This is a genomic window from Mameliella sp. LZ-28, assembly GCF_012274245.1.
Classification (GTDB): Bacteria; Pseudomonadota; Alphaproteobacteria; order Rhodobacterales; family Rhodobacteraceae; genus Antarctobacter; species Antarctobacter albus.
Map to the genome: position 1 here is coordinate 1 of NZ_JAANYX010000033.1, position 51,527 is coordinate 51,527.

The 51,527-nt window shown below is 63.6% G+C and carries 74 protein-coding genes and 1 tRNA gene (1 of these 75 running past the window's edge); 35 read left to right on the forward strand and 40 right to left on the reverse strand.

Annotated elements, in window-relative coordinates:
- Positions 1–175: 175 nt before the first annotated feature.
- The 18 genes from G9Q80_RS17820 to G9Q80_RS17905 form a co-directional block, all read right to left on the reverse strand.
- Positions 176–2,458 (reverse strand): coiled-coil domain-containing protein, encoded by a 2,283-nt coding sequence (locus G9Q80_RS17820; protein WP_168246511.1) that lies wholly within the window; start codon positions 2,456–2,458, stop codon positions 176–178.
- A complete protein-coding gene (locus G9Q80_RS17825; RefSeq protein WP_168246512.1) occupies positions 2,455–4,050 on the reverse strand; it encodes a hypothetical protein in 1,596 nt (531 codons plus the stop codon). Before G9Q80_RS17825 ends, G9Q80_RS17820 begins: the two co-directional genes overlap by 4 nt.
- 12 nt (positions 4,051–4,062) lie before the next feature.
- Positions 4,063–4,722: a phage adaptor protein gene (locus G9Q80_RS17830; protein ID WP_168246513.1), complete on the reverse strand. Its 660-nt coding sequence runs from the start codon at positions 4,720–4,722 to the stop codon at positions 4,063–4,065.
- The gene (locus G9Q80_RS17835; RefSeq protein ID WP_168246514.1) at positions 4,722–5,411 is read right to left on the reverse strand and encodes a phage adaptor protein; all 690 of its coding nucleotides are present in this window, start codon (positions 5,409–5,411) and stop codon (positions 4,722–4,724) included. Before G9Q80_RS17835 ends, G9Q80_RS17830 begins: the two co-directional genes overlap by 1 nt.
- A gap of 26 nt (positions 5,412–5,437) precedes the next feature.
- Positions 5,438–5,986, reverse strand: a complete 549-nt coding sequence (locus G9Q80_RS17840) for a hypothetical protein (RefSeq protein WP_168246515.1) — start codon at positions 5,984–5,986, stop codon at positions 5,438–5,440.
- Positions 5,987–6,053: 67 nt separating this feature from the next.
- Positions 6,054–6,494, reverse strand: coding sequence for a hypothetical protein (locus tag G9Q80_RS17845; protein WP_168246516.1), 441 nt, complete (start codon positions 6,492–6,494; stop codon positions 6,054–6,056).
- Between the two features lie 57 nt (positions 6,495–6,551).
- Positions 6,552–7,646, reverse strand: a complete 1,095-nt coding sequence (locus G9Q80_RS17850) for a N4-gp56 family major capsid protein (RefSeq protein ID WP_168246517.1) — start codon at positions 7,644–7,646, stop codon at positions 6,552–6,554.
- A 115-nt stretch (positions 7,647–7,761) separates the two neighbouring features.
- Entirely contained in the window at positions 7,762–7,962 is a 201-nt protein-coding gene (locus G9Q80_RS17855) for a hypothetical protein (protein WP_168246518.1), read from the reverse strand.
- Positions 7,963–7,966: 4 nt separating this feature from the next.
- Positions 7,967–8,884: a hypothetical protein gene (locus G9Q80_RS17860; protein ID WP_168246519.1), complete on the reverse strand. Its 918-nt coding sequence runs from the start codon at positions 8,882–8,884 to the stop codon at positions 7,967–7,969.
- A 23-nt stretch (positions 8,885–8,907) separates the two neighbouring features.
- Positions 8,908–9,354 carry a Gp49 family protein gene (locus G9Q80_RS17865; RefSeq protein ID WP_168246520.1) on the reverse strand — a complete coding sequence of 149 codons (447 nt, stop codon included), beginning with the start codon at positions 9,352–9,354 and terminating at the stop codon, positions 8,908–8,910.
- Positions 9,351–11,654, reverse strand: coding sequence for a portal protein (locus G9Q80_RS17870; RefSeq protein ID WP_168246521.1), 2,304 nt, complete (start codon positions 11,652–11,654; stop codon positions 9,351–9,353). Before G9Q80_RS17870 ends, G9Q80_RS17865 begins: the two co-directional genes overlap by 4 nt.
- Positions 11,647–12,084, reverse strand: a complete 438-nt coding sequence (locus G9Q80_RS17875; RefSeq protein WP_168246522.1) for a hypothetical protein — start codon at positions 12,082–12,084, stop codon at positions 11,647–11,649. The genes G9Q80_RS17870 and G9Q80_RS17875 overlap by 8 nt, the downstream gene beginning before the upstream one ends.
- On the reverse strand, positions 12,081–12,818 hold the full coding sequence (locus G9Q80_RS17880) for a hypothetical protein (protein ID WP_168246523.1): 738 nt from the start codon (positions 12,816–12,818) through the stop codon (positions 12,081–12,083). Before G9Q80_RS17880 ends, G9Q80_RS17875 begins: the two co-directional genes overlap by 4 nt.
- Positions 12,815–13,228 (reverse strand): hypothetical protein, encoded by a 414-nt coding sequence (locus tag G9Q80_RS17885; RefSeq protein WP_168246524.1) that lies wholly within the window; start codon positions 13,226–13,228, stop codon positions 12,815–12,817. The genes G9Q80_RS17880 and G9Q80_RS17885 overlap by 4 nt, the downstream gene beginning before the upstream one ends.
- Positions 13,228–13,512: a hypothetical protein gene (locus tag G9Q80_RS17890; protein WP_168246525.1), complete on the reverse strand. Its 285-nt coding sequence runs from the start codon at positions 13,510–13,512 to the stop codon at positions 13,228–13,230. Before G9Q80_RS17890 ends, G9Q80_RS17885 begins: the two co-directional genes overlap by 1 nt.
- Before the next feature lie 11 nt (positions 13,513–13,523).
- Entirely contained in the window at positions 13,524–15,131 is a 1,608-nt protein-coding gene (locus tag G9Q80_RS17895) for a terminase large subunit (RefSeq protein ID WP_168246526.1), read from the reverse strand.
- A 280-nt stretch (positions 15,132–15,411) separates the two neighbouring features.
- On the reverse strand, positions 15,412–15,657 hold the full coding sequence (locus G9Q80_RS17900; protein WP_168246527.1) for a hypothetical protein: 246 nt from the start codon (positions 15,655–15,657) through the stop codon (positions 15,412–15,414).
- 167 nt (positions 15,658–15,824) lie between these two features.
- Positions 15,825–16,373: a terminase small subunit gene (locus tag G9Q80_RS17905; RefSeq protein WP_168246528.1), complete on the reverse strand. Its 549-nt coding sequence runs from the start codon at positions 16,371–16,373 to the stop codon at positions 15,825–15,827.
- Between the two features lie 424 nt (positions 16,374–16,797).
- Here G9Q80_RS17905 and G9Q80_RS17910 point away from each other — a divergent pair, with 424 nt between their 5' ends.
- From G9Q80_RS17910 to G9Q80_RS17980, 15 genes are all read left to right on the forward strand, one after another.
- Entirely contained in the window at positions 16,798–17,043 is a 246-nt protein-coding gene (locus G9Q80_RS17910) for a hypothetical protein (protein ID WP_168246529.1), read from the forward strand.
- The gene (locus G9Q80_RS17915; RefSeq protein ID WP_168246530.1) at positions 17,040–17,375 is read left to right on the forward strand and encodes a hypothetical protein; all 336 of its coding nucleotides are present in this window, start codon (positions 17,040–17,042) and stop codon (positions 17,373–17,375) included. Before G9Q80_RS17910 ends, G9Q80_RS17915 begins: the two co-directional genes overlap by 4 nt.
- Complete coding sequence (locus G9Q80_RS17920; RefSeq protein WP_168246531.1) at positions 17,372–17,623, forward strand: hypothetical protein; 252 nt, start codon at positions 17,372–17,374, stop codon at positions 17,621–17,623. Before G9Q80_RS17915 ends, G9Q80_RS17920 begins: the two co-directional genes overlap by 4 nt.
- On the forward strand, positions 17,620–17,889 hold the full coding sequence (locus G9Q80_RS17925; RefSeq protein WP_168246532.1) for a hypothetical protein: 270 nt from the start codon (positions 17,620–17,622) through the stop codon (positions 17,887–17,889). Before G9Q80_RS17920 ends, G9Q80_RS17925 begins: the two co-directional genes overlap by 4 nt.
- Before the next feature lie 80 nt (positions 17,890–17,969).
- A complete protein-coding gene (locus tag G9Q80_RS17930; RefSeq protein ID WP_168246533.1) occupies positions 17,970–18,275 on the forward strand; it encodes a hypothetical protein in 306 nt (101 codons plus the stop codon).
- Positions 18,272–18,625: a hypothetical protein gene (locus tag G9Q80_RS17935; protein ID WP_168246534.1), complete on the forward strand. Its 354-nt coding sequence runs from the start codon at positions 18,272–18,274 to the stop codon at positions 18,623–18,625. The genes G9Q80_RS17930 and G9Q80_RS17935 overlap by 4 nt, the downstream gene beginning before the upstream one ends.
- Before the next feature lie 62 nt (positions 18,626–18,687).
- Complete coding sequence (locus G9Q80_RS17940) at positions 18,688–19,092, forward strand: VRR-NUC domain-containing protein (RefSeq protein ID WP_168246535.1); 405 nt, start codon at positions 18,688–18,690, stop codon at positions 19,090–19,092.
- Positions 19,089–19,412, forward strand: a complete 324-nt coding sequence (locus G9Q80_RS17945; protein WP_168246536.1) for a hypothetical protein — start codon at positions 19,089–19,091, stop codon at positions 19,410–19,412. Before G9Q80_RS17940 ends, G9Q80_RS17945 begins: the two co-directional genes overlap by 4 nt.
- A complete protein-coding gene (locus tag G9Q80_RS17950) occupies positions 19,409–19,768 on the forward strand; it encodes a hypothetical protein (protein WP_168246537.1) in 360 nt (119 codons plus the stop codon). The genes G9Q80_RS17945 and G9Q80_RS17950 overlap by 4 nt, the downstream gene beginning before the upstream one ends.
- Complete coding sequence (locus tag G9Q80_RS17955; protein WP_168246538.1) at positions 19,768–20,148, forward strand: hypothetical protein; 381 nt, start codon at positions 19,768–19,770, stop codon at positions 20,146–20,148. The genes G9Q80_RS17950 and G9Q80_RS17955 overlap by 1 nt, the downstream gene beginning before the upstream one ends.
- Before the next feature lie 12 nt (positions 20,149–20,160).
- Positions 20,161–20,922, forward strand: coding sequence for a phage antirepressor KilAC domain-containing protein (locus tag G9Q80_RS17960; RefSeq protein ID WP_168246539.1), 762 nt, complete (start codon positions 20,161–20,163; stop codon positions 20,920–20,922).
- A 173-nt stretch (positions 20,923–21,095) separates the two neighbouring features.
- A complete protein-coding gene (locus tag G9Q80_RS17965; RefSeq protein ID WP_168246540.1) occupies positions 21,096–21,284 on the forward strand; it encodes an Acb2/Tad1 domain-containing protein in 189 nt (62 codons plus the stop codon).
- A 2-nt stretch (positions 21,285–21,286) separates the two neighbouring features.
- A complete protein-coding gene (locus tag G9Q80_RS17970) occupies positions 21,287–21,448 on the forward strand; it encodes a hypothetical protein (protein ID WP_168246541.1) in 162 nt (53 codons plus the stop codon).
- The gene (locus G9Q80_RS17975; RefSeq protein WP_168246542.1) at positions 21,445–21,837 is read left to right on the forward strand and encodes an HNH endonuclease; all 393 of its coding nucleotides are present in this window, start codon (positions 21,445–21,447) and stop codon (positions 21,835–21,837) included. Before G9Q80_RS17970 ends, G9Q80_RS17975 begins: the two co-directional genes overlap by 4 nt.
- Positions 21,834–22,130, forward strand: coding sequence for a hypothetical protein (locus G9Q80_RS17980; protein ID WP_168246543.1), 297 nt, complete (start codon positions 21,834–21,836; stop codon positions 22,128–22,130). Before G9Q80_RS17975 ends, G9Q80_RS17980 begins: the two co-directional genes overlap by 4 nt.
- Before the next feature lie 219 nt (positions 22,131–22,349).
- On the opposite strand, the gene G9Q80_RS17985 is transcribed toward G9Q80_RS17980, so the two are convergent.
- The 5 genes from G9Q80_RS17985 to G9Q80_RS18005 all read right to left on the reverse strand — a co-directional run bounded on the left by G9Q80_RS17985 (position 22,350) and on the right by G9Q80_RS18005 (position 24,586).
- Complete coding sequence (locus G9Q80_RS17985) at positions 22,350–22,568, reverse strand: hypothetical protein (protein WP_168246544.1); 219 nt, start codon at positions 22,566–22,568, stop codon at positions 22,350–22,352.
- A complete protein-coding gene (locus G9Q80_RS17990) occupies positions 22,558–23,151 on the reverse strand; it encodes an MT-A70 family methyltransferase (protein WP_246870553.1) in 594 nt (197 codons plus the stop codon). Before G9Q80_RS17990 ends, G9Q80_RS17985 begins: the two co-directional genes overlap by 11 nt.
- Positions 23,141–23,656, reverse strand: a complete 516-nt coding sequence (locus tag G9Q80_RS17995; protein ID WP_210426228.1) for a hypothetical protein — start codon at positions 23,654–23,656, stop codon at positions 23,141–23,143. The genes G9Q80_RS17990 and G9Q80_RS17995 overlap by 11 nt, the downstream gene beginning before the upstream one ends.
- The gene (locus tag G9Q80_RS18000) at positions 23,583–24,269 is read right to left on the reverse strand and encodes a DUF1376 domain-containing protein (RefSeq protein WP_168246546.1); all 687 of its coding nucleotides are present in this window, start codon (positions 24,267–24,269) and stop codon (positions 23,583–23,585) included. The genes G9Q80_RS17995 and G9Q80_RS18000 overlap by 74 nt, the downstream gene beginning before the upstream one ends.
- Before the next feature lie 92 nt (positions 24,270–24,361).
- On the reverse strand, positions 24,362–24,586 hold the full coding sequence (locus tag G9Q80_RS18005; RefSeq protein WP_168246547.1) for a hypothetical protein: 225 nt from the start codon (positions 24,584–24,586) through the stop codon (positions 24,362–24,364).
- A gap of 138 nt (positions 24,587–24,724) precedes the next feature.
- Between G9Q80_RS18005 and G9Q80_RS18010 the strand changes: the two genes are divergently transcribed.
- The 18 genes from G9Q80_RS18010 to G9Q80_RS18095 all read left to right on the forward strand — a co-directional run bounded on the left by G9Q80_RS18010 (position 24,725) and on the right by G9Q80_RS18095 (position 34,069).
- Positions 24,725–25,036 carry a helix-turn-helix domain-containing protein gene (locus G9Q80_RS18010; RefSeq protein WP_168246548.1) on the forward strand — a complete coding sequence of 104 codons (312 nt, stop codon included), beginning with the start codon at positions 24,725–24,727 and terminating at the stop codon, positions 25,034–25,036.
- Between the two features lie 246 nt (positions 25,037–25,282).
- Positions 25,283–25,504, forward strand: coding sequence for a hypothetical protein (locus G9Q80_RS18015; RefSeq protein ID WP_168246549.1), 222 nt, complete (start codon positions 25,283–25,285; stop codon positions 25,502–25,504).
- Complete coding sequence (locus G9Q80_RS18020; protein ID WP_168246550.1) at positions 25,488–25,706, forward strand: hypothetical protein; 219 nt, start codon at positions 25,488–25,490, stop codon at positions 25,704–25,706. The genes G9Q80_RS18015 and G9Q80_RS18020 overlap by 17 nt, the downstream gene beginning before the upstream one ends.
- Positions 25,706–26,680 carry a PD-(D/E)XK nuclease-like domain-containing protein gene (locus tag G9Q80_RS18025; RefSeq protein WP_168246551.1) on the forward strand — a complete coding sequence of 325 codons (975 nt, stop codon included), beginning with the start codon at positions 25,706–25,708 and terminating at the stop codon, positions 26,678–26,680. Before G9Q80_RS18020 ends, G9Q80_RS18025 begins: the two co-directional genes overlap by 1 nt.
- On the forward strand, positions 26,677–27,009 hold the full coding sequence (locus G9Q80_RS18030) for a hypothetical protein (protein ID WP_168246552.1): 333 nt from the start codon (positions 26,677–26,679) through the stop codon (positions 27,007–27,009). Before G9Q80_RS18025 ends, G9Q80_RS18030 begins: the two co-directional genes overlap by 4 nt.
- 24 nt (positions 27,010–27,033) lie before the next feature.
- A complete protein-coding gene (locus G9Q80_RS18035) occupies positions 27,034–28,239 on the forward strand; it encodes a hypothetical protein (RefSeq protein ID WP_168246553.1) in 1,206 nt (401 codons plus the stop codon).
- A gap of 8 nt (positions 28,240–28,247) precedes the next feature.
- Positions 28,248–28,499 (forward strand): DUF2312 domain-containing protein, encoded by a 252-nt coding sequence (locus tag G9Q80_RS18040; RefSeq protein ID WP_168246554.1) that lies wholly within the window; start codon positions 28,248–28,250, stop codon positions 28,497–28,499.
- Positions 28,500–28,560: 61 nt separating this feature from the next.
- On the forward strand, positions 28,561–29,037 hold the full coding sequence (locus G9Q80_RS18045; protein WP_168246555.1) for a hypothetical protein: 477 nt from the start codon (positions 28,561–28,563) through the stop codon (positions 29,035–29,037).
- A complete protein-coding gene (locus tag G9Q80_RS18050) occupies positions 29,034–29,192 on the forward strand; it encodes a hypothetical protein (protein ID WP_168246556.1) in 159 nt (52 codons plus the stop codon). Before G9Q80_RS18045 ends, G9Q80_RS18050 begins: the two co-directional genes overlap by 4 nt.
- Complete coding sequence (locus G9Q80_RS18055; protein WP_168246557.1) at positions 29,185–29,373, forward strand: hypothetical protein; 189 nt, start codon at positions 29,185–29,187, stop codon at positions 29,371–29,373. The genes G9Q80_RS18050 and G9Q80_RS18055 overlap by 8 nt, the downstream gene beginning before the upstream one ends.
- Entirely contained in the window at positions 29,370–29,768 is a 399-nt protein-coding gene (locus G9Q80_RS18060; protein WP_168246558.1) for a hypothetical protein, read from the forward strand. Before G9Q80_RS18055 ends, G9Q80_RS18060 begins: the two co-directional genes overlap by 4 nt.
- Complete coding sequence (locus G9Q80_RS18065) at positions 29,765–29,992, forward strand: hypothetical protein (RefSeq protein WP_168246559.1); 228 nt, start codon at positions 29,765–29,767, stop codon at positions 29,990–29,992. Before G9Q80_RS18060 ends, G9Q80_RS18065 begins: the two co-directional genes overlap by 4 nt.
- Complete coding sequence (locus G9Q80_RS18070; protein WP_168246560.1) at positions 29,989–30,663, forward strand: hypothetical protein; 675 nt, start codon at positions 29,989–29,991, stop codon at positions 30,661–30,663. The genes G9Q80_RS18065 and G9Q80_RS18070 overlap by 4 nt, the downstream gene beginning before the upstream one ends.
- Before the next feature lie 30 nt (positions 30,664–30,693).
- On the forward strand, positions 30,694–31,743 hold the full coding sequence (locus G9Q80_RS18075) for a DUF5131 family protein (RefSeq protein ID WP_168246561.1): 1,050 nt from the start codon (positions 30,694–30,696) through the stop codon (positions 31,741–31,743).
- On the forward strand, positions 31,740–32,270 hold the full coding sequence (locus tag G9Q80_RS18080) for a DUF1643 domain-containing protein (RefSeq protein WP_168246562.1): 531 nt from the start codon (positions 31,740–31,742) through the stop codon (positions 32,268–32,270). Before G9Q80_RS18075 ends, G9Q80_RS18080 begins: the two co-directional genes overlap by 4 nt.
- The gene (locus tag G9Q80_RS18085) at positions 32,267–32,623 is read left to right on the forward strand and encodes a hypothetical protein (RefSeq protein ID WP_168246563.1); all 357 of its coding nucleotides are present in this window, start codon (positions 32,267–32,269) and stop codon (positions 32,621–32,623) included. The genes G9Q80_RS18080 and G9Q80_RS18085 overlap by 4 nt, the downstream gene beginning before the upstream one ends.
- Positions 32,620–32,808, forward strand: coding sequence for a hypothetical protein (locus G9Q80_RS18090; RefSeq protein ID WP_168246564.1), 189 nt, complete (start codon positions 32,620–32,622; stop codon positions 32,806–32,808). Before G9Q80_RS18085 ends, G9Q80_RS18090 begins: the two co-directional genes overlap by 4 nt.
- 154 nt (positions 32,809–32,962) lie before the next feature.
- Entirely contained in the window at positions 32,963–34,069 is a 1,107-nt protein-coding gene (locus G9Q80_RS18095) for a tyrosine-type recombinase/integrase (RefSeq protein ID WP_168246565.1), read from the forward strand.
- A gap of 72 nt (positions 34,070–34,141) precedes the next feature.
- Here the strand turns inward: G9Q80_RS18095 and G9Q80_RS18100 are convergent.
- The 11 genes from G9Q80_RS18100 to iscR form a co-directional block, all read right to left on the reverse strand.
- Positions 34,142–34,218 (reverse strand) — tRNA-Arg (locus G9Q80_RS18100).
- Positions 34,219–34,278: 60 nt separating this feature from the next.
- On the reverse strand, positions 34,279–35,289 hold the full coding sequence (locus tag G9Q80_RS18105; RefSeq protein ID WP_043143384.1) for a methyltransferase: 1,011 nt from the start codon (positions 35,287–35,289) through the stop codon (positions 34,279–34,281).
- A gap of 113 nt (positions 35,290–35,402) precedes the next feature.
- Positions 35,403–36,623, reverse strand: a complete 1,221-nt coding sequence (locus tag G9Q80_RS18110) for a cysteine desulfurase (RefSeq protein ID WP_088714059.1) — start codon at positions 36,621–36,623, stop codon at positions 35,403–35,405.
- On the reverse strand, positions 36,616–37,200 hold the full coding sequence (locus tag G9Q80_RS18115; RefSeq protein ID WP_157903774.1) for a YIP1 family protein: 585 nt from the start codon (positions 37,198–37,200) through the stop codon (positions 36,616–36,618). Before G9Q80_RS18115 ends, G9Q80_RS18110 begins: the two co-directional genes overlap by 8 nt.
- Positions 37,197–37,697 carry a YIP1 family protein gene (locus tag G9Q80_RS18120; protein WP_088668760.1) on the reverse strand — a complete coding sequence of 167 codons (501 nt, stop codon included), beginning with the start codon at positions 37,695–37,697 and terminating at the stop codon, positions 37,197–37,199. Before G9Q80_RS18120 ends, G9Q80_RS18115 begins: the two co-directional genes overlap by 4 nt.
- A 3-nt stretch (positions 37,698–37,700) precedes the next feature.
- The gene (sufD, locus tag G9Q80_RS18125) at positions 37,701–38,978 is read right to left on the reverse strand and encodes a Fe-S cluster assembly protein SufD (RefSeq protein WP_088714061.1); all 1,278 of its coding nucleotides are present in this window, start codon (positions 38,976–38,978) and stop codon (positions 37,701–37,703) included.
- Complete coding sequence (sufC, locus tag G9Q80_RS18130; RefSeq protein ID WP_088714062.1) at positions 38,978–39,733, reverse strand: Fe-S cluster assembly ATPase SufC; 756 nt, start codon at positions 39,731–39,733, stop codon at positions 38,978–38,980. Before sufC ends, sufD begins: the two co-directional genes overlap by 1 nt.
- Before the next feature lie 140 nt (positions 39,734–39,873).
- A complete protein-coding gene (locus tag G9Q80_RS18135) occupies positions 39,874–40,083 on the reverse strand; it encodes a hypothetical protein (RefSeq protein WP_088714063.1) in 210 nt (69 codons plus the stop codon).
- On the reverse strand, positions 40,080–41,612 hold the full coding sequence (gene sufB, locus G9Q80_RS18140; RefSeq protein WP_069208778.1) for a Fe-S cluster assembly protein SufB: 1,533 nt from the start codon (positions 41,610–41,612) through the stop codon (positions 40,080–40,082). The genes G9Q80_RS18135 and sufB overlap by 4 nt, the downstream gene beginning before the upstream one ends.
- Positions 41,613–41,627: 15 nt before the next feature.
- Complete coding sequence (locus G9Q80_RS18145) at positions 41,628–42,677, reverse strand: cysteine desulfurase family protein (RefSeq protein ID WP_088714064.1); 1,050 nt, start codon at positions 42,675–42,677, stop codon at positions 41,628–41,630.
- A gap of 123 nt (positions 42,678–42,800) precedes the next feature.
- Positions 42,801–43,268, reverse strand: coding sequence for a Fe-S cluster assembly transcriptional regulator IscR (iscR, locus tag G9Q80_RS18150; protein ID WP_043143368.1), 468 nt, complete (start codon positions 43,266–43,268; stop codon positions 42,801–42,803).
- Positions 43,269–43,453: 185 nt separating this feature from the next.
- Here iscR and G9Q80_RS18155 point away from each other — a divergent pair, with 185 nt between their 5' ends.
- Positions 43,454–44,107 (forward strand): alpha/beta hydrolase, encoded by a 654-nt coding sequence (locus tag G9Q80_RS18155; RefSeq protein ID WP_043143366.1) that lies wholly within the window; start codon positions 43,454–43,456, stop codon positions 44,105–44,107.
- Between the two features lie 12 nt (positions 44,108–44,119).
- Positions 44,120–44,401 carry a hypothetical protein gene (locus G9Q80_RS18160; RefSeq protein ID WP_043143365.1) on the forward strand — a complete coding sequence of 94 codons (282 nt, stop codon included), beginning with the start codon at positions 44,120–44,122 and terminating at the stop codon, positions 44,399–44,401.
- A gap of 173 nt (positions 44,402–44,574) precedes the next feature.
- Here G9Q80_RS18160 and G9Q80_RS18165 read toward each other — a convergent pair whose 3' ends face one another.
- The 6 genes from G9Q80_RS18165 to G9Q80_RS18190 all read right to left on the reverse strand — a co-directional run.
- A complete protein-coding gene (locus tag G9Q80_RS18165) occupies positions 44,575–44,991 on the reverse strand; it encodes a DUF1801 domain-containing protein (protein ID WP_232788139.1) in 417 nt (138 codons plus the stop codon).
- Between the two features lie 21 nt (positions 44,992–45,012).
- A complete protein-coding gene (gene lpdA, locus G9Q80_RS18170) occupies positions 45,013–46,407 on the reverse strand; it encodes a dihydrolipoyl dehydrogenase (RefSeq protein ID WP_088714066.1) in 1,395 nt (464 codons plus the stop codon).
- Between the two features lie 77 nt (positions 46,408–46,484).
- The gene (locus tag G9Q80_RS18175) at positions 46,485–47,066 is read right to left on the reverse strand and encodes a DUF924 family protein (RefSeq protein WP_043143360.1); all 582 of its coding nucleotides are present in this window, start codon (positions 47,064–47,066) and stop codon (positions 46,485–46,487) included.
- A 99-nt stretch (positions 47,067–47,165) separates the two neighbouring features.
- Positions 47,166–48,425 (reverse strand): MFS transporter, encoded by a 1,260-nt coding sequence (locus G9Q80_RS18180; protein WP_088714067.1) that lies wholly within the window; start codon positions 48,423–48,425, stop codon positions 47,166–47,168.
- Between the two features lie 205 nt (positions 48,426–48,630).
- The gene (gene queA, locus G9Q80_RS18185; RefSeq protein ID WP_088714068.1) at positions 48,631–49,686 is read right to left on the reverse strand and encodes a tRNA preQ1(34) S-adenosylmethionine ribosyltransferase-isomerase QueA; all 1,056 of its coding nucleotides are present in this window, start codon (positions 49,684–49,686) and stop codon (positions 48,631–48,633) included.
- Positions 49,687–49,703: 17 nt separating this feature from the next.
- Positions 49,704–51,527, reverse strand: partial view of a YhdP family protein gene (locus G9Q80_RS18190; protein WP_088714069.1) — the 3' portion only. The gene runs 1,449 nt beyond the window's last position; only the last 1,824 of its 3,273 coding nucleotides appear in the window; its start codon lies off the right edge, out of view; the stop codon is at positions 49,704–49,706.

The window sequence follows — 51,527 nt, forward strand, 5'->3', positions numbered from 1 at the left end:
TTGGCTGCGGCGTGTGGTGTGATCTGGACCGTGAACAGGTCGCTCGGAATGTCATCGACATACCGTGTCTCGTCGGCGTCGAAGGTGAATGTCTCCGTCACCAGGTGCCGAAACACGGTGTTGTCAGGACCGACTTGCTCGGTGCCATCGGCGCGATTGATCTGGTAGCCGTAACTCATGTCAGATTTCCGATCTTCACCCGCAGAACATCGCTTGCATCGTAAACCTCAAGGGCATCCGTCTTGAGGACAAACCGGGCACCGGTCTCCGCGCTCTTCAGTTCACCGATGACCGCGCTAATCGCGGAAAGCGACGTGGTGCTGATCTTGTCTGCCGTCACGCTGTCGGCGTCCAGGTGCTTGGCCTGCACGCTGCCGTCGAAGAGGATGGCATCGGCGTCGAACCGGAACGCGCTGACGGGGCCGTTCACCGGATCGTCGGCGGCCACCACCTCTAGCAGCGCCTCTGCCGATCCCGCGACGGCGCGGATCGTATAGGTCGCGGCGGCGAAGGATTCGAGCGTCGAGATCGCGTTGCCCTGGGTCGTCACACTCGATTCGATCCCGTTGAAGTCTGTTTGCAATGTGCTGATGTCAGTTGCCAGCGCGCTGTCGGCGTTGGTTCGCGCGACCGTCTCGGCGGTGATCGCTGACGTATTGCCCTCGACATCTGCCGTCAGGGTGGTGATCTGTCCGCTCAAGGCGGAATCCGCGTTCGCGCGGGCAACGCTTTCGGCGGTGATCGCGGCGGCGTTGTCACCCACATCAGCCGCCAAAGCCGTGATGTCGGCGGCGAGCGCGTCGTCGGCGTTCACGCGGGCCAGTTCTTCGGAGGAAATATCAGCGGTGTTCTGTCCTACTGTCGCGGACAGGGTGTTGATCTGACCTGTGATCGCCGTGTCTGCGTTGGCACGAGCGGCGGCTTCGGCGGTGATCGCTGCCGCATTGTCCCCCACATCTGCTGTCAGGGTGGTGATGTCGGCGGCGAGCGCGTCGTCGGCGTTGGTCCGGGCGATCTGCTCTTGGCTGATCGACGCTGAGTTCGCATCGACATCGGCCTGGATCTCCGTCAGGGACGCGGCAATCGCGCTGTCAGCGTCGGTGCGCGCTGCCTGTTCTACGGTGATCGCGGCAGAGTTCGCGTCGATCAATGCGACCAGTTCAAGCCGGGCGGCGGCTGTGGCCTCACGCTCATCATTGATGACGGCGGCTATCTCCTGACGCGCAAAGGCCAGATCCTCTCTGACGGCCTCCCGGTCCTTGTAAGCGTCCAGAAGGTCTTGGAGCGAGTTGATGTTCGCCTCGTCCAGTTCATCGAAGGCCAGTCGGCTATCGTAGACAGTCTGCGTGATGGCCGGCACATCGAGCGCGTCTATCACGACCTCGGCACCGGTCAGGCGCGCGTCCACCGCCGTCAGGTCGGAGGCGGCGGCTTTCAGCACAATCTCCGCTTCGAGGGCGTCAATCTCGGTCTCGGCGCTCTGCAATCGAACGTCTATCCCATCGACGACCGTTGTGGACGCCTTTTCCGTGATGGAGGCGTTCACAGCGTCGATGTCCTCTTCGACAGTGTTCAGCCGCAACTCGAAGTCATCAAGAATCGGGATCTGTTCGGGATCCAACACCGCCTCTGAAATCGCCTGGTTCATTTCGGCGTAGGTCACGCGCGAGACGATTTCTGCCTCTGCTGCGTCGACACGGACCTCAGCCAGGGCGACCCGGTTTTCGACCTGCTCGAAACCGACGATCTTTACGCTGCCGTCCGCTGGGTCGACATAGACCCCGGCATCGGCAACGCGCTGGTCCGTTTGCTGGATACGCGACGCCAGGAACGACAGGGCGAGAGCGAAATCGTCGATTTGCTGTTCTGCCGTTGTGATCCTCGGGATCTCCTGGTCGAACCTTGTGTTGAGGGACGCAAAGAGGGCGTCAGCCTCGGCGCGGGCCTCAGCGACATCCGTCTCGAAGAGCGTGGTGAGTTCGGCTTTGGCCGTGTCGATCGCTGCCTCGGCCTCGGCAATCGCGGCGGCGGCCTCGGCGTCGACATAGTTGATCGTCGTCGTAATCCGCCTGGAAATCTCAGACGATGGCAGGCCGCCAAATGCGGTAATCAGTTCCCCGCTCGTGTTCTGGAACCGCTGGGCCAATTCACCGATCATGGTGTCGATGTCGCCCCAGCGGACGGCGTGCAGGTCACGGTCGCCGCGGCGGCCGGCAAGGATCTGCACGTCGCGTTGGGTGCGCGTCATCTGTTCGGTTGTGTGGTCCCTGGTGCGCGTCGGCGCTGTCGGCGGCGGCGTTCGATCCGCTGGCGGTCGAATTGGCTTCGGCTCCGGGGCAAAGACCCTGCGGGCCTCGGCCAGCTGGTCGGCGCTGGACAGACGGGACAAACCGGGCGAGACATCCGGGACATCCGGGACAGAAACCCGGCCTTTCCAGTTGAACAGGTCGTCGCTCATCCTGCCCCCATCAGTTCAGAGGGCCCGCCTGCGAGGGAAACGCGCGTCACCTTGACGGCCCCCGTGATCTCGATCTGCCATTTCTCGGCATAGCCAGAGGCCAACCGCTCGATCTGGTTGAGGCTGGTGATCGTGGTACGGGCCGCCCCGTCAGCATAGATCGTCATCGAGAACGACGACCCGGGCGCCAGTTGCTCGCCATCCACGCGGACGACGCCGAAACTCTGCGGCACAGGCAGGTGGATCACGTTGCTTTTCCATTCCAGATCAGCCGGGGCCGCAGACAGAGACGCATATTCCCTGATGGCGGTCGTCCCGTCCGAATAGAACAGCTTGCCGCTCACGAGGTCATAGGCAAAGGATGTTGCCGCCACATCCGTTCGGACGAACCCCGGGATTTCCCCGGTCAGGTCGATCATCGAGGTGATCCGCGTTGCCCCAGGCGTGTAGGAAAACACATACCGGCCATCATAGAACCCGGCCCTGAAGGTCTCGGGCTTGAGCGCTCGCCACTCCCTGCGGTCGAAAATGTCGCGCGTGATGACCTGCGGATTGGGACCAGACACCAGCACAAGCCCGTCATGGCTCGGATAGGCCACTCCAAGGCCCATATCCACGATACCGCGCTTCGACAGGCACGGCAGGTTCACGTCCAGGCGTTCGAGGATCACGTTGTCCGGGTGCGACCCCTGCGCGATGTAGGGCGTGCCCTCGGTCATGATGATGAGGAAGTTGCCAGACACCCCCAGCCCCACGATGTCGTATTCCGTTCGCAGGGCGTATTTGCGGGGCCAGGCGTGCGGGATGTACGGCTCGCAGAAATACAGCGACCGGCCAGAGAACGCGGCCATCATGCCGTTCGGCATGGGCACGATTCCTTCCAGCGTGGCGACGGGAGGATCATAGTCGGCAGACGGGATCAGTTCTTGCGTCGGGTCTGTCTCGATGTCGTGGACATAGAGCGGCGTGCCCACGGACAATTCCTTGACGAAATACAGGCCGGTGGTGCCCGTTGCGCTGGTGGCAGAGCGGTAGACACGGATCCGGTTCACGCGGGTTCCTGATGGCGCGGCGTTGTCCACGATGGACACGTTCAGCGTCGTTCCTTCCAGAATATCGAGGGGTTCCGATGTCGGACTGGGCAAGGACTCTTCGTCCAGGTCCGTTACCCATGTCGTCGCAAACAGCACAGTTTCGACGGGCAGCGGATCGTCCGGGTCATCGACTGGCTCGGTGTTGACCGTGACCAGCGGCGCGGCGGTCGGCGTCGGGATGGCCAGATCATGAACGGTTGCGCTATCGACCTCGCGCAGCTTCGGGGATTTGCCAACGGTGGTGATGTAAAGGCGGTTGTCATCTACCGGCCCCGGCGCATAGGTCGTGTGGTCATCATAGGCGAACCACGCGCCGTCATAGGCGATGAAGTCGTCTGCGGCAGAGCCAAGGATCGTGGCCGCCGCCGACGAATACATCGAGCGCAGGGCACCAGAGGCGAAATCGCAGTTTTCCGCGACCTCTGCGGCGCCCTTCGGGAGCAAGTCGGGGTCACGCCGCGGGATCTCGCCTGCGAACTGGGTGAGGCGATAGAGCATGGCGGTTCTCCGTCAGTATTCTTGGTAGCGCGTCCGGGCTGGTGGCCGGTGCTGCATCGTGATGTTCGATGCGAAATGGTCCGTGCAGGCGGCGTCGAACTTGCCCTGGTAGAGCATGGCACTGCGCGGGTCCGTGTAAGGCTGGTCGGGGATCATCAGCGCGCGGGCAAGCGCGCCATAGGAAATCTGCTGCCCGAATTGCCCCAGGAGGAAGGCCGGAACGACATCAAGTGCGTCCTCCACGTCCCCTGCCACGTTCAACTGCATCGAGGTCCCCTCGATGGGCTTGAGGAATGCTGAGATCGTCAGCGTGCCCGCGCTGTACGGGATCAGCTGAACCGTGTTCGGGTGCATCTGAGCGATATAGCAGGGCAGGCCCTCGGCTTGGCGCTCTGTCTGCGTCACCTCGGTATACTGCGTCGGGATCAGCTTCACGTTGTCTTCCCAGTACGCCTCTTCGATGCGGTGGATCGTGGCATATGACGGGGTGACAATCGTTTCGTTCTGCTCGTCCACGGTGACGGTGATGATCTCACGCCAGCATCGGGTGCGTTCACAGAACTCGATGGCCGCCCGCCGCAGAAGGCGGCGAGCGACAGGCACGGGAAGGTCCCGCGCATAGGGGCGAACCAGAGGCTCGAACTGTTCGAGCGGTACGGTTGCCGCGACCATTACTTCGTGTCCGTGTTGATATTGGCGAGCATTTCGACCTGCTGGCGCATCCCCAGAGCCGACATCCAGTTCTGCTGGTGCATGGTGGACCGCTGTGCGGCGCCGGGCACGTCAACGTCCTTCTGGAACGCGCGGTACAGCACATAGTCGCGCAGCACGTTCTCGTAGAGGTCGGGCAAGTCGATGGCCGCCGAATACTGGTCGATGTCCAGCGGATCTGCCGGGGCCGCCACGGGTGCCGGGACCGTCGAAACGATGGCCTCGATCTTCCCCAGCCCGGTGTTGCCCGGGTAGACGTAGAAGACGCGCGGGTTCATTTCGTCGGTCATGACGTGGGTGACGGTCGCGGAGAACGGCACGACGCTGGTCTGGTGCCAGCCCGGCACCTGGCTGTCGAGGATCGAGCGGTCAATGGGCGTGATGTTCTTGCCTGCCACACGCGGCGGCCCTTCGGCGGTAATGTTGCGCACGACCCGGAGCAACTGGCTCCCGTCCGCGAGTTCCTGATAGGTGCCCTCGTTGAGGTCGATGACGGTGTTCTCGGAGACAGCCGTGGGCTTGTGGAACGCGATCTCCTTGAGGCCCGCATTCAGGTAGACGCGCAGTTCCTCAAGGGTCCAGCGGGTGTTGTTGGCGTCCAGAAGGGCCGTGCGGCAGGCCCAGAGAACGTCTTTTGCGGTGAACGACATGACGAGTCGGCCCTTCCTGTTTCAGGTTACTTGCTGAGAGCGGCCTCGGCCTTGGCTTTCAGGTCTTCGACATCGGAGGCGTCGATGTATTCCTCCTGCGCGGCGCCTTCGATGATCTTGACGACCACCGTATCGAGGTGCGCGCGACCGTTCGGCTTGCGGCCAAACAGGAACTCATGTGCCTGATCGGCGGCGAACTCGGTTGCCTTCGACGGATCAGACAGGATGGCCTGCATCGCATCGTGCCCGGCGTTGGATGAGGCCGAGAACGCCTCTGCCGGATCCGGCTCGGGTTCAGACGGCGCAGCGGGCTGCGGAGCGGGGGCCGACTGGGCCACCGGCTGCTGCACAACGGGCTGCGGCGCGGGGTCCTGCGCGGGCTGGGAGGCATCCGCCTTGAAGAAGACGTAGGCCTCCGAGATCGACAGAAGGCGGGCGATGTGTTCTTCGTTCTCGACCAGCGCCACATGCGGCGAGCGGGGCTTGTCCGGGTCGATGGGCTGGAAGTTGTAGGTGGTGTCATCGAGCGAAACCTGGGTTCCGGCGCGGCGCTCGATCTTGCAGCGGATCAGCATGGCGAAATCTCCTTGATTGCAGAAGCCCCCGCGACATCCCGCGAGGGCTGAGGGCTGGTCGACGGCCTTAGAGGACGTATTCCATGCGGATCGTCACGGTCTTGGTCGCACCGGCTGTCTGGTCGGCACTCAGCTTGACGCCGATGCCCCGGTCGTAGGCCACAGGCGCGATTTCCATGCAGGTTTCGATGGGCACGTCCTGCGTGGCGCTGACGATGCTCGTTGCGCTCAGGAACTCATCGCCGCTGGTGCGGGCCGACTGGTCATCCTGGGGATCGCCAGACATGAGGCCGACATCGGCAGTGCTGACTGCCAGTGCGCCGCCAGTGATCGACATGCGAACGGGCTTTGCGAAGGCCGGCAGCACGCCGATCTCAATGATGTCGGGCGTGGCAGCGGTATAGGCCGCGTCAATGGTGTGGGTAAACTCCGCAATCATGATGACACCGGCCTGACCGGGGGTCGGGACGTTGCCATGAGACGCGGCGCGAGAGACGAAAATGGTCATGAAGGGGTCTCCTTTGGGGGATGAGCGCGGCCCTTCTCAGGCCGCGCCAATAAGGCCTTAGCCGGTCGGCTCGGTGGCGGCGGTGTCGATCGCCATGACGCCGAAATCGCGGTTGTTGAACCGGGTCTTGCTCACGCCGATAATGGTCCCGGCGGTGACGACCGGCTCGTTGCCGCGGTCTTCCATTTCCTCGGACCAGTCGAAGCGCCCGTTCTTCATGCCGCAGGCGTAGACCCCGGCCTGACGGCCCATGAAGAGCGCGCGGGCGGCCTCGACATCGGACCCTGCGCCGTAATCATCGAACCGGATGGCCGACGAATGGCTGTGCAGGACCACATTGTTGATCATCCCCAGGCCGCCGGTGAAAATCTTGTTCTTTTTGCCCTCGGCGGAGGCGGCGGCCTTCTGGATGTCCAGCCACTCGGACCCGGCGGCATTGCGCATGTCGTGTTCCTGGTAGTGGGACATGACCGTGACGTAATGCTCTTCGGAGCCGATCTTAACCGGGACCATGTTCGCGGTCGCCGGGTCCTTGGCACGCATCATGCGCGCACGGGTGACGGCGCGCTCGATCACGTTGCGCGTCATCACGTCAGCCGCGACGAGGGATGCCTTGGAGGTCGCATCGCCACCGTACAAGAGGTGCTGCGAGTCCGGGGCACGGAGCGGGTTGGTCGCGTGGCCGGCATAGGCGGTATCTTCGATGAAGTCCTCGTTGATGCCGCGCGCACCCGAGAGATAGATGAAGAACAGTTCGTCCTGCCACTTCGACCAGTAGTCGCCCAGACGGTCACGGGCCACCTGCCGCAGGTCGTGCGCGGTGCGCTTGCGGGTCATGCGACCACCAGCCGAAACTTCGTGGCGGGCCTGGTCGATGATGATTTCGTCGGTGAAGAACTTGAGGTTTTCGCCGTTGCCCTTCACGCGCTTGTCGCCCGTGGTGGGCGCCTTGCGAAGCTGCACGGAGAGGTCGAACGACACCCGATCGCCGGGGTCGGATTCGAGATCCTTCTTCTCTTCGATGATGTTGTTGGTGCCCTTGCCGATGAACTTGGTGTTGAAATAGCTCTTGTCGAGCATATCAACGGCAAGGTTGGCCGACCATTTTTTGACAGCCTTGGGGTCGCCCCAAGGGATAACGGTTTGAGACATAGATGTGTCCTCGTGTGGGATTTGAACCAGCACGAGCACATCTTGTGCCCTATATGTCTGCTACAGGTAGCACATGGCGGCCATATCTGAAAAGCGCCTTTATGCTACATGTCGCTTATCGGGTCTTTGAGGTGATCAGTTCTCCATGCCTCGCATGGGCGATCTTTTTTTCCTCTGGCGCCATGACGCAGAGCCGTATGGTGGAGTCGCCCGCTTTTTTCACCTGGATGACGATTGTATCCGGGCCGGACCCCACCACGATTGCATCGCCAGCGGACATCTGACGAATTAGTGCTGTCATGTTGCCGCTGGCCATGCCGTCAGTCCTCCAGGTACAGGGACGCGAACTCGTCGCGCTTTTCGGGCGGGAGACGCATCATCGCCTCTTCCAGCGCGATGGCATCGCCCTTCTGGGCGATCATTTCGAGTTGGGCATAGGGGCTGTCGTCCAGTTGCCCGACATCGGAGGCCGGCGTTTTGGCGAGCGTGGGCACGGTTCCGCCCAGTGCATCGTCGTCATCGCCCTCTTTCGGCTTCGCGTCCTTGGCCTTGGGCTTCTGGCCATCCTTCTGCTTACCCTTGGTCTCGATCTTGACCGGCGGCACTTTCAGCCCCAGGACATCGGCCTGCTTTTCGAGCAGCGTGTGAGCGCGAACCAGCACCTCGTCATTCGACAGGGCGTCGAACTTCGGGTTCCCGGTGATCGCACGCACGGCACGGTCGAACGCTTGGAGCATTTCGCCACCATCGTTCAGCCCTGCGTTCTTGGTGAAGTAGGACCGCACGGAATTGGCCCATTCCGTCTTCGACGCTTCGACCTTCTCGCCCTCCTGCTGCAACCGGTAGGCCAGCGGCGCGCGCTTGTCGTTCAACTCCCGCATCTGCCTGCGGTATTCCTCGGCGGTGATTTCGAGGTTTTCGCGCTTCTCGCCCAGGTCGTCGATTTGGGCGTCGATCTCTTCGAGGTCGGATTCCAGCGCCTTGACATCGACCTGCGGCTCGGCCTGCTTCTGCGGGTCCGGGTCGTCCTCGGGATCGGGGTCATCGGCTTGCGACTTGGGTTCCGGGTCGTCCTCCGGGTCGTCTTCCTTCGGGTCGGGGTCGTCATCATCCGGGTCGGAACGCGCATCGTTGAGCGAGGCAATCGCTTCCTCGGCGCTGATTTCGTCCTCGGCTTCGTAGGCCGCCACCTCTTCCGGTGTCAGCTGGTCGGCCAGGGACTCGATGATTTTAGCCATGTCAGGCTCCTTTCAGGGAAGTGTCAGGTGAAGGCGAGAACAGCGGCGCGGAATACCGGGCCGTGATGCTCCGGGGCGTTGCCGCCAAAGACGGCCCGCGCGTCCTCAAGTGCGAGGCGCGCAGCGGGTTCCGACAGATTGGCCCAGTCGGGTGCAGGCTCCCGCCCGTCTGCCTCGACCTGTGCCGCGCGTTCGGCTTGGTATCCGGCGCGGGCGGCCCGGCTCAGAACCGTCGATGATTGGCGCTTGATCGCGTAGCCCTCAAGCTGCCACAGCTTCTCGATGGCGTCCTCGTAGGCCATCTTCTCGCCAATCGCGGCGTCGAAGTTGGCGGGGTCGATAACGTTGCTTTCGCCCGCAACCTGCGCGTTGCCGGGCACGGTAATGACACAGATCGTCATGGTCGGCGTCGGGCGGGTGAAGGTCTTTTGAACCACGAGGGATTCGAGGTGGGCTTTGGTCAGCTTCATGCTGGCACTCCTTGGGGCTGTTCAGTGGGCTGTTGCGGCATCGGCTGCGGTGCCGGCGGGGGCGCGCTGGGTGTCCCGATGACCTTCCCGGCGCGGGCCATCTTGGCGAGGTCCGACTTGTCCTGGAAACCGGCGCCGTCGAGGATCTCGTCGGCCACGGCCCCGATGCCCGGGGCGGCGAGGATCTGCGCCCCGGCTTCGAGGGCCCGGACCTGCATTTCAACGCCCTTCCCGGTGGTCTCCGTGAGGATACGGGTGATCTCGGCGGTCAGCTTGCGAATGTCCGTAGCGATCTTCTCGGCCTCTGCCGCCTTCTTCTGGGCTTCTGCCTGTTTGGCCGCCAGTTCGGCCTGCGCCATCGCCTCGTTGAACTCCTGTTCCTTCTGCTGCTGCTGCTGGCGAGCGATGGTTTCGGGGGCCGGGTTGTTCGGGTCCTCGTCCGGGTCGGTCTGGCCGGTGATCTGGCGGATCCGCTTCACGATCTCTTCGCGCTGCGGGATGTCCATCGTCTCGACGGCCAGATCCAGCACGGCAATCGCCACCTCGGGCGCGGTTTGCGCGAGGCTCCCCAGCAACTCCATCAGTTCCTCGACCTGCGCCTGCCGGATGGTGGCGGCGAAGTCGTCTTCGGTGATGATGAAATCGGCCTTGGTCGCCAGGATGTCGTTCTCGGGCAGGCCATCGTTGATCTGGATGTATTGCGGGTTGCCGCGCATGTTCGTGATGCGGAACTGGCGCTGCTCGGTCATGTATTGCTCGATGAGCGACAGCTTCTTTTCGCCGGAAATCTGCTTGGCGAGCCGCAGGTTGTCGAAGATCGGGGCGGTAGCCAGCGCGCCCTGGTCCTGCCGGGCGGTGATCGCCTTGCCGGATGTCGCGTTGGTCGTGCGGCCCATGTTCTCGTCGGTGACGCCGCTCATCTGCTGGATCATCTGGATCGAGCGGCCCATCATGTCGAGGTGGGACTGGTCCATGCCGCGGTCGGCATCGAGTATCAGTTCCTTTCCATGTTCTTTGATGATGATCGCGTCTGGACGGCTGACCTCTTCCTCGAACTTCTCCATGTCCTTCACAGCGCCGCTATCCATGACGACCTTACTGCTGTTGAGGATGTGCAGGGCCTTGGCCGCCCGGTTGTTGATGTCGATCTGGGGGTCGCGCATCTGGCGCACGAGGCCATACGGGAGGTTGTCGCGGTCTCGGCGGTAGCACCAGATCGGCGTGAACGGGAAACGGTTGTGCCGGTACGGCGACTTGCCCAGGAACAGCATGTGTTCCTCGGTCATGATGGCGACGTGCATCCGCATCCGCACCTTGGGCACCACGGTCGCGCGGCCCATGATGACATCCTGGACGTGGCCCGGGGACCGGCTGTCGTAGAGTTCGCCGCTGAACTGGCCGCCGCGCACATACTTGTCTTCGACGGGGATGCGGAACCATGCCTCGATCAGCCTGACGCGGTGACGCTCGGACAGCCCGTTCACATCTGTCGAGTAGGACCGTTCGGACGCCTCGATCTCGCGGCGGTCCATCACCTCATCGCCCATCATGTCCAGCGCGCGTGTCAGGGCCAGAGAGGTTGTCGAGGAATGCTCGATCTGCGCCTTTCGGTCTGGGAACATGGACTGCGCCACGTCGACATCCGTCCATTTGGTGCGGAAGATGTACCGGGCATCCGACATGTCGAGTTCGGTGCCGGCGCTGTCGTAGATGATGTTGCGCCAGGACTCGTAGCGCGAATAGATCGGCTCGCCCTCGTCCTCTTCCTGTACGCCGTCCTCGATCCATCCGACGCCGCCCTTGACGGAATCGGCAAAGGATCTGGACACGGAGAACGGCGTCCGGTTGATGTCGCTGAGGTACTTGAGCAGCTGCGTCTTCTTCTCGGCCGCCTTGGAGGCGTCTTCCTGTCGTGGCAGCACCTTGTAGTCGGTGCGCGCCCGGCGTTCGGTGCCCAACAGCCAGTTGACCACGTTGGAGATCACGTTGAACACCAGCGGCGTCTGTCCGCGCTGCCGCATGTGGGCGATCATTTCGTCGGACAGTTGCAGCCCGTCATAGAAATCGAAGTCCTTGGCCACCTCGCGCCGATGGCTCTCCTGCCGCAGGATCTCGCGCCGGTAGTGGTTGATGAGCCTGTCGTGCAGGTTGGTGGCGTAGGCCTTGTCCAGTTTGGACCGTGCGACCTGCTGCGTGACAGTCGGGGCCGTCTGAACGCGGTCCCACGGGTTGCTCCCCCGCTTGAACGGTCCAGATGTCATCTGCCGTGCATAACGCGGGTCGTCATCGGTCTCAAACATGGTCGATCACCTCGGCTTCGTGGATGGTCTTGCCGGTCTCCGGATCGCGGGCGATGGCATCGGCCACCACCTCGCCCTCGGAGAAACGCGGCGCGTTCGGCATTCGCAGGAGGTCGGACAGGCAATCGTTGATGATGTTGAAGATGCGGACCTGCAACTTGGGCGACGGGTTCATGCCCAGGGCGTTGCAGGCCCGGTAAGTCGCGTGCGCGGAATAGGCCGGGTCGCCTGTGGCCTCGTCCCACTCGAACGCCATGTCGACGCTGACCACGAACGGCGTAATGCGCTCGTGGTGGCGTGGCGTGTAGGTGGGAACGAGGGCGCAACAGGGCCGGTCGGTGTGCAGGTTCCAGGTGAAGATGGCCGTGATGTCGCCAAAGGTCCGCTGGCTGTGCTGCAAGGCGAGGTCGAGGATGGGCTTGAGGGTCATTCCGGCACCTCGACATTCGGCCTCACAGCCCGTTCGAGATCAGACTCCGTGAATGTGCGAATGACATCTGGCGCCCGGTCCAATCTGACGCAGTAGCTTGTCTCTTCTGCCGAGAGGTGGACCCTGACAACGATGCCAACGAGGTAGTGCCCCGTCGATCCAAGGGGAACGCACACCTCGTCACCGAGGTTGAACGCGGCTCCGTAATAAGCCCACATCATTCCGCCATTCTTGTCCTTCGGAAGGCGGTCGTAGATGCGGGTGATTTCACGGATCTCTTCGAGAACTTCGGACGGCGTGGCGTCTTCCAATCGCAACACAGCCCTGATTTCACTCAGGTCTGCTTCATGATCTGCGCCCACCGGTCCGCCGTGCCGCTCTTGGAGATCCCTCAACAGGTTGTCGAAAACGGTGTGCGCCTGGGTTTCGATCTCACGCCGCCCGGCGTCGGCCAGCATCCGCAGCTTGCTGATGGCCCTGAGCGCGTCATCGACGGTTCCGCCCTCGACTTTCAGCGCGTCCTTGATCTTGCACAGGCCCTCTTTGAGATTCTGCGCAGTCAACCACCAGTCGACAGAGCAGTCGTTGTCGTCCGCTCGGTATGCCCTTATCGTGGAGAGCTCCTCGGCCTCATCCTCGGTCAGAAAGAACACCGTCCGGCCATCGGGAAGAAAGCCACCCTCCCGCAATTCTTCGGTCGTGTCATTGGGCGTTTTGTCAGTTTCGGAGGTCATTCGTGCGCCTCCCTTGCGATGGCACGCAGGTTCGCTTCAGCCTTGACGTACTTCTTGGTGACAGCGGCACTTGGCGCGCCTTGACTGGTTTCCGCGCTGAAATTCAGTTCCGTTTTTGCGTCCAAGTATTTGCGGACGTGCTGGCGCATGGCGCGGGCTTGCGACTCGATCTTGTTCTTTTGCCGCACGGCATCCCGCCGTTCATTCACCTCGAAGACGAGGTGCTTCTCGGATCTCGCCAATTCCTTCCGACAGAGGCGCAATTCCTCATGGAGTTCGGCGATCAGGGCCACGCTGTCGTCGTGGATGACATCGCTGAACTCAGAGATCATGAAATCGCGCAGCGCGTCCAAGGTACGCTCGACGCGGACCTCAACTTTGCGCTTTGGGTCATGGGTTTCGTCCATCATCAGACCTCCCCTTCGGAGAAGGTCCAGCGCGGCAGTTCGCAGCGCAGCACGGACGAACCACGGAAGGCGCAGGGCTGGCGATCGTTGATGATCTGGTGCCCCTTCTCGATGCCCTTGCGGGTCCACAGGATCGCGCCACCGATGAGCCGGTCGGACTCGACCATCTCGCAGAAGGTGGCGAAATCCGGCATTTCGGTCTCGATGACCTTGAACGGCGCGCGCTTTGCGCCGCCGGGCACTTCCGTCTCCGGCTCAAACCAGACCTGAACGATGCAACCTGCCATTCTGTTTCCTTTCAGTAGGTTGGCGCACGCCGCCGGATCTTCGACAGCGTGTCATATGGACTCTCGGAGGAATTGGCGGCGTCGTCGTAGCCCTGGGCGAACTGGCGGAAGGCGTCAGCAGCCTCGCTGTGCCCGTCCTGCTTCTCGGGTTCGTCGATCCAGTCGTCGACGCGGGTCGACCATTTCTTGTGGTAGAGTTCGAGGTGTTCGAACCCTTCCTTGCAGCCCTCTTCATCGAACCAGCACAGGTGGAACTTCTGCCGGGTCATCTGGATGCCGTGCTGGATGTCGTCCACGCGCGGCACCACGCTGAACGACCAATCCGGGGCCAGCGATTGCAGATCGTCTATCGGTTTGCCGACTTTGTGCTTCTGCTGGCGCTCGTGCATGGCGTCGTGCGGCAGGTAGTGGGTGCCGAACACCATGCCCGTCTCGCGCAGCTGGTTGACGTAGAACTCGTAGCCCTGCGCCCAGTTCTCGATGAACATCGGGAACCGATACTGCTGGCCGACATGCTGCATGAGCCAGATCGCCGTGCCGTCGCCCGATCCGATGTCCCAGAAGGTGTGGACGGGCACGAACTTGACGAACGGGACGTGGCCAATGCGCTTCTCGGCCCGGACCCGGGCGATCTGCGGCGCGTAATAGGTCCCCGCCACGCTGCGCTGCCAGCATTCCTCGGGCGTGGACGGATACTCGCGCCACATGCCTTCGGCATCGCCGGCCTGCTCGGATTCGAGCGTCATGACGTACCACCGACGCTGCGAAAGCGTCAGGCAGATACCCATCTTGTCCTCGATCTCGTCGAAATACTTGTGCTGGGTCGCGCTGATGGGCGTGTTGTCGTTGGCAGGCGCCACATAGGTCGGCATCTGGTGCCAGGGGAAGAAGTGGAACTTGAACTCCTTGACGCCCAGGCGGCGCGGGATCATCGCCCGCTTCTCGGCCCTGGTGGCGATCTGGTAGAAATACCCGGCCTTGCCCTCGGCTGTGGACTCGATGATGGCGATGCCATGCGACGGGACTGCCGGGAGCGAGCCCTGCACGATCTCTCGCGCCTTCTGCGGGTACTTGGCGGCGATCTTGCCCATTTCCGAGACGTGCAGGCGGTGGATCGTGCCTGAGCGCATCGAGGTCGACACGCGGATCGAGGACCCGTTGTGCGCGAACAGGATCTCGCTCTCGGTCTTCTTCTTGAGCGGGAACATCGCGCGCACCTCGGGCGGCATGTTCTCGTAGGCGAACACCACCTTGTCCCGAAAGATCACCTCGGCGTCTTCGAGGCTGTGCGCGATGATGCCGACGCGCTGGTTGGGCACGAACATCGCGTGATCGAGCCACATCAGGGCGATCAGCGTTGTGAACCCAAGCTGACGGGCCTTCAGGATCACATTTCGGTAGTGGAGCGCGTTGACGAAATCACGCTGGGCCTTGTTCGGCTTGAACGGGATCACGGACCCGTCCTGGAACTCGTCGGCCTTGGTCATGATCTTGTAGAGACGCCCCGAATACAGGCGCCAGATCGGGTCCTGTAGCGCCCTCAGAAGGTCCTCCCGCGTCTGCGGGTCGAAATCCTCCGTGATCGGCTCGATGGCCGCAGCTTGAGCCGCCGCGGCCATCAGGCGCCAATCCTCATGGCGCAATGTCGGGCCGTGGTATGCTGCCCTCCCACCTCTCGCGTGGTCCTCGTGCGTTGCTGGGCTTCGTCGGCCGTCGTCACGATCGACCCTGACCGATCCGACATATCAGCCCAGCCTTGTTGAGGCGCCGTGCTGACTGCGGCGCCTAGAAAGTATCGGTCAGGGTGGAATTGGGGCGCAGCGGTTGCACGCGCTGCGCCCCTGCCCGCCAGATACGGCGCACAGGTGCATGAATCCTGCGTCTGGTGGGCAAACTGGTTCACGGGGTCGCGCCCCGCGATGTGAGGTCCGCGACGACATCCTGCGCCGCCTGCACGGCCTTGATGGCATCGAGGTAGAACTTGGGCCGCTTGGCGTGCAGGCTCTTGTAGAGCGCCATGCGGCTGTCCAGGCGGTCGAACGGCACGCGCTCGACGTGGTGCTTGCCACGGATCGTCACAAGCGCCTTGTCTGGCTCGACGGCAACGCGCTTACCGCCTGCGAATTTGATGATCGGATCAGTCATCGTCGCTGCCGCCTGTGCAGTAGCTGCAAACGAACGAGGTGAGAGGAGCGCCGCAGCCCTCGCATCGCACGGCTTGGGACCTCTCGTGGCTGAGAAACGCTTGACGCTCCCTCCACTCACTCATGGCATTTCCGGTTGAGACGCCGGGCGCTTTCCCCCCGATTCCGCTAAACATCGTCACCCTCCTGAGAGGCGACGGGCAGCGGCTTCGCACCGGCCATGAGGGACGCCAGGAACGCATCGACGGGCGACTTGCCCTTGTCCTCGGCCTCGTACAGCTTGAAGTGCTTGGCCAGCTTTTCCAGCGCGCTGTTCTTGTCCCAGAACTTGATCTCGGAGACATGCTCGATCTCGACGGGATCAGTGCCCGGGACGGCCTTGTGCGAGACCTTGATCGACTGGACGGCACGGGCCACGTCCTCGGGCAAGTCGTGGACGGCGATCAGTCGGCCATGCTCATCGAAGAAGCGGCGGATGTCGCTGAACGCCACGCGCCCGATCTCTTTCAGCACCTCTGCGCCGGTCATTTCGGCGCGCTCTGCTGCTGCCTCCTGCAACTCCCCGATGCGTTGCTGGACGCTATCTTTTGCGCTCAATCGAGCGGCGTTGGACCGGTGCGGTTTGTAGCCTGCTTCCTCGTAGGCGGCATCGGTTGACATCCCGGCAACTCGGGCTTGGGCGAAGGCTTCGTGCTTGGGGTTCTTGAGGCGGGGCATGGTGATCTCGACCTGTGCAACGTGTCGCTCTTTGCTAACTCGTAGCACGCTGCACAGCGATCTCCAAGCGTCTCGCCTTAACACCCTGTTTTTCCACCACCACACATCAAACTGCGCGCAGGCGCGTGCGCACACGCGCCCCACCACTATCTACTGTTGGACTCTTGGGTTGGATAATCCCCGGATCATCCCGCGGCTCTACCGTGGCTCCATCCACGGATGACACCTGATTGAGTGATTACAATACCTTACACCATTATAACCCGCGTAAATTTCGACACCCATTTGCGTGCGAAAAAAGACGACCATTTCGCGTTTTAATTCGTCAGGCTCCGGCTCCAGATCCTCTCGTTTGCGTGTTGCAAATTGCTACATGTTGCATTATGCTGACCTTCGAGACATCAAATCTCGAAGGAGCGAAGCAATGAAATTGACCACGACACCCGACCATCAGACTCGCCTGGGAGGCATGATCCGCGCCGAAGCACTCGGATGCGGCGACCCCCTCGACTGGCACGAAATCGCCCGTCGCTACGTCGCGCGCATGTGCGCCGATGTCGTCTCGCTGGACGAGTTCCTGCTGACGCACGGCGACCTACTCACGCAGGCCGAATACGACGAGGGACAGCAAATCCTGCGCCAGTTCTCAGGCTACGGAGGTGAGGCATGAGCGGCTACGTTTTCCAGAATGTCGAGTTCGCCACATGCGACCTGATGCTCGATGCCATCGCCTACGAATACATGACCGGAGGCGGCCAGAACTCGCCCGCTCAGGTCGATGACATCATCGCCTGCGAGGGCGACTGCCCGGCCATTCGGGCCAACCTCATCACTCTGGCGGATGCGATGGCCGATAGCTGCATCCACGGCCTCGATTTGGGCGAGGACAACGACGATGGCACGCCCGGCCACATGGACTGCCACAACTACTCCACCGAGGAACTGGCTGCTGCCATGCAACGGTTCCTTGAAGCCCGTCCTGACCGGGAGGTGGCAGCATGATGGATCGTTTCTACGTCACCGCCGTCGACGGGCGCCGCGCGTATTTCCTCGCCGGGCCCTACTCCACCAAGGAAGAGGCTGAGGGCGCCGTCGACAACGTGCGCGACATCGCCTGCGACCATGAGCAGAACAGCAACGCCGGGCGGGCACATTTCATGGCCTACGGCGTCACCCGCGAGAACAGCGACCGCAGCCGCATCACCCCGCTGGGTCAGGTGCAGCGGCAGACGCAGGGAGCGGCGGCATGACGCGGTTCTTCACCATCATCGAGGATGCGTTCGTCCTTATCCGCACCGGCGGCGTCTACCAGCAATCCCAACTGTACGCGCGCGGCAACAAGCTGTTCGCCAAGAAGGGGGCGGGGTTCATCCGCCTCGGGATCGGCGGCGAGACATCCGCGCCGAACACACGCTGGACCGAGATCGAGCAGGGAGACCTTGCCGTGATCGAGGACCGGAACGGCCACCCCCCGATCCTCACCCACTACGAGGAACCGAAGATCGCCGCCGAGTGACGCATCGTCTGTCGCCCTGCGCCGAAAGGCGGGGCGGCAGCGCCATGCGCCAACCGCATGAACCCGAAAGGAGCGAACCCATGAAGCATTTGCCGAACTACAATGCCGACGAGCGCACCCGCTACGACCTGCGCTTGCAGATCGAGGGCTGCGTCGTCTGGACGAGAGGGCACCTCACCCTCGAAGAGGCTCAGGCCGCCTACATCACATGGCGCGACGAAAGCGGCCTTGGCGGGTCCGATTTCGCGTCAGGCGAGGTTTTCGACCAGTTCGGCCAGCACATCGCCCGGATCTCCTACAACGGGCGGCTGTGGGAGCCGCTGCCGTGGCATCCCGGCATGTCGTGCTTGGCCGAGGCCCCGACAATAGCGGGTGCCGCAGCATGAAAATCACCATCGACATGCCCGCGCAGAGAATCGCGGACCTGATGATTACCGCCATCGAGACCGGCATCGGGCACTGGGCCAGCGACGTGCAGGTTTACGCGGGCCTCGACACCCGCACCCCCTACGGCGAGGCGTCCAGCTACGAGGGATCGTGGCATGTGAAGGGCACCTATCCGCTGACCAATGACGGCAGCGAGACCGACACGTTCTTTTTCAGCGCCGAGACCTTCGCCCGGAACGCGGTGATGGCGCCGTGGGCGCTGGCCGACTGGATCAACGAGAACGAGGACGCGGGCAGCGCCGATGTGCTGTTCCAGTGCGCCGCCTTTGGCGGGGTCGTGTTCGGCTGACGCATCGGTGCGCGCCGTCGCGGCGGCGCCATCCCATGCGTCAGGCAAAGGAGAAGAGCAGCATGGGCATTGCCCTCCCCAAGAAGCGGAAGATTGACCGGGAGTCCCCGGTGCATATCGCCGTGTACGACTACCTGTGCGCGGCCTTGCCGTGGGCCGTGGTCCACCACAGCCGCAACGAGATCAACAAGCGCGGAAAGAAATTCGCCAAGGAACTGGCGGCTGCGGCGCGCAAGGGCACGGTCAAAGGGTTCCCCGATCTGCTGGTCCTGCCCGGCACCGCGCTGCCGGTGATGCTCTTCGAGGTGAAGGCCGAGGGCAAATACCCGGACAAGGACCAGAAGGCTCTGCACGAGGAACTGCGGGCGCTGGGATACCGCGTGGCCGTGGTGCGCGGCGTCGATGATACGCGCGCCGCCCTGGCCGAATGGAAGATCACCACGATGGACAAGGAGGTGGCGACATGAGCGACCGCAAAGATTTCGACTTCATCCCGACGCACGCGCCAGAAGATGAGGCCCAAAAAGCCTATGCAGCGGCTTTTTCAACGATGATGAGGGCAAAATCAGAATTGCACCATTCGGATTCCGAGGCCGGCGCTATCGCATTTTTTACGACCGCTAGTGCGGGATACGCGGTCTTTGCGACGGCCTTCTACAAGGAGTTCAAGCGTATGCCCACCCTCGAAGACATCACGCCTATTCTTGAGTTCTTCATCGAGGAAACAAACCAGGGCGTCAAAACGGCTGTCGACGAAACGATCAAATCGCTGGGCGAACGGAAATGAGCGACGACCCCAAGTTCCTCATCCTCAAGCGCGGCCTCTACTATCGCCCCGAAGCCAAGGGCTACACCGCTCTTAAGGAGCACGCCGGGCGGTACAGCCTCGATGAGGTTGCCGTGCGAATGCCGAACGGCCCGGACGGATCGAACGATGGCATCAGCTTCATCGCAGAGGATGACGCGCCCGACTGCGCCCCCAGCGCCGATGTGTCGATCGTTGCCGATTACTGGCAGCGCAAGGCGACCGAGTACGCCTCTCAGGTCGAGGACATGAAGGCCGCTCTGGCCAACGCCGCAGAAGGCGCAAGGCGGCAGGCTGTCCGCGATTGCCCGTACTGCCGTTCGATAGGGAGATTCTGATGCACTTTGTCCCCGTCCTCCCCGCCTACGCGCCCGTGGCCGACGAGATCGACCGGATGCACGGCTGGGCCATCTTCATCACGCACGAGCATGACGGTCGGAACGACTTTATCGCCGTGCATGAGGACCGCCCGGACGAGATCCGCAACCTCGACATCACCGGCTACGCATGGCCCCGAACCGTCGACCTGGAACGGATGATCCTGATGGGCTTTCCCACGCGCGAGGGCGGGTTCCCGCACACGTCGCAAAGCCTGTCGGCCATGTGGTCGCGGTTCTCGATCGACAATCCGGACATCGCGCGCCGGGCGATATGGGCCAACGGCCCGGATCTCGACAAACATCTGCGCACGGGCCGCTTCGCGCGGCTGCGAGCGTGAAGGGAGTGAACCATGAACATGATAATGCAAAGCCCCGACCAGCCGCTCACCATGAGCAGCCTCGAAATCGCGGGACTGGTCGAAAAGCGCCACGACAACGTGAAGCGCAAGATCGAGACACTGGCGAAGCGTGGCGTGATTGATCTTCCTCAATCTGAGGAAGATCAAATCGAGACCGGACACGGACGGAAGCACACCGTTCAGGTCTACTACCTCGAAAAGAGGGATTGCTTCGTGGTGGTGGCGCAACTCTCCCCCGAGTTCACGGCACGGATCGTAGACCGCTGGCAGGAACTCGAAGCAGAGCGCGAAAAGCGGCACGCCCTTCCGAATTTCAGCGATCCGGTGGCAATGGCCCGCACCTGGGCCGATCAGGAAGAAGAGAAGCGCCGCCAGGCGGCCCGGATCGAGGATATGAGCGAGGATGTCGGGGCGCTGAAACTGCTGTCAGAGGCGGATGGCGCGATGACGCCCACAAACACAGCCAAGATCGTGAAGATGAGGCCCAAGGACTTCATGGCGTGGTTGCAGCGGGATCGCTGGATCTACCGCCGGGCCGGAGCGCGGAGTTTCGTCGGATACCAGAACCGCATCCAGTCCGGGCACCTGACACACAAACCCCACCCTTACAAGGACCGTGAAGGGTTCGACAAGGTGCGAGAGCAGGTGCTTATCACGCCCAAGGGCTTGGTGGCTATTGGTAAAAAACTTTACAAGGAAGGTTTGATCTCCGAGGTGCCGAAGCCCGGAGATCAGGGCGATCTTGGCGTGTAACCGCTCACGGAACGCCAAGAGCGACAGGGGCCGGGGCGCTTCGCTCCCGTCCTGGTCCCTGTCGTCCGTTTTAATTCCGCGCGGGCTTTCCTCCTCCCTGCCCGCGTGGACCAGCGGGGCCGGCACCCCTCCTCCCCAGCCGGCCCCGCGCATTTTCAGGAAAGGACGATGACATGAGCAAGAAGAAGATCGACTGGATCGACTGGGCAGACGCGACCTCCGAGAGCATCGCGGATGCAATGGCAACCCTCGACATGCTCCCGCACAGCCGCGCGCGCTCGATGGTTCAGACCAAGCTGGACGAGGCGATGATGTGGCTGGATCGCACCCGCCCCGTGAAGAACGAGGCTGAGGGAGGCTAAAGATGGATCGCTTTTACGAACTCGTCCAAATGGCAGGAATGTACGCCGAAGACGGCGCATGGGCCACAGCGGCAAACCGTCTACGTCAAGCCGCCAATCTAGCCGACGCCGAAGCTAAGCGACGGGAGGATTGGATCAAAGAGAATGTGAGGTCCGAGAAGTGACCCGCTCTGTCGACGAATGGATCGGGCCACGCCCGGACACCCCGCCCCCGCCCCGCGTTAAAGCCCGGATCGTCGTTGCCCAGCACCACATCTGCGCCTGCGGCTGCGGCATGGAACTGGGCCGCGGCGGCGAGGTCATCGAGTTCGATCACAAACGCGCGCTGATCAACGGCGGCGAGAACCGGGAATCGAACCTGCAAGCCCTTCGGCCCGCCTGCCACGCGCGCAAGACCAAAGCCGATGTCGAGGAAAAGGGGCGCGTGGCCCGGAAGAAGAAAAAGCACCTCGGGTTCGAGAACGAAAGCCGGTCCCGCATCCCGGGGCACCGTGGCGACATCTACAAGCGCAAGATCGGTGGCCGCACCGTCCTGAGATCGGAGGATACATGACCAGCCGAGACGAAAAGATGAAGCTGGACGACAAGGAACGTGACGTGATCCTGCACGCACTCGGGCTGTCCAGACGGCGCCGATGGGCCTACCGCAACCACTTTGCCGCAGGCGGAAAAGATGTCTCGATCTGGAAGGGACTGGTGGATCGCGGGCTTGCCTCCGGGGGCAACAATCTCATGAACGAAGTCATGCCATATCCCCTGTTTCGCGTTACCCGCCTGGGCGCCGAAGCGGCTGGGGTCGGCAACAAGGTGCCGCGGGCACTGACAAATCCACGACCGGCTACCTGAACCCCCTCGGATGAGCCGAGGGCTGCCCCGCTGCTGATACGCAGCCCGTCTCTCTGCCTCACGGCAGCGGGGTTTCTATCTCCCCCTGATGATCTTCCAACCAAGGTATCCGACGACGCAAACGCCGAGGAACATCAGAAAGCCCGGATCGAGCCACGGAATCGGTAGACCTTGAGTGCCCATGAAAAAGCCCCGTTGCAGATTGCGACGGGGCTTACGCTATGCGGGGTCTTGGCCTTGGTCAACTTTCCCGCCTGCCCGCTTCTTCTCACTGATCCGCCTCCTGATGTTCGACTCCGCGTGGACCCAATCACGGTATCCGTTGGCGCGGGCCGCGATGCTTTCCGCGAGGAAGCGCGTGCAGCCCTCGCCCTCCTGGATGATAGCTGCCCGTTCGCGCAGGAGGTCCAGATCGAGCCAGGGATCGTCAGACGGCATCCAGTTTCCCCACCTCGTCTCCCCAGCACGACCAGCCGGGGCGATTGCGCCGCGAGAAGACCTCGATGCGCGGCCGATCCTCCACCAGCTGCTCCGCTGCCAGGAATGCCTCGTCCGGCTTCTCGCTGTGCTGCCCGATCCGTCCTTCGATTACGGATCGCACGCTCTTGCTGTCGATCCGAGGCTTGCCCCGCGTGCCGATCAGGAAGGGCTCGCCCGCGCAGCGCAGGACGTAGCCCGTGCCGAAGGCCAGCTTTCCGTGCCGCGTGCGCTTGGCCCAGTGGCCGGCGGTCTTGAACGTGAAGCCCCAGGCGTCCATGACTTCGAACGCTTGCGGCAGCATCGGGTTCGTGGCCCACAGCCACAGCAGGCAGTTGTCGGCGGCCAACACGTCAACCGGCAGCGCCTTGATCCAGTCCAGCGGCTCGCAGTCGTAGTGGGCCGTGGCGTTCTTGCCCTCGCCCGCTTCCGACCAGTTCGAGAATTGCCAGGGCGGATCGGCCATGATGAGGCCAAAGCCACCGGCAGGACGCAGCGCCGCGAACTCGATCACGACCTTGGACATGTCGGCGTCACCGCTCATTGAACCACCGGCGCCGCTTGTCCTGCGCCGCGCGCAGATCCGCCCGCGTGACCAGCCCAGCCCGCAACAGATCCTCGCCGCCCGTACCATCGACCCAGAACGACGAAACATTGCCGCCCTCGATGATGGCCTTGGCCGCATCCTTCATCGGACCCGTGACAACGATTCCGCCATCGACGGGGGCGCCATGCATCTGGGCGATACGGCGCTCGATGTCGTGCGGCGTGGGCTTGATGAGGCGTCCGTTCTGGTCGCGCGGGCTGTGAGCCTGGTACGCTTCCCATGAGGCCAGTATCTCGATGGCCGAACGACCTTGCAAAACGCGGCGCCACGAGGCCACCTCGATCGCGCGCACCTCCGGGCTGTCTTCGCGCCTGAAGAACTGGGACAGGATCATCTGGATGGTCAGGGACTCGTCGGAAGATTTCGGCCTATCCTTGGCGGGGGTTTGCCGCGGCGATCCTGTCTGCGGCAGCGCCGATGTCGTGGGCGTCATATCCGTCATGTCGTCCTCCTGATCGTGGTTGGATTTCTTTGGATGCGGCGTCGTCCCGGCGCCCGGCGGCGCGCTCCATCGCCTTGGTGAAATATGCGAGAGACTGGACAGGCTCTCCGTCCCGCCTTCGGTTCATGACCGCGCCGATCTCGGCAGTGATCGTGGTGACGGACAGCCCCAGATCGGTCTGCCAGCGGCGGGCCTCGACCATCTGCGCCTCATTCGCGACCGGCCCGGGGTGATTGGCCGGCAGTCCGCAGGCGCGCAGAAGGGCTGATCGGTATTCGTCGGCGGGATGATCGACCTCCGGCAGCGGCAGAGGCTCACCTCGGTAAGGCGCGTCGCGCATACGGCTGCGCTCGCTCTGGCTCATGCAAAATTCCTCGGTGCGCCTGGCCGCCTCGGACAAACGACGATTCCGCCAGACCCCATCCGCCACCTGAAACAGCGGCTCCATGACTGGTCGAATGGTCGCGCGCCATTTCCGAGTGCTCATTCGAGTGATCGTTGCCAGCTTGCGGTCGTTGTCGGGCAGGTCCAGCGTGGGCCGCGCCCACATTGCATAGATGAGAAGATGCCACGCGCCGACTTCCTCGGCAGACAAATGCAAGGTGTCGCGCAAGAGCGCGTCGGCCCAAATGGGAACGGGCCTCTTGGTTCTGGCGCGAGCCGCGTCATACCCTGCTGGCGACATATCAGACCTCCGACAGTCGCCTATTCCCCTTCCGAGGGCGCCGGACGTTTCAGCCACGATTCCATCGTCACTGAACCGCCTGACCGCAGGTAAATCGTCTGCATGGTCTTACGGCCCGGATCGCGGGCCTGGGTGAGGATCTGACTGAGGTAGGGTTGGCTCAGACCGAGGTGCTGCGCGATCTCAGCCAGCTTGGCCTTCGGGTTCCCGGCCCGGTATTGCTCAACATATTGCTCGATGTTCATTTGCTGCCCCGCCACTTGAAACAGTTTGCAATACGCAACATATTAGCAGAACAGTCAAGGCTTGGCGGCTATTTTTCGCGTCGCAATATGTTACACGACGCTGTATTTTGATGACCTAACTTGAGCAATGAGGACAGTATGCGGATCAGGATTGCGGATGTCAGGAAGACCCTCGGGATTAAGCAAAGCGAACTGGCATCCAAGGTCGGAATCAGTCGGCCTTACCTGGCACAAATCGAGTCAGGAGAACGAAATCTAACGGCCAAGCGCCAGGACGAAATAGCCAAGGCGCTTGGCGTGGACCCTTCTGATCTCGTTGATTTTTCCGGCGCCTCCATCCAAGATGAGGACCTAATTATGCGCGCATTCCAATCCGGGTCGCAGAAACAGCGTGAAATGTTCCTCGCTATCGCCCGAACAGTTCTGGATAGCGATTCTTCATCAGACTGACGAATTCAGCCTTCTGCTCCGGCGTCATGCGCCGAAGAAGGCCCAACAGAACCTCATCATCGCTCCCACTACAGGCGCCACTGGCGCCTTTTTTTATTCCGACTTCCAAATCGTCCTCCTGAACATGCCACCCCCGCCCACGCAATAATCACAGGTTGCAAGGTGTCACAAACTTTATGGGGTTGCAACGTGTTTGCAGTTTGCTACACATAGCAACACGCAACATCAACCCCAGAAGGAAGCGGCATGGTCAAACGCACCATCATGGAACAGGAGATCCGGGTTTTCGCCCCCTTGGATGGCGAGGCGGGAATTTTCATAGCCGCCATCGACGGCTTCGATTTCGCATTTCGAGGCGCCACCGCCATGACAGCGTTTCAGCGGGCCGAACGCTGGCGCGCTAAAGCCTGGAACAACATCGTCTCCAAGAAGAACAAGGTGCCGGTCCCCGATGAGCCGGCCGCGTAAGTTCATCAAGGGCGAGAAGCTGACCCTGTTCGAGGCGCTGGCGTTCATCGTCGGCGGCGAATGGGTCTTCGATGGCGACAGGCCGAAGCACCCCAATTTCATGATCTCGCGCCGTGTCATCGACCTCAAGTTCCAGGCCGGTGCTGGCCGCCTGCGCCGCGCAATCCCCAATCCCGACCACCCCGACAACAAGGAAGCCTGATGGAAATTGCACCCGAAATCCTGCTGGGACCGGGCGTCTACGACGACCTCCCCAACGACATCTACCACGGCGATTGCTGCGAAGGGCCCAGCATTTCGTCTTCCGGCCTGCGCGTCGTGCGCAAGGACCCGGCAAAGTTCTGGGACGGCTGCGCCATGAACCCGGAAGTGAAGGCCCGGAAGGAGAAAGAGCGCGAGGACGCGCGGTCCAAGGGCATCGTGATCCCCAAGCGGCACTTCGATCGCGGCAGCGCCGCACACGTCCTGACGCTGGAACCGGAGAAGATCACGGAGTCCGTCTCAGTTGTCCCGGCTGACTTGTTGGGGGCCAACGGATCGCTGTCGACCAAAGCGGCCAAGGCATTCGTCGCGGAACAGCAGGCCCTCGGTCGCGCCGTTCTGAAACCCGAAGAATGGGACATGGTGTGCGACATGGCCGATGCCCTGCAATCGAACGCGCAGGCGATGGACCTGATGGACGGCTGCACCATCGAACAGTCGCACATCTGGAAGGACACCCAGACCGGCATGTTCATCAAGAGCCGACCGGACATGACCCCGACCGAGGCACACCGCTGGATCGTGGACTACAAGACCACCGATCACGAGGACATCGACGTATGGGTGAAAAAGAGCCTCGTGGACACCCGTCTCGACATCCAGGCCGCGTTGCAGATGTGGGGCGTCTATGAGGCCACCGGATACTCGATCCCCGGTGTCGCCTACCTCGTCCAGAACACCAAGACCAAGCGCGTGGCCGTCCGCTACCTCTCCAAGGGCAGCGACCTGCTGGCCGCAGCCCGGCAGGATCTCCGCGACGGCCTCAACGCCTTCGCCCGTTGCTGGGAAGATGGTCACTGGCCGTCCCCGTGGGACCGGATCGAGGAAATGGTGCCGCCCGGATTCCGCGAGCGTGAGATCGAGAAACAGTTGAGCGAGCGCGCGGCGATCTTCCCCGGGGAGTTCGCAGCATGAGCGAGAGCGGCATCAAAACCCTGTGGGGCGAACTGCGCACGCAGTTCTGCATGGTCGAGACCGACATCCCGATCCGCCCACGGTACGACCCCGAGACGGGCGCCCTGGTCGCGTCCAGTAAGGGGCGCGACTTCCGGTTCGAGGTCGAAAGCAGGCCCATCCGCGTCAATGGAATGCGCGGGTTTGCCTACATCACCATCGCTCATGTCCGCGTCACGCGCCGCATCCCGCGCGGCCCCGGCAATCGCCCGGCCATTGTCCGCGAGCATGGCGCCATCGTCATCAGCGACCCACGCGACGAGGCCATGAAGGCCCGCGCCGCAGCTTAATCCCCAAAACCAAGGAGAACCAAATTGGACTTTTCAAATGACAATGGCGGTGTCCCCGCGATGCCGCAAGTTGGCGGCCTGGATGCTGTTACCCGTGCCGAGATCGACATTCAGATTTCCACAGCGCACGCTTACCCACGTCAGATTTCCCGTGTGGCGAACAACGTCAAAAGCCTCGTTTCCATGTCGAAAGAAACCGCCGAGGGATGCATCTTCTCGCTGCCCAGAGGCGGCAAACCCATCGTCGGCCCGTCTATCCGCCTCGCTGAAATCCTATTCAGCCAATGGGGCAACTGCACTGGCGGATCGCGCACCATCGAGGTGAACAGGAAAGACGGGTATGTTGAGTGCGAGGGCGTGTTTCACGATCTCCAAACCAACGCCAAGACGGTGCGTCGAGTTCGCCGCAGCATCGCCAGCGCCAATGGCCGTGTCTACAGCAACGACATGATTATCGTCACATCGAACGCGGCTGGCGCAATCGCCTTCCGGAATGCCGTTCTGGCCGGCGTTCCGCGCCCGGTGTGGCAAGACGCCTATGCTTATGCGGAAGACCTGATCCGCGGCGACATCAAGACGCTCCCTGAGCGCCGGGATCGCGCGCTCAAAGTGATGTCATCGTTCGGGCTGACGGCTGAGGATGTTTGCGGCATCGTTGGCGTCAACGGCGTCGAGGACATCGACCTGGACGCTCTTCTCGTGCTGGCCGGTCTGCACAACTCCCTGAAAGAGGGGGATACAACTGCCGAGAAACTGCGCGCGGAAATCAAGGCAAAGAACGCAGTTGAAGAGGCACCCGCCCAGCGGAAGATCGAGAACAAGACCAAAACCACCGGGAAAACCGCCACGCGCGATCGCAAGCCGGTCGACCGGACCCCGCCGCCCCCGGCAGATCCCGAACCGGAACCCGATCACGACCCGGAGACTGGCGAGGTCGATGACGGCGACGTGACCGACGATACCGACATCCCAGGCGACTACACCGGCGAGGAAGAGCAGGCCGCGCAGGGCGACATGTTGGGCGGGACGCCGCAACAGGAAGGAAAGCGTGACTGGGGCAACCTGCTGAACGCGATCCTGGCCGATGTCGATGAACGTGGTGCCCCCCTTGATGCCGCGATGGGCTTCTACGGCCCCAAGGTCCGCGAACTGGACGAGAAGAACCCGGAACTGCTGGACGAGTTCATCAAGGTGACAGGCCACGACCTGCGCGCCGCGCTGAACGGGTGAGGTGAGCCATGAGCGAGACCGACAGCTACGGCGTCGCGGCGGGCGAACTCAAGCAGTTCATTGAGCGCGTCGAACGCCTCGAAGAGGAAAAGCGCGAGATTGCAGAGCAGATCAAGGAGGTCATGGCCGAGGCCAAGGGGCGCGGCTACGACACTAAGGTCATGCGCAAGGTGATCTCCCTGCGCAAGCGCGACGCCGACGACATCGCCGAGGAAGATGCGGTGCTGGAAATGTATAAAGCCGCGCTCGGCATGGGCTGATGTCTCTTTCTGGTCCCCGCGCGCCGGGGGCCAGCGACGGACATCAGCAAGGAGGTTCGACATGAACCACGACCACCCCTGCCCCGTGCCGGACTTCGAGTTCTGGTTTAGCCGCTCCGATGAAGGCCCGTTCCATCCGGGCGGCGAGACCATCGAGGATGCCGTGACGGAGGCCCTGTGCCAGGGCGAATTTCAGGAGATCGACCCAGACGACGACCACCCTGAATGGCGCGCTGGCGTCTTCATCATCATCGCCAGACCGCGCCATGTGGACCTGTCCAAATGGTTCGATGCCGAACGCTGGATCGAAGACCTGCGGGATCGCACGGAAGACGAATGCGACGAGAGCGGCGACTGTCACCCGCTCGAAGGCATGGATCTGGCCGACCAGAAGGCCCTGCAAGCCGCCGTCCGCAACGCGATCTGGCACTGGCAGAACCGTCGTGCCCTGCCCCTCAAAGCATACTGGCTCGAAACGCAGGGCGCGGCCCGGTTCGAGACCCGCCCCCATCCTGAAAACGAAAGGGACCACTCATGATCTTCGTGAAATTCGCCTTGGTGTGCATCGCCCTCGGGTTCTTCGCACGCATCGGCTGGGCCGCGGCCAACGAATTGCTCCGGTTGCTGGGGGACATCTTTGTGGGCTTCATCGTTCTCTTGGCCCACCTCATCGAGGGCTTTCGCAATGGCTGAGGTTGTCGACATCGAGGTGATCCTGGTGGCCGAGACTCCGGCGGCGATCCTGGTGAAGGAAGACGAGGAAGCCGATGAAATCTGGCTCCCGAAGAGCCAGATCGAGATCGACGGCGAGATCGGGGAGACGGGGGCCGTGACCCTGCCCGAATGGCTGGCCATCGAAAGGGGGCTGGCATGATGCGGCGTGGCTTCCTCGGGGCGCTGCTGGGCGCCCCGGTCGCGGCGCAGAACGCGATTGCGAGCGGCGCGTCAGCGGTGGGCGTATCATACCCGGCAAACATGGTTGGCGGCTCCTATGAAGAGCCGGACGAGGAGTGGCTGGCCCACGACCGCCTTGCTGATCGGCTCCATGACGCCCTTCACTTCCATAAAGATTCCGATGTTGAGGTGTCGGCGAGCATCAACGCAATGAAATCTTGGTCCCCCGTTTTCAAGCAACATGTCGCGCTCAAAGAGATCCGTGAGCGCAGGTCGATCCATCGCGCGATCAACGATGCAATGCGGGACAGAAACCCGATTACGCGCGGGCTGGCTTTGGCCCGCATTGCCTCTGACATGGGGGAGAAGCTGTGACCCTGTTTTTCGTTGAGGAACGCCGGTTCAACGGCACCTGGGCGCCCGCCCTCTACCACGGCGCCCGCCCTGCCGAGAAGCGCACTGACGGCGGCCGGCGCCGGTTTCGGAGCGACCCGGTGGAGGTGAACCCCGGGCACCATCGCCTCACCCTCGACCAGCTGACGGAGGTCTACGGGGTGGATGGGCGGTTCCGGGCGACAAGAAAAGGTGGGTCGGCATGAGCATCCTCAGCAAGCCGAAGCAGGGAGGCAGACACCATTCTGCGGAGGTGGTCTGCGACCAATGCGGCACCACTGAAACCGTTGTGTGCGACTACGCCCGCGAGGCGGGAGGCAGTTGGGCCCCGAACATGGGCCAGATCAACAAGAAGATCACCCAGAATGGCTGGGCGATTTTGAAGAAGAAACACAGTTGCCCGAAGTGTGAGAAGGAAAGGAAGGCCGTTCTCGTGACCGAAACCGCCGTGAAGACGAAGCCCCAGGAGACGCAGGCCGCGCCCGAACCGACGAAAGCCCAGAAGCGGGAAATCATGCTCGCCTTGGAAGACTACTACGATACCGAGACCGAACGGTACAAATCGGGCAACACCGACCAGGTTCTCGCTGACCTCTGTGGCGTCATGCCCGGGTTTGTCGCCAAGATCCGCGAAGAGTTCTTCGGGCCGGATGGCGGGAACGAGGACATCGAGGCGCTGACGGCGCGGATCGAGGATCTGAGAAACGATGTCGACGGCCTCATGTCCCAAGCGAGAGATATGAGCGAGCGCGCAGAAACCCTGCGGGCCTGCGCCGAAGCCAAACTGGCCGAGATCGGCACGGTTAGTTCGGATCTGGCCCGCGTGAAGAAAGCGGTTGGCCCCGCCGCCCTGCACCGAGCCGGGGTGAAAGCATGACCGACACCCTGCAACAGATGAGGGCCGACAATGGCTGAGCACAGCAAGATCGAATGGACGGATGCCACATGGAACCCGATCACCGGGTGCAGCGTGGTCTCGCCGGGCTGCACCAACTGCTACGCCATGAAGCTGGCAGGCACCCGTCTGCGCAACCACCCCAGCCGGGCCGGGCTGACCGATAGCAGCCGCGCCGGTCCCGTCTGGAACGGCAAGGTGCGGCTGAACGACCAATGGCTGGAACAGCCGATCCACTGGCGCCGGGGCCGCAACGTCTTTGTCTGCGCCCACGGCGACCTTTTCCACGAGGACGTGCCCGACGACTGGATCGACGCGATATTCGCCGTCATGGCACTCGCCCCGCAGCACAACTTCCAGGTGCTGACAAAGCGGTCGGCGCGGATGCGGACTTATATGTCTCATGTCAATGCGCACGGAGAGACGCGGCACGAAATCATCGAACGCAAGGCGCGCTTCGTGATCGAAGACGCTGACGCTTGGATGACGGAAAGTTGGCCCCTGCCGAACGTCTGGATCGGCGTCTCTGTCGAGGACCAGGTTCGCGCGGATGAACGGATCCCCGACCTGCTGGCAACACCTGCCCATGTCCGGTTCCTGTCCTGCGAGCCGCTGCTGGGGCCGGTGAATCTACTGGTAACGGATCACCGTGGTCATGACATTTCCGCTTTGCGCGGTATCGCCTGCGACCCCAGCGATCCGGACGGCCCGGATGAATACTACCGCACTGGCAAGATCCTTTGGGTCATCGCAGGCGGCGAGAGCGGCCCCGGCGCCCGGCCCAGCAATCCTGCCTGGTTCCGCGACCTGCGCGACCAGTGCGCGGCGGCTGACGTGCCTTTCCATTTCAAGCAGTGGGGCGAGTGGCACCCCGGCGACGGCATGGGTGATGACATCGATGGCAGCGCGTTCGGCTGCTTCGATGATGCGGGCAGGTGGGTGCATCCCGTCCAGCAGGACTTCGCCGCCACCCGCCAGACCATGTTTCGCATCGGCAAGAGCCGCGCCGGTCGCACGCTGGACGGCGTGACCCATGACGGGATGCCGGGAGAGCGCACATGACCGACACATCACGAGAGGCCGTAGACACGTCTAGAGAAAGTATTGAGGCCGACGCGGTGGTTTCCGACTGCGGGTGCTACCGCTATCGCCTGACACGGCGATGGGCCGATGGGCCGATATGCGGGTTCATCATGCTCAACCCCAGCACCGCCGACGCGGAAACCGATGACCCGACGATCCGGCGCTGCATCGGTTTCGCTAAGCGCGAGGGCTGCGGCGGCATCGTGGTCGTCAACCTCTACGCCTACCGTGCAACCAAGCCTGCCGACCTGTGGGCGCTGGACCCGTCCGAACGGATCGGAGGGCCTCAGGCAGAAATAGAGTTGCACCGCGCAATCCGTGATTCCGAAATCATGGTCGCGGCTTGGGGCGCCAATACCAAGCGCGCCGAACATTGGATCGTGGAGAAGTACGGCCCGCACCTAAAATGCCTGGGCAAGACGAAACACGGCCACCCGAGGCACCCGCTATACGTCAAGGGCAATGCGCCGTTGGTCCCGCTCCGGCCTACAGGAGAAGCCCAATGAGTGACGACCTGAACTTGAACTGGCCGCGCGAAATCTGGATGGCCGAGCGCGAAGAGCACGACCAAGGTGTCGTGACTGCGGTCCTATCGGAATGGGCCACTGTTTCCCGATGGGAGGGTGATAAAGAGCGTGACCGCGAATTTCATCGCTATGTCGATGCCGATATTCACGAGAGCGCGGACAAGTATTGGCGCGCCCGCATCGCCACCCTCGAAGCCCAGCTCGCCCAGGCGCGGGCTGCTGGGATGCGGGAGGCGGCGGAGATTGCACGCAGGATTACAGAATGTTGCCGGAGTTGCGCGTCTACAGAGCCACGCATCCTCGCAGCTATCGAGGGGGAAGAGCGCACATGACCCGAAACTTCGCACGCATGACCGCGGTTGGCGCACTGATGGCCACCGGGCCGGTTTATGTCGGCATTGACTGGGGGCGCCCTGTAGATTCGAAGCCCGCAAAGCCCCGCGATCCGGACAAGCGGGCCAAGGTCAAGGCCGCCCGAAAGCAGGCCCTCGCCAACAAACAGAGGCGCCGCAAATGACAGTGCCCCGCCTCCTGAAATTTGAAGAGGCCGCAAGGGCCCTCGGGGTTCCGGTGGCATCATTGCGGACAGTTGCGGATGAGCATGGTAAGACCATCCGTATGGGCCGCGCCCTTCGCCTGCATCCTGATGACTTGCCAGAATTGATTGAACTATGCCGAAAAGAGCCAAAGGCGCCCGTCTCCACTGGCGCGCGCCGAAAAATCGAAGCCCGTTCTGGGAAATCAGAGACGGCAATACCCGCCTCTCGACCAGCACAGACGACCGCCGAGAGGCTGAAAGCGCGCTCGCAGAATACATCGAGCGGAAGAACCGCCCAGTTGGTCCCACTTCCCCGGACGACCTGAGCGTTTCGATGGCGCTTTCCCTCTACGGCGAGGAACACGCAGCACACGTCGCATCGCCGGAGCGGATCGGATACGCCATCGACGCCCTGGACAAGTTCTGGCGCGATCTGCCTGTAAGCGCCGTGAAGGGTGAAACCTGCCGCCGCTACGCCAAGAGTCGCGTGACACGCCACGGCAAGCCCGCGTCCGCAGGAACCATCCGCCGCGAACTCAACGTGCTGCAAGCCGCCATCAACCATTGCCACCGGGAAGGCTACCTGACCCAGGCACCGAAGGTTGTCATGCCCGCCAAGCCGCCGGCCAAGGAACGCTGGCTGACACGTCAGGAAGCGGCATGGCTCTTGCGCGCGGCGCGCAGCCTCAACCGGGACGGTCGGCACCTGGCAGACTTCATCTTGTGCGGCCTCTACACGGGTTCTCGGAAAGACACGATCCTGCGGCTGCACATCGACCGCGCCTCGCCCGTAGGCGGCCATGTCGATACCGTCCAGGGCATCTTGTACCGCCGCCCTGGCGCCAAAGCCGAGACCAAGAAGCGCCAGACCCCGGCCCGGCTTCCAGATCGCTATCTGGCCCACCTGCGCAGGCAAGCGGCAAACGGCAGGATCTATGTCGTTGAGCGCGAGATCGCCGGGGAGCGTGCGATGGTTGGCGACATCCGAAAAGCATGGGCCCGGGCGCGAGATTTGGCCGCCGAACTGGCCGACAAGCAGGAGATCGAGATCGACCTGTCCGATGTGACCCCGCACACGCTCAAGCACACAGCGATCACCTGGGCGATGCAGCGCGGCGCTACGATCTGGGATGCCGCAGGCTATTTCGGCACCAGCGCAGAGACCATCGAGCGCGTGTACGGGCACCACAGCCCGCACCATCAACAGAGCGCCGTCGACGCAATGAATCGGCGTGGATGACCGCGATTCCGTCCCAATCGGGACACAAACGGGACACAGGGAATTTCGGGTTTCGCTAAGTCATTGATTTTTTGGCGCACCCGAAAGGATTCGAACCTTTGGCCTCTGCCTTCGGAGGGCAGCGCTCTATCCAGCTGAGCTACGGGTGCTTCGCGGCTGTCTATAACCGCTCGCCCGCACCGCCGCAATGGGGTGCGGGCGCAAAAGCGTCAGGGCTTTTTGCCCTGCGCCAGCATGGTCATCTCCGGGATCATCGCACCGACGCTCACGTCCTGGAAGCCCGCCGCGGCCAGCGCCCCTTCCAGCCAGCCCGCATCCAGCGAGCGCGCCTCGGGGGTAAAGGCCGTGTGCTGCAACTGCCAGAGCGCGGCAAGACCGGGGCCGGTGCGGTCCTCGTTGACGATGAAATCATGGATCAGCACCATACCGCCGGGGTTGAGCACCTTGAAGGCCTGCGCGATGAGCCCGGCGTGGGTCTCCCCGGGGACGCCGGAAAAGAGGTAGGACATCAGCACCACGTCCTGCCCCTCGGGCCAGGGCGTTTCCAGCGCGTTGCCGTCCAGGTAGCTGATCCGGTCCGACAGGCCCGCCTTTTCGACGTAGCCCCGCCCCAGCGCCGCGACATTGGGAAACTCCAGCACCGTGGCTTTCAGCCCGGGGTTCTTCTGGCAGAGGGTGATGTCGAAGGCCGCCGTGCCGCCGCCCACGTCCAGCATCTTTGTCTTGCCGGTCAGGTCCAGCGAGCGGGCCAGTTGCCGCGCCGGGCCAAGCGAGCCGGCATGCTGGCTTTCGGAATAGAGCTTTGCCTCGTCCGGATCCGAGAACCAGTCGGCATAGGACGCGGTGTCCTCATCGCTCATTTCGCCCGACAGCGCGCCCTCCAGCTGTTCCATCAGCGGGTACATCTGCTTGCCGACCTGCAGGCGCAGGTAATCCGAGAAATCGTATTTCGCCCCCTGGACCAGAAAGGCCTCGGCGGCGGGCGCGTTGGAAAAGCGCCCCTCCTCGACCGCCACCAGCCCCATGCCCGCCAGCGCCGTGAGCAGCGTCATCGCGCGGTCCTCGTGCATCTCGGCGGCCTTGGCCAGCTCTCCGGCCGTCATGGCGCCCTTGGCGAGATGGGTAAAGACCTCGAGCTCGAGCGCGGCGAAAAGCGCCTTCGAGCCCATGAATCCAAATGCGATCTGCGAAATCTCGTCGGCTTCGGTCAAAAGGGGCATGCGGGTCTCCGGGTTGTTGCGTCCCGTGCAACCTGCCAAGATGCGCCCCGGAATTGAACCGCCTGCCGGGAAAATAACCCCTTCCGCTGCGGCACTGCCCCTTTTTGGGGCGTTCAGCCGAACAATTCGTGCGCCAGTTCCAGCGCGTCGACCAATGCGTCGATCTCGCCCTCGGTGTTGTAGAGGCCCATCGAGGCGCGGCAGGTGGCCGTCACCCCCAGGTGATCCATCAGCGGCCCGGCACAATGATGGCCCGCGCGCACCGCCACGCCCTTCTTGTCGAGAATGGTGGAGATGTCATGTGCATGCCCTGCCCCCTCCATCGTGAAAGAGAAGATCGCCGCCTTGTCCGGTGTCGTGCCCTGCACGCTGAGCCAGTTCAGCCCGCCCAGTTTCGACACCGCGTAGTCGCGCAGGCGGGCCTCATGCGCGGCGATGTTCTCCATCCCCAGGCCCATCATGTAGTCCAGCGCCACGCCCAGGCCGATCTGCTGGACGATGCCGGGCGTGCCGGCCTCGAACTTCATCGGCGGGTCGTTCCAGGTGACTTCGTCCTTGTGGACCTCGCGGATCATGTCGCCGCCGCCCAGGAAGGGGCGCATCTCATCCATGCGGGCGCGCCTGATCCAGATCGCACCGGATGCGGAAGGACCGTACAGCTTGTGCCCGGTGATGGCGTAGAAATCGCAGCCGATCTCCTCGACGTTGACCGGCATGTGCACCGCCGCCTGCGAGCCGTCGACCAGCACCGGCACGCCCTTCTCGCGCGCGCCGTCGCAGATCGCCTTCACATCCACCACGGTGCCCAGGACGTTCGACAGATGCGTGACGGCAACCAGTTTTGTCTTCGGCCCGATGGCATCCACCACCTTCTGCGGATCGAGGTAGCCTGTGCTGTCCACATCCACCCACTTGATCTTGACGCCCTGCCGTTCGCGCAGGAAATGCCAGGGCACGATATTGGCGTGGTGTTCCATCACCGACAGGACGATTTCATCCCCCGCTTCCAGGTTCGGCATGGCCCAGCCATAGGCGACAAGGTTGATCCCCATCGTCGTGCCGGTGGTATAGACGATCTCCTCGGGGTCCTTGGCGCCCAGGAAACGCGCCACGGTCTCGCGCACGCCCTCGTATTTCTCGGTCGCCAGGTTGGACAGGTAATGCAGGCCCCGGTGGACGTTGGCGTATTCCTCGGCATAGCCGCGCGTCACCGCGTCGATCACCACCTGCGGTTTCTGCGCCGAGGCGCCGTTGTCCAGGTAGACCAGCGGCTTGCCGTTCACCTCGCGTGCGAGGATCGGAAAATCGGCGCGGATCGCCTCGATATCATACATTGTCCAACATCCCTTCCGGTGTGACCCCGGCCAGGGTCAGTATCAGCGAGACCGCAAAGGCCATCGCAAGCATGCCCAATACCAAGACGGCCAGAGCACGCAAGAGGCTGCGCAATTCATGCGCCTCGTCCAGGAAATTCACCGCGATCCAGACGCCAAGCGCGGTTGCGCCCATCGTCACCAGCCCCGCAAGCGCCAGCGAGACCGGCACCACCAGCAGCGTCGCGGCCTGCACCAGCACGCGCAGACCCTGCATCCAGATCATCAACAGCGCGATTTCCTCGACCCGGGCGCGGCCGCCGAACAGCCGCCCCATCCAGGTCAGGGCCAGGATCGTCGCCGCCAGGGCCAGGCCCTGCATGACCAGGAAACTGACCGGTCCGCCGATCAATCCCGGCGCACCTGTCGGATCCAGCAGGATCGACAGGCCAAAGAGCAGCGCGTTCAGCACCACCACCAGCGCAAAGCCCGTCAACAGTGCCTCGCGGTTGGGGCGGATCGACAAGAGCAGCGCCGCGACCTCGCGCGGGTTCGTGACGCTTTGCAGCGCCAGTTTCAGGAACCCGTCCAAGGTCACGCCGGTTCCGCCCCGGCGTTCAGGCGCCGCGCCTCGCGCAACCCGCTGCTCCAGAACCACAGGAAGGCGGCGAACCACAGGATGCCGACCAGCGTCAAGGCGCCCCCCGGCCCGATGAACCCGGCCACCAACCCATTGAGCAGCGCCAGCGGCGAGGCCGCCAGCAGCGCCCAGAAAAGCGCAAGCCGCGTGCCGTAGCCATCGATCGGACGCCCCAGGGCGCGCGCGACCAACTGGCTCAGCCCCGCGACAAGGTAGAAGATCAACGGCAGGAAAATCAGCGTCGCCAGCAGCGCGCCGCCAAGCGCAGGCTGCAGTTCGGTGTCTTCCAGGTGTGCCTCGCGGGCGAGGCGCGGCCATTGCGCGACGAACATCACGCCGCAGGCCCCCATCAGGTAGGCCAGCGCGCGCGGCTCATGCGCTCCGCGCGCCAGAAGCGCGCGCAGCACCTTGCCCGGCCCGCGATAGCTGGCCGCGATATCCGTCGTGACGCTCACGGCTCAGCCGCGCCGCCGCGCCAGCCAGCCGGCGACCCGTTCCACCAGGTCTTCCTGCAGGCTCTCGTCCTCGATCTCCTGCACCGCCTCCGCGATGAAGGCGATGGTCAGCAGGTCCTCGGCGGTGCCGCGCGGCACGCCGCGCGCACGCAGGTAGAACAGTCCGTCCTCGTCGATCGCGCCGCTGGTCGAGCCATGCGAACAGGCCACGTCATCGGCGTAGATTTCAAGTTCAGGCTTGGCGAGGAACTGGCTGTCCTCGTCCAGCAGCAGCGACTGGCTGATCTGGTAGCCGTCGGTCTTCTGCGCGTCGGGCTTCACCAGGATCTTGCCCTGGAAAACGCCGGTTGCGCCGTTGCGCAGCACCTTCTTGAACACCTGGCGGCTTTCGCAGTTCACCGCGTCATGGGTGACAAAGACCGTGTCGTCATGGTGGAAATCGCCGTCGCCCATGCAGGCGCCCGCGACATGCGCCACCGCATCGTCACCAGTGAATTCCACGACCACCTCGTTCCGGGTCATGGCGCCATTAACAGAGAGCGTGAAGCTCTTGAAAACGCTTTCCTTCTCCAGCCGGGCAAAGACATGGGTCGCGGCGCGGCGCTCATGGTCGCGGCCCTGCGCACGGATGTGGTGCAGGCGCCCGCCCTCGGCCAGGTCGACCTCCATGCACTTGTTGAAGCGCGCGGCGGCGGGGCCGTTTTCCAGGATCGTCGCCTCGGCGCCCGCGTCCACCTTGATGACGTGGTGCAGGATCGCGTCGGAGGTGTCCGAGACGTGGCGGTAGATCAGGCTGATCGGCTTCGACGGCTTGCCGGTCACATGGATCAGCAGGCCGTCGGTGGCGAAAGCGGTGTTCAGCGCGGCCAGAGGACGCGCCACCGGGTCCTGCCCCCGCGCCTCAAGAACGCCGTACAAGTCCTTGGCCCAATGAATATCTTTCGCCTCGGCCAGCCGATCGATCGTGACCCCCTCAAGGCTCAGGTCATCGGACTCCTCGGCGGAAAAGACACCATCGACAAAGACCAGTTTCAGCCGGTCCCGGCTGTCGAACAGCGGCGTCTCGCCGGTTTCCAGCACCCGCGCGGCGGGTGCCTCGGCGCTGACCAGCGTGTCGGGCCGGGTGAACTTCCAGTATTCGTCACGCGCATTTGGCAGGCCCATCGCCCGCAACCGCGCCAGCGCCTCGCGTCGCGCGGGCTCGGCCCAGCCGCCCTCGGGCAGGCTCAGCGCCGCGATCCGCGCCTCTGTTGCGTCCTGTTTCGCCTGCGGCAAAGCCATTACGCCACCTCCTCGAGGATGTCCGCATAGCCGTTCTGCTCGACTTCCAGGGCCAGCTCGGGGCCGCCTGTCTTGATGATGCGGCCATTGGCCATGATGTGCACCACGTCCGGCTTGATGTGGTCCAGAAGGCGCTGGTAGTGCGTGATGACCAGGAAGCCCCGGCCCTCGTCACGCAGCGCGTTCACACCGTCTGCGACCAGCTTCATGGCGTCCACGTCCAAGCCCGAGTCGGTCTCGTCCAGGATGCACATCTTGGGTTCCAGCATGGCCATCTGCAGGATCTCGTTGCGCTTTTTCTCGCCGCCCGAGAAGCCGACGTTGACCGGACGCTTGAGCATCTCGGCGTCGATCTTCAGGTCCTTGGCCTTGGCCCGGATCACCTTGAGGAAATCGGCCGAGGACATCTCCTCCTGCCCGCGTGCCTTGCGCTGCGCGTTCACAGCCGTGCGCAGGAAGGTCATGTTGCCGACGCCGGGGATCTCGACCGGGTACTGGAACGCCAGGAAAAGGCCCGCGGCTGCGCGTTCCTCGACTTCCATGTCCAGCAGGTCCTCGCCCAACAGCGTTGCAGAGCCGTCCGTCACCTCGTACCCGTCGCGGCCCGACAAGACGTAGGACAGGGTCGACTTGCCCGAGCCGTTCGGCCCCATGATCGCGTGCACCTTGCCCGCCTCGACGGTCAGGTCGACGCCCTTGAGGATCTGCTTATCCTCTTCTTCAAGTTTGACGTGCAGGTTCTTGATTTCCAGCATTTTCTTTCCTTTCACTCAGCCTGGCAACCACAGGATCTGACGATCTGGACCGCGGTGCCCTTGGCCGGCTCCATCAGCATGTTGTTGAGTATTTCATTGACCGGATCGACGCCTGCATTCGCGTTCCCCCGGGGCGCCTATCACATCCACCAGCCGCAGTTCTGCGGCAGCAAGAGAGGTGTCACGCAACGCCGGACGTCCAGCGCGCTCCAGACATCCAGCCCGGGCAAGAGCGGCGGGTCAAAGCGCGGACCGGCGGCCAACGCCGGCTCCTGCCAGCCTACACCGCTGACCAGCATCAGGATGCCGGCCAGCAGCAGAACGGCCTTGCCCGCGCCGCGCAGGCTCACCCCACCGATCCTTCGAGCGAGATGGCGACAAGCTGTTGCGCCTCCATTGCGAATTCCATCGGCAACGCCTGCAGCACGTCGCGGCAGAACCCGTTGACCACCAATGCCACGGCCTCTTCCTCGTCCATGCCGCGCTGGCGGCAATAGAACAGCTGGTCGTCATCCACCTTGGACGTCGTCGCCTCGTGCTCCACCCGGCTCGAGTTGTTCTTGACCTCGATATAGGGAACCGTGTGCGCCCCGCATTTGTCCCCGATCAGCAGAGAGTCACACTGGGTATAGTTGCGCGAGTTCTTTGCCTTGGGGTGCATCGACACCAGCCCGCGATAGGTGTTCTGCGCCACGCCAGCCGAAATCCCCTTGGACACGATGCGCGAGCGCGTGTCTTTCCCGAGGTGGATCATCTTGGTGCCGGTATCGGCCTGCTGATGATTGTTGGTGATGGCGATGGAATAGAACTCGCCCTGGCTCTCGTTGCCGCGCAGGATGCAGGACGGGTATTTCCAGGTCACGGCGGAGCCGGTTTCCACCTGCGTCCACATGACCTTGGCCCGGTCGCCACGGCAATCCGCGCGCTTGGTGACAAAGTTGTAGATGCCGCCCTTGCCCTCTTCGTTGCCGGGGTACCAGTTCTGCACCGTGGAATATTTCACCTCGGCGTCTTCCTCGACGATGATCTCCACCACGGCCGCGTGCAGCTGCGCGGTATCGCGCTGAGGTGCGGTACAGCCTTCGAGGTAGCTGACATAACTGCCCTTGTCCGCGATGATCAGTGTCCGTTCGAACTGCCCGGTGTTTTCCGCGTTGATGCGGAAATAGGTCGACAGCTCCATCGGGCAGCGCACACCCGGCGGGACGTAGACAAAGGACCCGTCCGAGAACACGGCGCTGTTGAGCGTCGCGTAGAAGTTGTCCGACACCGGCACGACCGAGCCGAGGTATTTCCTGACCAGCTCGGGATGCTCGCGGATCGCCTCGGAGATCGAGCAGAAGATCACGCCGGCCTTCTTCAGCTCTGCCTGGAAGGTCGTGCCCACAGAGACAGAATCGAACACCGCGTCCACGGCGACCTTGCGGTCACTGTTGCGAGCGTCCGCCGGCATGGCCTCGGCCCCCTCGACACCCGCCAGGATCATCTGCTCCTTCAGCGGAATGCCCAGTTTTTCATAGGTTTCCAGCAGCTTGGGATCGACCTCGTCCAGCGACTTGGGCTTTTCCATCATCGACTTGGGGCGGGCGTAGTAATACTGCTCCTGGAAATCGATTTCCGGGTAGTCGACCATCGCCCAGTCGGGCTCTTTCTTCTGCAGCCAGCGTTCGTAGGCCTGCAGCCGCCAGTCAGTCATCCACTGGGGTTCTTCGTTCTTTTCCGAGATCAACCGCACGATGTCCGGCGTCAGCCCCTTGGGGGCGTATTCCATCTCGATGTCGGTTTCCCAGCCGTGCTTGTAGGTGCCAACGGACTTGACGGCATCCACCGTCTCCTGGTCGACACCCTCTTTTACCGTCACGTCTTCAAAAGCCGCCATCGGGTTCCCTTCCTTTCACGCGGCCCGTGCCCGGTGCCGCTGGTACTTGTCGATCCATGCCGCGCAGAACCGCGTCACGTCTTCTTCGGTGGTCTGCAGACCCAGGCTCACCCTGATGGCGCCGCCCGAGGTCGCGTCGTCGTATCCCATCGCCTCCAGAACCCGGCTGCGGCGAACCTTGCCGCTGGAACAGGCCGATCCGGCGCTCACGGCAAATCCCGCCAGGTCCATCTGCATCACCTGCGTTTCGCCCTTCCACCCGGGGGTCGCGAAACAGCTGGTATTCGGCAAACGGGGCGAATCTTTCCCGACAAAAATAGTTACGTCAGAAGAAGCCTCAAGAGATTCTTCTAGAATGTTTCTAAGTTTTTCCACCCGCGCCCAGGCCCCGGACGCCACGTCACGCTGTGCCGCCTCCGACGCCGCACCGAATCCGGCGATGCCGATGACATTCTCGGTGCCGCTGCGCCGCCCCATCTCCTGACCGCCGCCACGCAGGATCGGCAGAGGATCGTCGCGGGTGAAATTGATCAGGGCGCCCACACCCTTGGGCCCGCCGATCTTGTGCGCCGACAGGATCATGTAGGACGGCCTGCCGCCCTCGGGGTAACGCACCGGCATCTTGCCCGCCACCTGGGTGATGTCGCAGACCACCGCCTGCCCGTCGCGGTTCGCCACCACGGCGCGGTCCGGCTGCATGATCCCGGTCTCGCTGTTGGCGGCAGAGATCGCCAGCAACCCGGCATCCTCCCCACCCTCGCTCCAGGCCAGCAGGCAGTCATGCTCCGTGGGTAGCGCGGCAAAGCGCCCGCCGTACCGGTCCTTCTGGGCCACCGCCAGCGCCGCCGCCTCGGTCGCCGAGCCGGTAAAGACCACCTGGCTGGCCATGCAGCCCACCAGCTGGGCCACCTGCGCCCGCGCCGCCTCGACCACCCCCTTGGCCGCGCGTCCTTCAGCATGGACAGACGAAGGGTTTCCGACCACATCCATCGCCCGCAGCATGGCCGCGCGGGCCTCGGGGCGCAGTGGCGTCGTCGCGTTATGATCCAGGTAGACCCGGCTCATGACATTCCCCACGGGGCGGCAGCCCCCTGCTTCTTTGGTTTGGAAATACCTCGGGGTCTGGGGCAGAGCCCCAGCCGGCGGCGGCAGCCGCCTTCACCTGCGCGCCGCAGGCGCTCCGCCGGATCACGCCTTGTCATCATCGACCACGGAAAAGATCGAGGGCACCGCCGGACAGGGGGCCAGCGTGTTGTCCACCACGTCCGACAGCCGCGTCTGGTGCAGGAAGACGTAGACATGCGCCGAGAGGCTCTGCCACAGGCGGTTGGTCAGCGATTGCGCGCGACTGCCGGACAGCGCGCCCGAGGCGCCCGCCCCCTTGTGCATCGCGTCCACGGTTTCATCCACGGCGGCCAGCACATCGACCACGCGGATCTCGGTTGGTGGGCGCGACAGGCGATAGCCGCCGCCCGGGCCACGCACCGACTCGACCAGGCCCGCCCGCCGCAGCTTGACGAACAACTGTTCGAGATAGGGCAAGGAAACGTCCTGCCGGCGCGAGATATCGCCCAGCGTCACCAGGTCCCCGGCCGGCTGAAGCGCGATATCCGCCAAGGCGACCATCGCATAGCGTCCCTTTGTGCTCAGTTTCACGGCGTTTACGCCCCCAGGTACCGCGGCAATTGACCTTGACCGCCACATTGCCTATCTGCTTCGCAGCCCGGACCACGCCCGAACCGATTTAGAACTCTTCTAAAGAAGCCGCGTGTTTTGGTCAAGAATTTCAGGCACGCCGCGGTCACGCGCCCGTCGCCACTGTGAAGGAGCTGTTCCGCCCCATGCCCGAGGTCATCTTTCCCGGACCCGAAGGCCGTCTCGAAGGCCGCTACCACCCGCAAAAGGACCGCGATGCGCCGATTGCCATCGTGCTGCATCCGCATCCCCAGTTTGGCGGGACAATGAACAACAAGGTTGTCTACAACCTGCACTACGCCTTTTACAACATGGGCTTTACCGTGCTGCGGTTCAATTTCCGCGGCGTGGGCCGGTCCCAGGGCGAATACGACCAGGGCGTGGGCGAACTTTCCGATGCCGCCTCGGCGCTCGACTACCTGCAGTCGATGAACCAGAACTCGAAACACTGCTGGGTCGCGGGGTTCTCCTTCGGCGCCTGGATCGGGATGCAACTGCTGATGCGCCGCCCCGAGATCACCGGCTTTGTCTCGGTCTCGCCGCCCGCCAACATGTATGATTTCTCGTTCCTGGCGCCCTGCCCCTCTTCGGGCCTGATCATCAACGGCGCCGCCGACCGCGTCGCCCCGCCCGCGGACACCCGCGCGCTGGTGTCGAAACTGCACGAGCAGAAGGGCATTCAGATCACCCATGAAGAGGTCGAAGGCTCTGGCCACTTCTTCGAGGAACCGCATATGGAGACGCTGATGGACAGTGTCTCGACCTATGTGAAACGCCGCCTGACCGAGAACACCCGCTAACCGGAGGCCCGCATGTCCGTCGTCGACGACCTCGCAGACAAGCTTGCCCGCGACACGATCAAGGCGATGGACGCCCTGGGGGATGAGAACCTGCCGGAACAGGTCGCCAAGGTGCTGGGGGCCTCGTCCCCCTCCTCCGAGGAGATCTTTCGCGCCGCGGTCCGCATCCGCCTTGCCGAGCGGCGGGCACGGAACTTTCTCAACGATCACGTCCAGCGGGCGCTGGACGCGAAAAAACGCGGCGACGCGGCGCCCCAGGCGCTGGCACCCGGCGCCGACAACGAGAACCTGTGATTGCCAGGTGCGGCTTAAGGCTTAGAATTCAAAACCTTGCGCGCCGTTATTAACCCCTTGAATGCGGTACTGTCGGACCGGGGCTCTGCCCCGGACCCCGGAGGTATTTTTTGGCCCAAAGAAACAGGGGGCGCAGCGACCTGTTCGTCGCCGTGGATCGGAGTCGCGAGGTCTCAGCTGGGCTTGATCTCCCAGCGCGTCCCGAGATCGGCCAGCCCGGCGCGGATCAGGTCTGACAGAACGTCCAGGTCGACCTTCGACAGCGCGCCGAGGTAGAGGCAGGACTTGCCCAGGCGGTGCGGCCCCAACCGTGACAGGACCTCTTGGAAGTCCGCGTAGCCGGGCATGATGTAGACCACCATATTGGCCTTGCGCGGTGCAAAGCCGGTGGCAAGGCTCTGGCCGGAATGCCCGCTGGCGTAGGTGTAGTCGTAGCGCCCGTAGCCCAGGATCGATGTCCCCCAAAGCACCGGCTGCCAGCCCGTCACCTCGCGGAAGAGCCCATCCAGAACGCCTGCGTCCTCGCGGCGGCGCGCCGGTTCGACAGTGTCAAGGAAGGCCGCGACCGAGGTCTTTGAGGGCTGTGTCATCCGGTCTGCCATGCCCGCACCTCAGAAGTGGATCGCCCGACCCCAGGCGTCCATAACGGATTCGTGCATCATCTCGCTCAGCGTCGGATGAGGGAAGACCGTCTGCATCAGGTCCGCCTCTGTCGTCTCCAGCTGGCGGCCGACGACGTAGCCCTGGATGAGTTCCGTCACCTCGGCGCCGACCATATGCGCGCCGAGCAGTTCGCCCGTCGTGGCGTCGAACACTGTCTTGACCAGCCCCTCCGGCTCTCCAAGCGCGATGGCCTTGCCATTGCCGATGAAGGGGAAGCGGCCGACCTTGACGTCATGCCCCTTGTCCTTGGCCTGCGCCTCGGTCAGCCCGACGCTGGCCACCTGCGGCTGGCAATAGGTGCAGCCTGCGATGCTGTCGGGGTCGACGGCATGTGGATGCTGCCCGGCGATCAGTTCGGCCACCATGACGCCCTCGTGGCTGGCCTTGTGCGCCAGCCAGGGCGCGCCCGCCACGTCGCCGATGGCATAGAGCCCCTCGACCCCGGTGCGGCAGAAGGGATCGGTCACAACATGGGATTTCTCCACCCGGACGCCCAGATCCTCGAGTCCCAGCCCTTCTACATTTCCAACAATACCCACAGCCGAAATCACCGTATCCACGGTGATTTTTGACTTTTCCCCATTTTTATCCACATGCGCGACAACCGAGGCCCCGCCGCGCTCCAGCTTTTCGACCTTCGCACCTTCGTGGATGGTCATGCCCTGTTTTTCGAACTGCTTTTTCGCAAAAGCCGCGATCTCTGCGTCCTCGACCGGCAGGATGCGGTCCATGACCTCGACCACCGTCACCTCGGCGCCGAGGGTCTGGTAGAAACTGGCGAACTCGATGCCGATGGCGCCCGACCCGATCACCAGCAGTTTCTTCGGCATGTGCGGCGGGACAAGCGCGTGCTTGTAGGTCCAGACCTGTTTTCCGTCCGCCTCCAGCCCCGGCAGTTCGCGGGCCCGCGCGCCGGTGGCCAGCACCACGCTGCCCGCCTCCAGCAGCTCTTCGCCCTTGTCGGTGGTGACATGCACCCGGCCCGGCCCATCCAGCCGCGCGGTGCCCATCAGGGTGGTGACCTTGTTCTTTTTCAGCAGGTGCCCGACGCCCGAGTTCAGCTGTTTCGCCACCCCGCGCGAGCGTTTGACCACCGCGTCCAGGTCATAGGACAGGCCCTCGGCCTTGAGGCCGAATTCCTGCGCGCGGTGCATCAGGTGGAATACCTCGGCAGAACGCAACATGGCCTTGGTCGGGATGCAGCCCCAGTTCAGGCAGATGCCGCCCATGTGTTCGCGTTCGACCACGGCGACGCTCAGCCCCAGCTGCGCGCCGCGGATCGCCGCGACGTAGCCACCCGGGCCGGCGCCGATCACCACCATGTCAAAGCGTTTCGCGCCCATGCCGTTCCTCCCCTGCAGGCCTTCGCAGGGGAGGCTAGCCCGTCACCGGGACAAGGGCAATCGGCAGCAGGCGCCGATCAGGCCGCCACGTCCGCCTGGAACTCGCGCAGAACGGCGCCATAACTGCCTTGCTCGAGAAAGCTCTGCTCGGGGGCGTTGGTCTTGCGCGACAGAACCTCGTTCCGATAGGGGAACCGGCCGAACCGGCGGATCACCTCGCGGTGCACGCGGGCGTGCAGCAGGTTGCCTTCGGCTTCGGGCATGCGCTCCTTGAACAGGCGCACGCAGCGGTCCTGGTCACACAGGTTTTCCGAATGCATCAGCGGCATGTAGAAGAACTGCCGCGCCGGCGGGTCGATCTTGAGATCCCAGCCGCGATGAATCGCCTGTTTCGCCGCCGCGCGGCCCACGTCGTCCGAGGCAAAGGCGCGTCGGTCATCCCGGAACATGTTGCGCGGAAACTGATCGGCCAGAAGGATATAGGCCAGCGCCCCCGAGGGATAGGTCAGCCAGAGGCCGTAACGGCCGTCCATGAGCCCTTCCCAGGCGGCGCCGAACCGCTCGGTGATCGCCGAATCCAACGCGTCGTCCTTTGCATACCAGCCCTCCGGGCCGACCTCGTCCAGCCAGAAGGCCAATATACTGTCGGGGGTGGTCATCTGTTTCTCCTCTTTCACCCTGTACTCTTCCCGCCACGAAATAATATTGCGCGAGGAATCACCGGTACCCAAATCACGAATTCTGTCAGGTTTTGACAGTCAATGCGCATCGGCCTCGTCTTCCTCTTGCTGGTCGATGAAATATTCCTGCGCCACTTCCAGGGCGACCGGAGTCGACGAGGGCATCACCGGAGCATAAGCGCCGGTATCCTCGACCGAGGGCGCGGCCCGCTGGGTCATCCGGTACAGCGCGTAGAGCGAGACCAGCGCCAGCAGGTTGAAGATCAGCAGAAAAAACCCCTGCGGCCCGGCGCGTTCCATGACCCAGCCGATGATCAGCGGGCCGGCGATGGCACCCAGTCCGTTGACGAACAGCAGCCCGGCAGATGCACTTGCCATATCCTCGTGGTTCAGGAAGTCGTTGGTGTAGGCAATCAGCAGCGAATACAACGGGTTGGAACAGCCCCCGATGACAAAGGCCGCCGCGACCAGCACCGCGAAGGACCCGCCCGAAACGGTCGCCAGTACCGCCGCACCGGCTCCGCAGGCGGCCACCAGCATGATCAGCCAGCGCCGGTCGACCCGGTCGGACACCCAGCCCAGCGGATATTGCAACACCAGCGCGCCGACATAGAAGGAGGCCACGAAGATCGAAATCTGGGTCAGTTTCAGCCCCACTTCGGTCGCATAGACCGCCGCCATGCCGAACTGCGCCGCAAAGACGCCTCCCAGCAGGAACATCCCGACCATGCCCAGCGGCGACACGCCGTAGAGCTCACGCAGGGTCATCGGCTTGGAGGACTCAAAGGCCGGGGTCGGTGAAATCGACAGCAGGATCGGCGCGAATGAGATCGAAACCAGCACCGATGGGATCACGAAAAGCAGGAAACCGCTCACGTCCGGGATAACCAGCAGAGCCTGGCTGACGATGATGCCCGCCATTTGCACAATCATGTAGGCCGAGAGCGTCTGGCCGCGCGTCTCGTTGTCGGCGGCATTGTTCAGCCAGCTTTCGGCGGTGACGTAGACGCCGCAGAAACAAAAGCCCAGCACCAGCCGCCCCAGCGTCCAGGCGATCGGGTCCTGGACCGCCGGGAACAGGATCAGCACCGCCGAGACAAAGGACCCCAGCGCCGCAAAGACCCGCACGTGCCCGACACGCCGGATCATCCCCGGCACGGTCCGCGAGGCCAGCAGGAAACCGGCGAAATAGCCCGCCATGACGATCGACATGGTGCCGGCGGAAAACCCCGCCGCCGCGCCGCGCACGCCCAGCAACGACCCCTGCAGACCGTTGCCGATCATCAAGAGCAACATGCCCAGGAGCAGCGCCCAGGAGTTTTTCAGCACATGGACCAATGCGTTGTCCTTTCTTTTCGGCACACTGCAAAATGGCGCACCACTGCCGGATGGCCGTTGGCGACGCCCTGCCCGATTCTGTGTCGCTGTGGAACCAAAAGCGTCACCGCTTGGCGAATTGCTGCGACTTTTTTCGGCAGGATCACGACACTCGGTTTCCTGCACCGACCACCTTGTGACCGATGCGGAACCTCCGCGCGGTTTCTCAGCCCGCGGGCGGGATCAATAGCGAGGCATCGCCGTAGGAAAAGAACCGGTATTCGGTGGCAACCGCATGGGCATAGATCGCCCGGATGCGGTCAGGCCCCATCAGGGCCGAAACCAGCATCATCAGGGTCGATTTCGGCAGGTGGAAATTGGTCATCAGCGCGTCGGTCACGTTGAAGGTGAAACCGGGGTAGATGAAGATATCCGTCACCCCCTGAAACGGCGCGATTTCGCCCCCCCGTGCGGCCGTCTCGATCAGGCGCAGCGCGGTGGTGCCGACGGGGATGATCCGCCCGCCCGCGGCGCGGGTGGCGGCGATCTCACCGGCGGCCTTTTCGCTGACCTCGCCCCATTCGCCGTGCATCCTGTGGGTGGTCACGTCCTCGACCTTGACCGGCAGGAAGGTGCCCGCGCCCACATGCAGGGTGACATGGGTGAACTCCACGCCCCTATCGCGCAATTGTGCCAGCAGCGCGTCGTCGAAATGCAACGAGGCGGTGGGCGCGGCGACGGCGCCGGAATGCCGGGCCCAGACCGTCTGGTAATCCTCGTGGTCCTGCGCGTCGGCGGGGCGTTTGGCGGCGATGTAGGGCGGCAGCGGCATGGCGCCTGCAGCGTTCAGCGCGGCGTCGAAATCATCGCCTTCAAGGTTGAAGCGCAACAGGCCCTGCCCCTCTTCGCGCGCCTCAAGAGTGGCGCTCAAGGCACTGGAAAAGATGATTTCCTCGCCATCGCGCACCTTCTTCAACGGCTTGATCAGGGAAGCCCAGGTGCCGCCGGCACGCGGCTCCAGCAAGGTCACCTCGATCCTGGCCTCGGTCTCTCCGGCGTCGGAGATGCGCCGCCGGACACCTTGCAGCCGCGCCGGGATCACCCGCGTGTCGTTCAGCACCAGCCGGTCCCCCGGGCGCAGCCAGTCCACAAGATCGGTGACATGCGCGTCGGTGATCTTGTCGCCCTCGGCCACCAGCAGCCGGGCCGAGGTGCGTGGACGCGCGGGCCGCGTGGCGATCAGCCCGTCCGGCAGATCGAAATCGAAATCGCTGAGCTTCATGGGGCAACCCGTTGGAATCACTGTGACAGCTTGGGCGGAGGCCGGCGGAAGATGTCACGGAACATGCCCGGGGTGAAGGCCGAAAGCGGGTTGACCATGACGCGCGGACTCTCGACCGAGCCACGCAGGTTGAAATTGAAGCCGATCAGCCCCTCGCCCCGGCGCGAGAAGATCTGGCCGATGCCGTTGATCAGGTAGATCGGCGACAGCACCCCCTGCATGTCCATGCTCCCGCTGGCGAGGTCGTAATACCCGTCCAGCGAAATCCCCATCGACGGTCCCACCGCGCTGGACCGGCTGACGATCACCCGGCTGGGGGTCAGGCGGAACCGCGCCTCGACATCGGTAAAGAAGATCCCCGGCCCGTTGAGCTGGTCCAGCAGGCCCACGACACTGACCGCGTCCAAGAGCGCGGCGATGGCGGGGGCCTTGCGCATCCGCGTCCCCTCGATCCGCATGAACCCGTCATAGCTGCCCGGCTGGCCCCGGACCGGTGCGATATCCAGCTGAAAGCTGCCGTCGCGCACGGTCTTGAGAAAGCCCGCGGCCCGCAGCACGTCGCCCGCGTCTTCTCCGGTGATGCGGAAGGCGGTGCCCCCGGACTGCGGCACCGCCAGCCCCTTGACCGGCGTGCGCCCGCCAAGCTGGGCATCGAACCGCCCGTTCAGCCCGCGTGTCGTGTCGAAATCGGCGCGGAAGTCCTCGAACACGATGCTGTCGGTCAGGCGCAGGCTGTCCAGCGTCAGGGTCAGCGGCGCGCCGCCGCCCGGACCACCGTCACCGCCCCCCGTGCCCGAGCTGGAGGTGAAGGGCGCGCGCCGCATGTCCACGCTGCCAGAGCCGACCTCGATCGCCGGAACCGCCCCGGCGCCGCGCCCGCGCAGACGCCCCGTGACGTCCAGCCAGTCGCCCACCGTCAGCCGCGACAGTTCCAGCCGGTCGAACCCGCCCCGTGCGGTCAGCAGGACGCGGCCCTCGGCCTCGAGCCCAGCACCCTGCAGTTCAAGCCGTTCGATGGTCGGCACCTCTCCCAGCAGGCCCGCGACGGCAAAGCGGCCGCGTTCGCCCGGCGCCATGTCCCAGCCCAGTTGCGGCAGCGACAGGCCCATCCCCTCCAGGTCGCTGGTCAGCGAAAACCGCGCCGGGGCGCCGCGCGGCATGTCGATGCGCAACATGCCCTTGCCACTGCCCCGCACCGTGCCCGGCGGCAGGCCGATCCCCAGGGCCGCGATGCTTTCAGGCGTCAAGGTCACCTCGGCGTCGACCTCACCGCCAGAGCCGGAGAAGGGCCGCGCCCAGCGGCCCGTGGCCGGGACACCGTCGACGATCACCGCCCCTTCGAGGGCCACCGCCGTGTTGGTGACGCTCAGGGCCAGCCGGTCGGCGGTCAGCGGCTTGCCCGGAATGGCCGTCGGTGCATCCACGTCGCGCAACGTGCCTTCGAGGTTCAGCGCCACGTCCTGCAGCGTCAGCCCCCTGACCAGCGGCAGCGCGATCCGACCCGAGACGCGCGCCCGCCCGCTGGCCATGTCGACGGTCCGGTCGGCCTTGTCGATCAGGCGCCAGGCCTCGTTGTTGAGATAGGACAGCGCGGCGGTGACGCTGCCCCGCGCCTGCAAGCGCACCTCGCCCACCGCGGGTTTGACCCGCAGATCGCCGATGACGAATTCGGTCCCGCTGAGGTCGATGGGCCCGCGCCCCGCATCGGTTGTGCCCGTCTCCAGCCGCAGCCCAAGCCGCCCGTCGTAGATCGTCACCCTGCCCGCGGCGCCGGTCAGGCCCGGCATGCGCGGGTTGAAGGTCGCCACACCCTCCGCAAAGGCGAAGTCGATATAGGTCTT

Excerpts from the sequence above, each read along its gene's own strand:
- G9Q80_RS17820 (WP_168246511.1), bottom strand. The coding sequence starts at position 2,458 with ATGAGCGACGACCTGTTCAACTGGAAAGGCCGGGTTTCTGTCCCGGAT.
- G9Q80_RS17825 (WP_168246512.1), bottom strand. The coding sequence starts at position 4,050 with ATGCTCTATCGCCTCACCCAGTTCGCAGGCGAGATCCCGCGGCGTGAC.
- G9Q80_RS17830 (WP_168246513.1), bottom strand. The coding sequence starts at position 4,722 with ATGGTCGCGGCAACCGTACCGCTCGAACAGTTCGAGCCTCTGGTTCGC.
- G9Q80_RS17835 (WP_168246514.1), bottom strand. The coding sequence starts at position 5,411 with ATGTCGTTCACCGCAAAAGACGTTCTCTGGGCCTGCCGCACGGCCCTT.
- G9Q80_RS17840 (WP_168246515.1), bottom strand. The coding sequence starts at position 5,986 with ATGCTGATCCGCTGCAAGATCGAGCGCCGCGCCGGAACCCAGGTTTCG.
- G9Q80_RS17845 (WP_168246516.1), bottom strand. The coding sequence starts at position 6,494 with ATGACCATTTTCGTCTCTCGCGCCGCGTCTCATGGCAACGTCCCGACC.
- G9Q80_RS17850 (WP_168246517.1), bottom strand. The coding sequence starts at position 7,646 with ATGTCTCAAACCGTTATCCCTTGGGGCGACCCCAAGGCTGTCAAAAAA.
- G9Q80_RS17855 (WP_168246518.1), bottom strand. The coding sequence starts at position 7,962 with ATGGCCAGCGGCAACATGACAGCACTAATTCGTCAGATGTCCGCTGGC.
- G9Q80_RS17860 (WP_168246519.1), bottom strand. The coding sequence starts at position 8,884 with ATGGCTAAAATCATCGAGTCCCTGGCCGACCAGCTGACACCGGAAGAG.
- G9Q80_RS17865 (WP_168246520.1), bottom strand. The coding sequence starts at position 9,354 with ATGAAGCTGACCAAAGCCCACCTCGAATCCCTCGTGGTTCAAAAGACC.
- G9Q80_RS17870 (WP_168246521.1), bottom strand. The coding sequence starts at position 11,654 with ATGTTTGAGACCGATGACGACCCGCGTTATGCACGGCAGATGACATCT.
- G9Q80_RS17875 (WP_168246522.1), bottom strand. The coding sequence starts at position 12,084 with ATGACCCTCAAGCCCATCCTCGACCTCGCCTTGCAGCACAGCCAGCGG.
- G9Q80_RS17880 (WP_168246523.1), bottom strand. The coding sequence starts at position 12,818 with ATGACCTCCGAAACTGACAAAACGCCCAATGACACGACCGAAGAATTG.
- G9Q80_RS17885 (WP_168246524.1), bottom strand. The coding sequence starts at position 13,228 with ATGATGGACGAAACCCATGACCCAAAGCGCAAAGTTGAGGTCCGCGTC.
- G9Q80_RS17890 (WP_168246525.1), bottom strand. The coding sequence starts at position 13,512 with ATGGCAGGTTGCATCGTTCAGGTCTGGTTTGAGCCGGAGACGGAAGTG.
- G9Q80_RS17895 (WP_168246526.1), bottom strand. The coding sequence starts at position 15,131 with ATGGCCGCGGCGGCTCAAGCTGCGGCCATCGAGCCGATCACGGAGGAT.
- G9Q80_RS17900 (WP_168246527.1), bottom strand. The coding sequence starts at position 15,657 with ATGACTGATCCGATCATCAAATTCGCAGGCGGTAAGCGCGTTGCCGTC.
- G9Q80_RS17905 (WP_168246528.1), bottom strand. The coding sequence starts at position 16,373 with ATGCCCCGCCTCAAGAACCCCAAGCACGAAGCCTTCGCCCAAGCCCGA.
- G9Q80_RS17910 (WP_168246529.1), top strand. The coding sequence starts at position 16,798 with ATGAAATTGACCACGACACCCGACCATCAGACTCGCCTGGGAGGCATG.
- G9Q80_RS17915 (WP_168246530.1), top strand. The coding sequence starts at position 17,040 with ATGAGCGGCTACGTTTTCCAGAATGTCGAGTTCGCCACATGCGACCTG.
- G9Q80_RS17920 (WP_168246531.1), top strand. The coding sequence starts at position 17,372 with ATGATGGATCGTTTCTACGTCACCGCCGTCGACGGGCGCCGCGCGTAT.
- G9Q80_RS17925 (WP_168246532.1), top strand. The coding sequence starts at position 17,620 with ATGACGCGGTTCTTCACCATCATCGAGGATGCGTTCGTCCTTATCCGC.
- G9Q80_RS17930 (WP_168246533.1), top strand. The coding sequence starts at position 17,970 with ATGAAGCATTTGCCGAACTACAATGCCGACGAGCGCACCCGCTACGAC.
- G9Q80_RS17935 (WP_168246534.1), top strand. The coding sequence starts at position 18,272 with ATGAAAATCACCATCGACATGCCCGCGCAGAGAATCGCGGACCTGATG.
- G9Q80_RS17940 (WP_168246535.1), top strand. The coding sequence starts at position 18,688 with ATGGGCATTGCCCTCCCCAAGAAGCGGAAGATTGACCGGGAGTCCCCG.
- G9Q80_RS17945 (WP_168246536.1), top strand. The coding sequence starts at position 19,089 with ATGAGCGACCGCAAAGATTTCGACTTCATCCCGACGCACGCGCCAGAA.
- G9Q80_RS17950 (WP_168246537.1), top strand. The coding sequence starts at position 19,409 with ATGAGCGACGACCCCAAGTTCCTCATCCTCAAGCGCGGCCTCTACTAT.
- G9Q80_RS17955 (WP_168246538.1), top strand. The coding sequence starts at position 19,768 with ATGCACTTTGTCCCCGTCCTCCCCGCCTACGCGCCCGTGGCCGACGAG.
- G9Q80_RS17960 (WP_168246539.1), top strand. The coding sequence starts at position 20,161 with ATGAACATGATAATGCAAAGCCCCGACCAGCCGCTCACCATGAGCAGC.
- G9Q80_RS17965 (WP_168246540.1), top strand. The coding sequence starts at position 21,096 with ATGAGCAAGAAGAAGATCGACTGGATCGACTGGGCAGACGCGACCTCC.
- G9Q80_RS17970 (WP_168246541.1), top strand. The coding sequence starts at position 21,287 with ATGGATCGCTTTTACGAACTCGTCCAAATGGCAGGAATGTACGCCGAA.
- G9Q80_RS17980 (WP_168246543.1), top strand. The coding sequence starts at position 21,834 with ATGACCAGCCGAGACGAAAAGATGAAGCTGGACGACAAGGAACGTGAC.
- G9Q80_RS17985 (WP_168246544.1), bottom strand. The coding sequence starts at position 22,568 with ATGCCGTCTGACGATCCCTGGCTCGATCTGGACCTCCTGCGCGAACGG.
- G9Q80_RS17990 (WP_246870553.1), bottom strand. The coding sequence starts at position 23,151 with ATGAGCGGTGACGCCGACATGTCCAAGGTCGTGATCGAGTTCGCGGCG.
- G9Q80_RS17995 (WP_210426228.1), bottom strand. The coding sequence starts at position 23,656 with ATGACGGATATGACGCCCACGACATCGGCGCTGCCGCAGACAGGATCG.
- G9Q80_RS18005 (WP_168246547.1), bottom strand. The coding sequence starts at position 24,586 with ATGAACATCGAGCAATATGTTGAGCAATACCGGGCCGGGAACCCGAAG.
- G9Q80_RS18010 (WP_168246548.1), top strand. The coding sequence starts at position 24,725 with ATGCGGATCAGGATTGCGGATGTCAGGAAGACCCTCGGGATTAAGCAA.
- G9Q80_RS18015 (WP_168246549.1), top strand. The coding sequence starts at position 25,283 with ATGGTCAAACGCACCATCATGGAACAGGAGATCCGGGTTTTCGCCCCC.
- G9Q80_RS18020 (WP_168246550.1), top strand. The coding sequence starts at position 25,488 with ATGAGCCGGCCGCGTAAGTTCATCAAGGGCGAGAAGCTGACCCTGTTC.
- G9Q80_RS18025 (WP_168246551.1), top strand. The coding sequence starts at position 25,706 with ATGGAAATTGCACCCGAAATCCTGCTGGGACCGGGCGTCTACGACGAC.
- G9Q80_RS18030 (WP_168246552.1), top strand. The coding sequence starts at position 26,677 with ATGAGCGAGAGCGGCATCAAAACCCTGTGGGGCGAACTGCGCACGCAG.
- G9Q80_RS18040 (WP_168246554.1), top strand. The coding sequence starts at position 28,248 with ATGAGCGAGACCGACAGCTACGGCGTCGCGGCGGGCGAACTCAAGCAG.
- G9Q80_RS18045 (WP_168246555.1), top strand. The coding sequence starts at position 28,561 with ATGAACCACGACCACCCCTGCCCCGTGCCGGACTTCGAGTTCTGGTTT.
- G9Q80_RS18050 (WP_168246556.1), top strand. The coding sequence starts at position 29,034 with ATGATCTTCGTGAAATTCGCCTTGGTGTGCATCGCCCTCGGGTTCTTC.
- G9Q80_RS18055 (WP_168246557.1), top strand. The coding sequence starts at position 29,185 with ATGGCTGAGGTTGTCGACATCGAGGTGATCCTGGTGGCCGAGACTCCG.
- G9Q80_RS18060 (WP_168246558.1), top strand. The coding sequence starts at position 29,370 with ATGATGCGGCGTGGCTTCCTCGGGGCGCTGCTGGGCGCCCCGGTCGCG.
- G9Q80_RS18070 (WP_168246560.1), top strand. The coding sequence starts at position 29,989 with ATGAGCATCCTCAGCAAGCCGAAGCAGGGAGGCAGACACCATTCTGCG.
- G9Q80_RS18075 (WP_168246561.1), top strand. The coding sequence starts at position 30,694 with ATGGCTGAGCACAGCAAGATCGAATGGACGGATGCCACATGGAACCCG.
- G9Q80_RS18080 (WP_168246562.1), top strand. The coding sequence starts at position 31,740 with ATGACCGACACATCACGAGAGGCCGTAGACACGTCTAGAGAAAGTATT.
- G9Q80_RS18085 (WP_168246563.1), top strand. The coding sequence starts at position 32,267 with ATGAGTGACGACCTGAACTTGAACTGGCCGCGCGAAATCTGGATGGCC.
- G9Q80_RS18090 (WP_168246564.1), top strand. The coding sequence starts at position 32,620 with ATGACCCGAAACTTCGCACGCATGACCGCGGTTGGCGCACTGATGGCC.
- G9Q80_RS18095 (WP_168246565.1), top strand. The coding sequence starts at position 32,963 with ATGCCGAAAAGAGCCAAAGGCGCCCGTCTCCACTGGCGCGCGCCGAAA.
- G9Q80_RS18105 (WP_043143384.1), bottom strand. The coding sequence starts at position 35,289 with ATGCCCCTTTTGACCGAAGCCGACGAGATTTCGCAGATCGCATTTGGA.
- G9Q80_RS18110 (WP_088714059.1), bottom strand. The coding sequence starts at position 36,623 with ATGTATGATATCGAGGCGATCCGCGCCGATTTTCCGATCCTCGCACGC.
- sufD (WP_088714061.1), bottom strand. The coding sequence starts at position 38,978 with ATGGCTTTGCCGCAGGCGAAACAGGACGCAACAGAGGCGCGGATCGCG.
- sufC (WP_088714062.1), bottom strand. The coding sequence starts at position 39,733 with ATGCTGGAAATCAAGAACCTGCACGTCAAACTTGAAGAAGAGGATAAG.
- sufB (WP_069208778.1), bottom strand. The coding sequence starts at position 41,612 with ATGGCGGCTTTTGAAGACGTGACGGTAAAAGAGGGTGTCGACCAGGAG.
- G9Q80_RS18145 (WP_088714064.1), bottom strand. The coding sequence starts at position 42,677 with ATGAGCCGGGTCTACCTGGATCATAACGCGACGACGCCACTGCGCCCC.
- G9Q80_RS18155 (WP_043143366.1), top strand. The coding sequence starts at position 43,454 with ATGCCCGAGGTCATCTTTCCCGGACCCGAAGGCCGTCTCGAAGGCCGC.
- G9Q80_RS18160 (WP_043143365.1), top strand. The coding sequence starts at position 44,120 with ATGTCCGTCGTCGACGACCTCGCAGACAAGCTTGCCCGCGACACGATC.
- G9Q80_RS18165 (WP_232788139.1), bottom strand. The coding sequence starts at position 44,991 with ATGACACAGCCCTCAAAGACCTCGGTCGCGGCCTTCCTTGACACTGTC.
- lpdA (WP_088714066.1), bottom strand. The coding sequence starts at position 46,407 with ATGGGCGCGAAACGCTTTGACATGGTGGTGATCGGCGCCGGCCCGGGT.
- G9Q80_RS18175 (WP_043143360.1), bottom strand. The coding sequence starts at position 47,066 with ATGACCACCCCCGACAGTATATTGGCCTTCTGGCTGGACGAGGTCGGC.
- queA (WP_088714068.1), bottom strand. The coding sequence starts at position 49,686 with ATGAAGCTCAGCGATTTCGATTTCGATCTGCCGGACGGGCTGATCGCC.